General features: G+C 53.7%; 53 protein-coding genes (1 of these 53 only partly in view). 42 read left to right on the top strand and 11 right to left on the bottom strand.

Annotated elements, in window-relative coordinates; all coding sequences use genetic code 11:
- From HY282_04650 to HY282_04825, 36 genes are all read left to right on the top strand, one after another.
- Positions 1-300 carry the 3' portion of a flagellar protein FlgN gene (locus tag HY282_04650; protein MBI3803032.1) on the top strand. 291 nt of this gene lie to the left of the window's left edge, so 300 of the gene's 591 nt are visible here — the last part of the coding sequence; its start codon lies beyond the left edge, outside the window; it ends in the stop codon at positions 298-300.
- 7 nt (positions 301-307) lie between these two features.
- Positions 308-1957, top strand: a complete 1650-nt coding sequence (flgK, locus tag HY282_04655; protein ID MBI3803033.1) for a flagellar hook-associated protein FlgK — start codon at positions 308-310, stop codon at positions 1955-1957.
- 74 nt (positions 1958-2031) lie between these two features.
- Entirely contained in the window at positions 2032-3252 is a 1221-nt protein-coding gene (flgL, locus tag HY282_04660) for a flagellar hook-associated protein FlgL (protein MBI3803034.1), read from the top strand.
- A 96-nt stretch (positions 3253-3348) separates the two neighbouring features.
- Positions 3349-3606, top strand: a complete 258-nt coding sequence (gene csrA, locus HY282_04665) for a carbon storage regulator CsrA (protein ID MBI3803035.1) — start codon at positions 3349-3351, stop codon at positions 3604-3606.
- Complete coding sequence (locus HY282_04670) at positions 3603-4085, top strand: flagellar assembly protein FliW (protein ID MBI3803036.1); 483 nt, start codon at positions 3603-3605, stop codon at positions 4083-4085. Before csrA (HY282_04665) ends, HY282_04670 begins: the two co-directional genes overlap by 4 nt.
- Positions 4086-4280: 195 nt before the next feature.
- Entirely contained in the window at positions 4281-5258 is a 978-nt protein-coding gene (gene pseB, locus HY282_04675; protein MBI3803037.1) for a UDP-N-acetylglucosamine 4,6-dehydratase (inverting), read from the top strand.
- Positions 5259-5262: 4 nt separating this feature from the next.
- Positions 5263-6423: a UDP-4-amino-4,6-dideoxy-N-acetyl-beta-L-altrosamine transaminase gene (gene pseC, locus HY282_04680; GenBank protein MBI3803038.1), complete on the top strand. Its 1161-nt coding sequence runs from the start codon at positions 5263-5265 to the stop codon at positions 6421-6423.
- A gap of 37 nt (positions 6424-6460) precedes the next feature.
- Entirely contained in the window at positions 6461-7342 is an 882-nt protein-coding gene (locus HY282_04685; protein ID MBI3803039.1) for an aldo/keto reductase, read from the top strand.
- On the top strand, positions 7339-8730 hold the full coding sequence (locus tag HY282_04690; GenBank protein ID MBI3803040.1) for a hypothetical protein: 1392 nt from the start codon (positions 7339-7341) through the stop codon (positions 8728-8730). The genes HY282_04685 and HY282_04690 overlap by 4 nt, the downstream gene beginning before the upstream one ends.
- Position 8731: 1 nt before the next feature.
- Positions 8732-10792: an aminotransferase class III-fold pyridoxal phosphate-dependent enzyme gene (locus HY282_04695; protein MBI3803041.1), complete on the top strand. Its 2061-nt coding sequence runs from the start codon at positions 8732-8734 to the stop codon at positions 10790-10792.
- Positions 10793-10826: 34 nt separating this feature from the next.
- Positions 10827-12059: an N-acetyl sugar amidotransferase gene (locus HY282_04700; protein ID MBI3803042.1), complete on the top strand. Its 1233-nt coding sequence runs from the start codon at positions 10827-10829 to the stop codon at positions 12057-12059.
- On the top strand, positions 12056-12673 hold the full coding sequence (hisH, locus tag HY282_04705; protein ID MBI3803043.1) for an imidazole glycerol phosphate synthase subunit HisH: 618 nt from the start codon (positions 12056-12058) through the stop codon (positions 12671-12673). Before HY282_04700 ends, hisH begins: the two co-directional genes overlap by 4 nt.
- 7 nt (positions 12674-12680) lie before the next feature.
- Positions 12681-13469 carry an imidazole glycerol phosphate synthase subunit HisF gene (gene hisF / locus HY282_04710; GenBank protein ID MBI3803044.1) on the top strand — a complete coding sequence of 263 codons (789 nt, stop codon included), beginning with the start codon at positions 12681-12683 and terminating at the stop codon, positions 13467-13469.
- An 11-nt stretch (positions 13470-13480) separates the two neighbouring features.
- Entirely contained in the window at positions 13481-14068 is a 588-nt protein-coding gene (locus tag HY282_04715) for a GNAT family N-acetyltransferase (GenBank protein MBI3803045.1), read from the top strand.
- Positions 14061-15050, top strand: a complete 990-nt coding sequence (locus HY282_04720) for a UDP-2,4-diacetamido-2,4,6-trideoxy-beta-L-altropyranose hydrolase (protein ID MBI3803046.1) — start codon at positions 14061-14063, stop codon at positions 15048-15050. Before HY282_04715 ends, HY282_04720 begins: the two co-directional genes overlap by 8 nt.
- A 57-nt stretch (positions 15051-15107) precedes the next feature.
- Complete coding sequence (locus HY282_04725) at positions 15108-16184, top strand: hypothetical protein (GenBank protein ID MBI3803047.1); 1077 nt, start codon at positions 15108-15110, stop codon at positions 16182-16184.
- Positions 16181-17488: a DUF4910 domain-containing protein gene (locus HY282_04730; protein ID MBI3803048.1), complete on the top strand. Its 1308-nt coding sequence runs from the start codon at positions 16181-16183 to the stop codon at positions 17486-17488. The genes HY282_04725 and HY282_04730 overlap by 4 nt, the downstream gene beginning before the upstream one ends.
- Before the next feature lie 79 nt (positions 17489-17567).
- Positions 17568-18344 carry a hypothetical protein gene (locus HY282_04735; protein ID MBI3803049.1) on the top strand — a complete coding sequence of 259 codons (777 nt, stop codon included), beginning with the start codon at positions 17568-17570 and terminating at the stop codon, positions 18342-18344.
- 130 nt (positions 18345-18474) lie between these two features.
- Positions 18475-19038 carry a hypothetical protein gene (locus HY282_04740; GenBank protein ID MBI3803050.1) on the top strand — a complete coding sequence of 188 codons (564 nt, stop codon included), beginning with the start codon at positions 18475-18477 and terminating at the stop codon, positions 19036-19038.
- The gene (locus HY282_04745) at positions 19038-20222 is read left to right on the top strand and encodes a hypothetical protein (GenBank protein ID MBI3803051.1); all 1185 of its coding nucleotides are present in this window, start codon (positions 19038-19040) and stop codon (positions 20220-20222) included. The genes HY282_04740 and HY282_04745 overlap by 1 nt, the downstream gene beginning before the upstream one ends.
- Positions 20206-22221, top strand: coding sequence for a hypothetical protein (locus HY282_04750; protein MBI3803052.1), 2016 nt, complete (start codon positions 20206-20208; stop codon positions 22219-22221). The genes HY282_04745 and HY282_04750 overlap by 17 nt, the downstream gene beginning before the upstream one ends.
- Before the next feature lie 16 nt (positions 22222-22237).
- A complete protein-coding gene (gene csrA / locus HY282_04755; protein MBI3803053.1) occupies positions 22238-22513 on the top strand; it encodes a carbon storage regulator CsrA in 276 nt (91 codons plus the stop codon).
- Between the two features lie 13 nt (positions 22514-22526).
- On the top strand, positions 22527-22979 hold the full coding sequence (locus HY282_04760) for a flagellar assembly protein FliW (protein MBI3803054.1): 453 nt from the start codon (positions 22527-22529) through the stop codon (positions 22977-22979).
- Between the two features lie 170 nt (positions 22980-23149).
- Positions 23150-24685: a flagellin gene (locus HY282_04765; GenBank protein MBI3803055.1), complete on the top strand. Its 1536-nt coding sequence runs from the start codon at positions 23150-23152 to the stop codon at positions 24683-24685.
- Positions 24686-24737: 52 nt separating this feature from the next.
- Positions 24738-25064 (top strand): flagellar protein FlaG, encoded by a 327-nt coding sequence (locus HY282_04770; protein MBI3803056.1) that lies wholly within the window; start codon positions 24738-24740, stop codon positions 25062-25064.
- Positions 25065-26504: a flagellar filament capping protein FliD gene (gene fliD, locus HY282_04775; GenBank protein MBI3803057.1), complete on the top strand. Its 1440-nt coding sequence runs from the start codon at positions 25065-25067 to the stop codon at positions 26502-26504.
- A gap of 72 nt (positions 26505-26576) precedes the next feature.
- The gene (gene fliS, locus HY282_04780) at positions 26577-27038 is read left to right on the top strand and encodes a flagellar export chaperone FliS (GenBank protein MBI3803058.1); all 462 of its coding nucleotides are present in this window, start codon (positions 26577-26579) and stop codon (positions 27036-27038) included.
- 124 nt (positions 27039-27162) lie between these two features.
- Positions 27163-27471 (top strand): flagellar protein FliT, encoded by a 309-nt coding sequence (locus tag HY282_04785; protein MBI3803059.1) that lies wholly within the window; start codon positions 27163-27165, stop codon positions 27469-27471.
- 74 nt (positions 27472-27545) lie between these two features.
- A complete protein-coding gene (locus HY282_04790) occupies positions 27546-28103 on the top strand; it encodes a sigma-54-dependent Fis family transcriptional regulator (protein MBI3803060.1) in 558 nt (185 codons plus the stop codon).
- Positions 28104-28615: 512 nt separating this feature from the next.
- Positions 28616-29671: a sensor domain-containing diguanylate cyclase gene (locus tag HY282_04795; protein MBI3803061.1), complete on the top strand. Its 1056-nt coding sequence runs from the start codon at positions 28616-28618 to the stop codon at positions 29669-29671.
- On the top strand, positions 29668-30261 hold the full coding sequence (locus tag HY282_04800; GenBank protein ID MBI3803062.1) for a PilZ domain-containing protein: 594 nt from the start codon (positions 29668-29670) through the stop codon (positions 30259-30261). Before HY282_04795 ends, HY282_04800 begins: the two co-directional genes overlap by 4 nt.
- Positions 30262-30750: 489 nt before the next feature.
- Positions 30751-33300, top strand: a complete 2550-nt coding sequence (locus HY282_04805) for a PAS domain S-box protein (GenBank protein MBI3803063.1) — start codon at positions 30751-30753, stop codon at positions 33298-33300.
- Between the two features lie 306 nt (positions 33301-33606).
- On the top strand, positions 33607-34404 hold the full coding sequence (locus tag HY282_04810; GenBank protein MBI3803064.1) for a MotA/TolQ/ExbB proton channel family protein: 798 nt from the start codon (positions 33607-33609) through the stop codon (positions 34402-34404).
- Positions 34405-34453: 49 nt separating this feature from the next.
- On the top strand, positions 34454-35191 hold the full coding sequence (locus tag HY282_04815; GenBank protein ID MBI3803065.1) for an OmpA family protein: 738 nt from the start codon (positions 34454-34456) through the stop codon (positions 35189-35191).
- Between the two features lie 116 nt (positions 35192-35307).
- The gene (locus HY282_04820; protein ID MBI3803066.1) at positions 35308-36315 is read left to right on the top strand and encodes a pyridoxal-phosphate dependent enzyme; all 1008 of its coding nucleotides are present in this window, start codon (positions 35308-35310) and stop codon (positions 36313-36315) included.
- Positions 36316-36553: 238 nt separating this feature from the next.
- Positions 36554-38176: a Na+/H+ antiporter gene (locus HY282_04825; GenBank protein MBI3803067.1), complete on the top strand. Its 1623-nt coding sequence runs from the start codon at positions 36554-36556 to the stop codon at positions 38174-38176.
- A 69-nt stretch (positions 38177-38245) separates the two neighbouring features.
- Here HY282_04825 and HY282_04830 read toward each other — a convergent pair whose 3' ends face one another.
- The 7 genes from HY282_04830 to HY282_04860 form a co-directional block, all read right to left on the bottom strand.
- A complete protein-coding gene (locus HY282_04830; GenBank protein MBI3803068.1) occupies positions 38246-38530 on the bottom strand; it encodes a hypothetical protein in 285 nt (94 codons plus the stop codon).
- Between the two features lie 34 nt (positions 38531-38564).
- Positions 38565-40421 (bottom strand): radical SAM protein, encoded by a 1857-nt coding sequence (locus tag HY282_04835; GenBank protein ID MBI3803069.1) that lies wholly within the window; start codon positions 40419-40421, stop codon positions 38565-38567.
- A 103-nt stretch (positions 40422-40524) separates the two neighbouring features.
- Positions 40525-40773, bottom strand: a complete 249-nt coding sequence (locus HY282_04840; GenBank protein MBI3803070.1) for a hypothetical protein — start codon at positions 40771-40773, stop codon at positions 40525-40527.
- Positions 40774-40967: 194 nt separating this feature from the next.
- On the bottom strand, positions 40968-41138 hold the full coding sequence (locus tag HY282_04845) for a hypothetical protein (GenBank protein MBI3803071.1): 171 nt from the start codon (positions 41136-41138) through the stop codon (positions 40968-40970).
- A 377-nt stretch (positions 41139-41515) separates the two neighbouring features.
- A complete protein-coding gene (locus HY282_04850; GenBank protein ID MBI3803072.1) occupies positions 41516-42856 on the bottom strand; it encodes a PAS domain S-box protein in 1341 nt (446 codons plus the stop codon).
- A gap of 324 nt (positions 42857-43180) precedes the next feature.
- Positions 43181-43756 carry a hypothetical protein gene (locus tag HY282_04855; protein ID MBI3803073.1) on the bottom strand — a complete coding sequence of 192 codons (576 nt, stop codon included), beginning with the start codon at positions 43754-43756 and terminating at the stop codon, positions 43181-43183.
- A 13-nt stretch (positions 43757-43769) separates the two neighbouring features.
- Positions 43770-44918, bottom strand: coding sequence for a glutathione-dependent formaldehyde dehydrogenase (locus tag HY282_04860; GenBank protein ID MBI3803074.1), 1149 nt, complete (start codon positions 44916-44918; stop codon positions 43770-43772).
- 698 nt (positions 44919-45616) lie between these two features.
- Between HY282_04860 and HY282_04865 the strand changes: the two genes are divergently transcribed.
- From HY282_04865 to sufS, 6 genes are all read left to right on the top strand, one after another.
- Positions 45617-46072: a (2Fe-2S)-binding protein gene (locus HY282_04865; protein ID MBI3803075.1), complete on the top strand. Its 456-nt coding sequence runs from the start codon at positions 45617-45619 to the stop codon at positions 46070-46072.
- 129 nt (positions 46073-46201) lie between these two features.
- Positions 46202-48493: a xanthine dehydrogenase family protein molybdopterin-binding subunit gene (locus tag HY282_04870; GenBank protein ID MBI3803076.1), complete on the top strand. Its 2292-nt coding sequence runs from the start codon at positions 46202-46204 to the stop codon at positions 48491-48493.
- A 61-nt stretch (positions 48494-48554) separates the two neighbouring features.
- Complete coding sequence (locus HY282_04875; protein ID MBI3803077.1) at positions 48555-49163, top strand: nucleotidyltransferase family protein; 609 nt, start codon at positions 48555-48557, stop codon at positions 49161-49163.
- A 3-nt stretch (positions 49164-49166) separates the two neighbouring features.
- Positions 49167-50312, top strand: coding sequence for an XdhC family protein (locus HY282_04880; protein ID MBI3803078.1), 1146 nt, complete (start codon positions 49167-49169; stop codon positions 50310-50312).
- A 16-nt stretch (positions 50313-50328) separates the two neighbouring features.
- Positions 50329-50712 (top strand): iron-sulfur cluster assembly scaffold protein, encoded by a 384-nt coding sequence (locus HY282_04885; protein MBI3803079.1) that lies wholly within the window; start codon positions 50329-50331, stop codon positions 50710-50712.
- A gap of 16 nt (positions 50713-50728) precedes the next feature.
- On the top strand, positions 50729-51952 hold the full coding sequence (gene sufS / locus HY282_04890) for a SufS family cysteine desulfurase (GenBank protein ID MBI3803080.1): 1224 nt from the start codon (positions 50729-50731) through the stop codon (positions 51950-51952).
- A 343-nt stretch (positions 51953-52295) separates the two neighbouring features.
- Here the strand turns inward: sufS and HY282_04895 are convergent, their stop codons facing one another.
- From HY282_04895 to HY282_04910, 4 genes are read right to left on the bottom strand one after another with little or no spacing between them, the layout of a single operon-like run.
- Positions 52296-53795: a methyl-accepting chemotaxis protein gene (locus HY282_04895; protein MBI3803081.1), complete on the bottom strand. Its 1500-nt coding sequence runs from the start codon at positions 53793-53795 to the stop codon at positions 52296-52298.
- A 7-nt stretch (positions 53796-53802) separates the two neighbouring features.
- A complete protein-coding gene (locus HY282_04900) occupies positions 53803-55296 on the bottom strand; it encodes a HAMP domain-containing protein (protein ID MBI3803082.1) in 1494 nt (497 codons plus the stop codon).
- 19 nt (positions 55297-55315) lie between these two features.
- Positions 55316-56485 carry an ABC transporter substrate-binding protein gene (locus HY282_04905; GenBank protein ID MBI3803083.1) on the bottom strand — a complete coding sequence of 390 codons (1170 nt, stop codon included), beginning with the start codon at positions 56483-56485 and terminating at the stop codon, positions 55316-55318.
- A 19-nt stretch (positions 56486-56504) separates the two neighbouring features.
- Positions 56505-57647 carry an ABC transporter substrate-binding protein gene (locus HY282_04910; GenBank protein ID MBI3803084.1) on the bottom strand — a complete coding sequence of 381 codons (1143 nt, stop codon included), beginning with the start codon at positions 57645-57647 and terminating at the stop codon, positions 56505-56507.
- Between the last annotated feature and the right edge of the window lie 24 nt (positions 57648-57671).

The following is a 57671-nucleotide window of genomic DNA, read 5'->3' on the forward strand; positions in this document are numbered from 1 at the left end:
CGGCCGCTGGCCAAACAGTGGGGGAGCGAGGATCAAGCGCTTACGCTTAAGCAGTTAATTCAGCGAATCCCGGACCCTTTTCGAAGCCAACTCGCCTCTTGCCATGCCCGGCTTGAGGCATTGACGGCGAGTATTCAGGAGCTCAATCAGATCAATGGGCTTTTAATCGATCGGATTCTAGAGCAGATCAACGCGCTGGTCGGCCTGCTGCGGCACCTCTCGTCGACCGTTCCGATTTATCAGCCGAATGGCGCGCTCCAGCACTTCCCCTCGAGCGGAAGGGCCATCAGCCAGGGATAGGAAGAAGATGTCGAATATCTTAGGGATCTTCAATATCGGGAAGCTCGCCCTTTTCGCCAACCAGCGGGCCCTTGCCGTCACCTCCCAGAATATCGCCAACCTCAATACCCCCGGATACAGCCGTCAGGAAGCGGTCCTCCAATCGACGTCACCGGCGAATGACCTTCCGGGCCAGATCGGAACGGGTGTTCAGGTCACCGAGATTCGACGTGTTTTCGACCAGTTTATTCAAACCCAGTTGACGTCAGAACAGTCGACCCTCGGCCGTCTGGATGTGGAGAAGGGGGCCCTCGCCCAGGTGGAAGCCGTATTTAATGACGCGCAGGGGACCGGTGTCAGTCAATCTCTCTCCCAGTTTTTTTCGGCGCTCCACGACCTTGCCAATAATCCGCAGGGGATCGCCGAGCGGACCGCCCTTTTGGAGCAGACAAGAAGTCTGATCTCTCAGTTTTCGACCGCGAATAATCAGTTGCAGCAGATCCGCAAAGATCTCAATGGGGAGATCCAGGGGGTCATCGGCGAGGTCAATTCGCTGGCGACCCAAATTGCCAATTTGAACGGTCAAATTCGCCAAGCCGAAGTCTCCGGACAGAATGCCAATGATCTCCGTGACCAGCGGGACGGTCTTCTTAAAGACCTTTCTGAAAAAATCGATATTCATACAATTGATGGAGAGTTTGGACAGGTCAACGTCACGGTTGGGCAGGGGACGCCGCTAGTCGAATCGAAGGCTTATACGCTTCAAGGGGTGGCGAATGCCGACAACTCCGGCTTTGTCAAAGTGGCATTGGATTTGGGGACCGGTTCGACCACCGATATCACCTCTTCGATCGGAAATGGCCAGCTCAAGGGTTTGATCGATCTTCGTGACAACCTGATTCCCGGATATAGCGATCGGTTGGACCGACTCGCGGCGACGATTGTGAATGAGGTCAATCAACAACACCAAGCCGGGTACGGATTGGATGGGTCTACCGGAAACAATTTCTTCTCTCCTCTCGCGCCGACCGTCACCGGATTGAGCCGCAATACCGGATCGGGAGCGATCGGCGCGACGGTCAACAATCCGACCCTTCTGACCTTCGATCCCTATCGGCTGAGCTTTGCCGGGGGCAATTATACGATTCAAAACCTGACCACGGGCGCCTCTTCCACCGCGGCGTATGTCAATCCGACGACGATTACCTTCGAAGGGCTTCAGATTAATATGGCCGGCGCCCCGGCCAATGGAGATACTTTCGAGATCAGCGCTCATCAGGGAGTGGCCGGTTCGATGGCGCTGGCGACCACCGATCCGAGGAAGATCGCCGCCGCCTCTTCCGCGGGCGGGGTTCCCGGGGACAACAGCAACGCCCTTCTCCTCGCTCAATTACAGGAGAAAGGGGTGACTGCATTGGGCGGCTCAACTTTTAATGATTTTTATGGCCAAACGGTCGGACAAATCGGCTCGGATTCCCAGGCGGCCCAGCATTCACTGACGGCTGAAAAAGTGATCAATGAAAACCTCACCCAGCAGCGGGGAGAGGTCTCCGGCGTATCGCTCGATGAAGAGACAACCAATTTAATCAAGTTTCAGAGGGCATTCGAAGCGTCCGCCCGTTTGATCACGGTTGCAGATCAACTGTTACAGACGATTCTCGACATGAAAACGACATGAGGCGTTCCGAACCGAAGAGATTTTCTATTGTCGATTCAGCGCTTCTCTCTTCACAGAAGAAATAGGATTATTTGATGCGTGTATCGGATCAGATGCTTTTTCAATCGGTGATGGTCCAGCTACAGCGGCAGACCGATTCCCTCTTCAATCTTCAGGAGCAGGTCTCTTCCGGCAAAAGGATCAATCGCCCCTCGGATGACCCGACCGGCGAGCCGCTGGTGCTCAATTATGGGAAGACGCTCGCAACGACCGACCAGTACCTGCGGAATATCGACCGGGGCGATTCGTTGATGACACAGAGCGACTCGACTTTACAAGATGTCTCTGATCAATTGCAGCGGGCCCATGAACTCGCGATTCAGATGGCGAATGCCACGAATTCCCCGGCGGATCGGGCCAATGCCGCCAAAGAGGTGAAGGAGATCTTCGGTCAGCTGGTCGCGATGGGAAACCGCTCGGTCGAGGGACGGTATCTTTTCGCCGGAGATCAGACGACGACGATCCCGTTTGTCGACCATGGCAACTACATCGGAACGGCGGCGGCGCTGCCGGTGACGATTACCGCCGGGGTGAATGATCAGCTGACCCTCTCGGTAAACGGCGTCTCTTCCACGGTGACCCTTCCTCCCGGGAATTATGCTTCGGGTAATGCTTTGGCGAGCCAGGTTCAGACGACGATCAATGCCGATCCCACATTGTCGACGGCAGGGGCATCGGCCACGGTGACATTTGATACCGACCATTTGGTCGTGACTTCCAATGCAACGGGGGGAACTTCTGCGGTGATTCCGACCGGTGGAACCGCTCAAAATATCTTAGGCTTGGCGACCGGAACCAACCGGCCGTCGGGAACCTATTTGGGGGATTCGGGAGAGATTTCTCAGCTGATCGGCCCCAATACCCCGGTCATCGTCAATCTTCCCGGAGATCGGGTTTTCAAGGGGGTCGGGGTGGCGGGAGGGGTCGATGTCTTTTCCGCGGTGGCCGGGTTGCAGGGGGCGTTGGAGACAAATAACGTCGCGGGGATCCAGGCCGCGTTAACGAATATCAGCGCGGCGCAGGAGCAGGTGACCAATGAACGGGTGACTTTGGGGGCCCGCCTCAATCGGATGGATGCAACCAAAACCGTGCTGAGCGATTTTAAGCTATCGATCACCCAATTCAAATCCAATATAGAAAATATCGATCTGACCCAGGCGATTTCAGATCTTTCCCTTCAGCAGACCGCGCTGCAGGCGACCCGGGCCGTCGCCGCCAGATTGATTCAGACCTCCCTCCTCGACTTTCTCCACTAACCGGCTTCCTCAGAAGCGGTTCGCAAATAAGCGGGAAAGGGGGGGGTATGATTTCTCTCTCTGATCGGAAGAACCTCTTTTAAGAAGGATGCTTGAATGCTCGTTCTGACGCGGAAGCCGGGAGAAGAAATTTTCATCGGAGACCAAATTAGGGTCGTCGTCATCGAAATACAGGGAGGTCAAGTTCGGTTGGGGATCGACGCTCCGGCGACGATCCCGATTTATCGAGAAGAGGTCTTAGCGAAGATTATGCTCGAGAACAAAAAGGCGGCGAGCGCGAATCCGAATCAGTTAAAAGACATTTTGATCAAGCGGATCCCTCCACCGGAACAAAGTAGAGGATCAAAACCGTGAACACCGTGATTCAAAGCGCAAAATTGGGACCGGTGGCGATTGACACCGAGCGGCTGATCACATTTCCGGAGGGGATACCCGGTTTCCCGATGGCGAAACAGTATGCCTTGATTGAGAATGACCAGGGCCATCCATTTTTCTGGCTGCAGGCGGTTGAAGATCTGGAGCTGGCTTTCGTCGTTGTCGACCCACTGATCTTCCTGCCGGAGTACCGGCCCCTCTTTTCCCCGGAGGAGATGAAAGCGCTGGAGATCGAGAAGTTAGACACCGCGGCAGTATTGGCCATTTTAACGATACCGCAGGACGATCCTCTTAAATTAACCGCAAACCTGAGAGCGCCCTTGGTGATCAACCACAAAACGCGGAGAGGAAAGCAGGTTGTCCTTTCCGATTCGACCTACAGTTACCGTGAGCCCCTTCTTACCCTGTCCGCCTTGAGCACCACACAGCCCGACATTGCTGCCCTGAAATCGTCGTAAGCGGACCGCTGTTCGTTATCCTTCAATAAATCTTATCCGACCCGTCATTGAAAACGCCGCCTCTGTCAATTCATTGACAGGTTTCTTCGCTGTCCAGACAAGATCGTATGAATTCTTGAGTGCTCCCGAAAAGGGATGCTGGCAAGGTAATTGCACTACTGCCAATGGGCTACCATCCAACATGGGGTTTAAGCGATGATCGATCTGAACGGAAAAACAATCCTGGTCACCGGAGGCACCGGCTCATTCGGAAAGCGGTTTGTCCGGCGCGTTCTTTCCAAGTACCGGCCGGGGAAACTCATCATCTTCAGCCGGGATGAATTTAAACAGTATGAAATGCAGCAGGCGATGGACGATCCCTCTCTGCGGTTTTTTCTCGGAGACGTCAGGGATAAAGACCGCCTTCGCCGCGCCTTCGAAGGGGTCGATTACCTCATCCATGCCGCTGCGCTAAAACAGGTTCCCTCTGCAGAATATAACCCTTTTGAAGCGATTAAGACCAATATCATCGGCGCCCAAAATATCATCGACGTCGCGATTGATGTCGGAATCAAACGGATCATCGCCCTGAGCACCGACAAAGCCTGCAACCCGGTGAACCTCTATGGCGCCACCAAGCTCTGCTCGGACAAGCTCTTCATCACCGGCAACTCTTATGCCGGTCGAAAGAGCACCCGATTCAGCGTCGTCCGATACGGCAATGTCGTCGGGAGTCGGGGAAGCGTTGTGCCCCATTTTATGCAGCTGAAAGAGGGGGACTCCGTTCCGGTGACCGATGAGCGGATGACCCGCTTTTGGATTACGCTCGACCAAGGGGTCGACTTTGTCATTAAAGCACTGGAGCGGATGCACGGCGGGGAGATCTTTATTCCGAAGATCCCGACCGCGACCATTACCGATGTCGCAAAAGCGATTGCTCCGAAGTGCAAGATCAAGGTCGTCGGTATCCGGCCCGGTGAGAAATTGCATGAGCTTCTGATCTCGGCTGAAGATGGAAGGCGTACGCTGGAATATCCGGAGTACTTTGTGATTCAGCCCGACTTCCCTTGGTGGTCGGACGAGAAGAGGAAAAACGGCGGGGGGACGGTTCGGGAAGGGTTTGTCTATTCAAGCGACCAGAATCCCTGGCGGCTCACCGTGGCGGAGATCGAGAAAATGGTAAAGGACTGTTAGCCCTATGCGGACGATTCCTTATGGGCGGCAAACCATCGACGAAGACGATATCCAGGCGGTCGTGGATGTGCTCCGTTCCGATTGGTTGACCCAGGGTCCGACGGTCGATTCTTTTGAAGCGGCGCTCGCGGCCTACTGCGGGGCCCGATATGCCGTCACCTGCTCATCCGGCACGGCCGCACTTCATCTCGCTTATCAGGCGGCAGGCTTGAAACCGGGCGACCTTCTGCTGACCTCTCCGAATACATTCGCGGCAACCGCAAACGCGGCGCTCTATCTTGGAGCAAAGCCGCTCTTTACCGATATTGATCCGACCACATATAACTTAAATCCATCTCGGATTGAGGAGACCCTTTCCACTTTTCAATTGAAAGGGGCCCATCTCGGAGCAATCGTCCCGGTCCACTTCGCAGGGACCCCTTGCGACATGGAGTCGATCGCCAAAATAGCCGAGCGACACCGGCTGATCGTGATCGAGGACGCCTGCCATGCGCTGGGTGCCTCTTATGCCGGTAAAAAAATCGGCGCCCTCTCCGACATGACGGTGTTCAGTTTTCATCCGGTGAAGACCATTACCAGCGGAGAGGGAGGGGCGGTTCTCACGAATAGCGAAGGGTATTTTCAAAGATTGAGACGGCTGCGATCCCATGGGATCGAGCGGACCCATTTTGAAGAACCCTCTCACGGTGCCTGGTACCATGAGATTCAGGAGATCGGATACAACTACCGGATGACCGATCTCCAAGCCGCACTCGGCGTCTCTCAGCTCCGAAAAGTGGACCGGTTCGTCGCAAGAAGAAGGGAGATCGTCGCGCTCTATCAGACCGCATTCAAAGGGAATCCCTATTTTGATCTTCCCATGGAACCCTCCGGAGCGGTCTCTTCGCACCATCTCTATCCGATCCGATTGAAAGATTCTCTCAAGGCGCGAAAGCGAGAGATTTTCCATCACCTTCGGGAGCAAGGCCTGGGGGTTCAAGTTCATTATCTTCCCGTTTACCGGCATCCGGTCTATCAGAAGATGGGATATCCGAAAGGCCTCTGTCCAGCGGCGGAAGATTTCTATCAAAGGGAGATCTCCCTTCCGCTCTTCCCGACGATGTCTCCGGAAGAGGTGGCTTACGTCATTGAAACGGTCGATCGGGTCTGCCGCGTCCATGCATAATGCGGCGACGCTTATTTCCAGTCAGGAAGGCATGCGCATGAAGTGGATTCTCGGCTCCGCCAATTTCGGTCTGTCGTATGGGATTGCAAACGGAAAAAAGCTGAGCCGGGAGGAGGTCTTCCAAATCCTCAGAGCGGCGGAATCGGAGGGGGTATGGGGAATCGATACCGCTAAGGCGTACGGGGATGCCGAAAGGGTGCTCGGAGACTATTTCAAAAGCCGGGGGCAGCGATTCCAGGTGATCACCAAACTGCCATCGAAGGAATACAAGAATTCAAGGGAAGTGGAAAGAGAGATCAACGACTCGATGCTCGCAATGAACATCGAATCGATCGATGTTCTCCTCCTTCACTCCTATGAAATGTATCGACGAGCCGGAGCGGTGATCCTCCCGGTCCTTCAGTCCCTCCAAAAGGAAGGGGTGATCGGACGATGCGGTCTCTCCGTCTATCACCCGGAAGAAGCGATGCAGTCCGCCCGCGATTTTAAAGGAAGCCTGACGATTGAATTTCCACTGAACCTTTTTGATAGGCGATTTCTGAAGGGGAGTCTCCTGGAGCGACTGAAAGAGGAGGGGGCCTTCCTGATGGCACGCTCGGTCTTTCTGCAGGGACTCTTTTTCATGCCGGAGGGAGCGTTCGAGGGGAAACTAAGCGGAGCGAGGGAAAAGGTCATGCAGATTCGCGACCTTTCAGAAAAATCGAGTTTGCGTCCGGAGTGGCTTCCACTCACCTTCGTCGCAACGCAGCCGAAGATTGATGCGGTGGTGATCGGCGTCGACTCCGCGGATCATTTGAAGACCAACCTTCAGGCCCTCACCCAAGAGAATCTCACCCGATATCACCAAGTCGAAGATCAACTCGCCGACTTGGAGGTCGGGGATGAAGAGATCCTCCTCCCCTATCGATGGAATCGATGAAGATCCTCTTCCCCGATATGACCCCTTTTGCCTCGATCAAAGGGGTAGCGCTCAAGCAAGGGACGATCCGGAAGGAGGGACCGGTCCTCTTTCCGCAATACCCGTGGGAGGGAATTCATGCCTATCTCTATGGCTCAGTCTTGGAGAGAGAAGGGCAACTTCGAATGTGGTATCAATCGTATACTACGGAAGATTATTTCTTCGTGAACTATGCCCGCTCCCGAGATGGAAAAATATGGGAGAAGCCCCTTTTAAACAAGTGGCGGGTTGATGAGAAGCAGCTTTATCCGATGCCAGGGACAGGGGGAAAGGATCAGAGCGAGTTCAGGAGTGGGAGTCCCGGCTATTGGAAAACGAATATCGTCTCAACCTATCACATTCCGAGCGTCATCTACGATGCCGATGATCCGACCGCTCCTTATAAACTCTTTGGCTTCACCGACAAAGGTTATCAGGTCGCGTTTTCACGAGATGGGATCCGCTTCAAAGAGTATGCGGGGAACCCGGTCATCCCGCTGATGCGATTTCCGAATCCCAAAACCAAGAAAACCTGGGTCAGCGATGTCTCGCCCGTGTTCAAGGACCCTCTAAAAAAGAAATTCGTCGCGCATGTCAAAACCTACGTCATTGATCATGAAGAGAGAACCCGGCGATCGGTCGGCTACTCCGAAAGCGACGATTTCATCCGGTGGTCCCAACCGGAAACGATTTGGACCCCCTCTGAAGCGGACGATCGGCTGGCGGTTGCGCGCGGATTCAAATGGGCCGACTTCTACGGGCTTTGCGGGTTCAATTACGGCCGGGGCTATCTTGGACTGCTCTGGCTCTTTTACTTGAATTATGAATTTGCAAAAGGAACCCACGAGGGAAAAATAGAGGTCTTTCTCGCAACGAGTCCCGATGGGAAGAAGTGGTCACGTCTCTCGGACGAGCCGTTCATCCCCCTCAGCGCGTCGGGGTGGGATTCGGGGATGATTACCACCGCCAACCTTCCGCTCTTCAGAAAGGAGAGAATCGACCTCTATTATGGAGGATCGAACTTCAGCCATGGCATCGGGAATGCCCAACTCCGGTACGATGAAGGGAGCCATCGGTTCAGCGTCGGCCTGGCGACATTAAGGAAAGACGGATTTGTTTATGCGACCGGGTCAAAGGGGGTGATGACAACCAAACCGCTGGACTCTCAAAAAGGAACGATCGAGATCAATACAGATGCCACCCAGGGAAGGGTGATGATCGATTTGATGAAGGGAGGCCGGTCGATCGGGTTGTACCGGATCGAAGGGCTCGATGCCTCGGATCATTGCATTCGGACCGGGGTAAAGGGAGAGATTACGTTGAAGGTCTCTGTAGAAGGGGCGAAGCTTTATTCGTTGGAGGTCTGCTGAGATGCCGCGTGCGGTGGTGGTTCAAGCGAGGAACGGCTCCAGTCGCTATCCTCGAAAGATGCTTCACCCGTTGCTCGGGCGGCCGGCGCTGGAATGGGTCTTCGACCGGTGCGAGAAGATCGCCGAAAACAATACCCATATTACGATAGACCAGCGGATCTTAGCGACGACCGAGGAGAAGGAAGACGATCCTCTGGCCGAGATCGCTCAGCGGCGGGGCTGGCAGGTGATCCGGGGAAGTGTGGAGGATGTCCTCGGGCGTTTCGCCAAAGCGGTCCGCGCCTATCGGCTCGACACGGTGGTCCGGATCACCGGGGATTGCCTCCTCACCGATCCTCGACTGATTGAACATGCGCTTACCCAGTTCGATCTCCTCAAGCCCGATTATCTTCTCCTGACTAAAATTATCGACGGGTTTGATATCGAGGTGATGACCGGAAAAGCAATTTTGAAAGCCGATTCGGAGGCAAAGGTGCCGTCGGAACGGGAGCATGTCGGGCCCTATCTCCGGCGGTCAAAGCAATTCAACACCGTGCTTCTTCCTTATGGGGAGGAAGATCTCTCCCACATTCATCTCAGTTTAGACTACAGGGAAGATGCCGAGGTTCTTGAATCGATCATTAAACAGCTCGGGAGCGATTTTACTTATACCGATGTGGCCAAGCTCATCAAGGCGCATCCGCAGCTGATCGAGAAGACGAAGCACATCATACCGAACGAAGGGTATCGACGTTCGCTGGAGGGGGACAAGGCGGCCATTCTCGGAATGAAAGGAAAGCCGCTCCGGCTCGAGAAGAGCCTCTCCCAATTCGAGAAGGTGATGCAGATCATCCCGACCGGCTCGCAGACCTTCAGCAAATCGCACCTTCAATTCAGCGTCGGGGCCGCCCCGCTCTTTGTGCGCGAAGGAAAGGGGGCGTTTCTCACCGACCTCGACGGCAACCGATTTATCGATTTTACGATGGGCCTGGGCGCCTGTCTCCTCGGTTATGCGTTCGAGCCGGTGAACCGGGAGATGGAGGCGACCCTGCGAAAGGGATCGACCTACACCCTTCCGCATCATCTGGAGTATGACCTGGCCGAGCTCCTCACGCAGGTCATCCCATCGGCTGAAATGGTCCGATTCGGGAAGAATGGCTCCGACGTCACCTCGGCCGCGGTGCGATTGGCGCGGGCCGCGACCGGAAGGGAGGTCATCGCCTGCTGCGGCGATCACGGCTGGCAGGACTGGTATATCGCGACGACGACCCGGAGCCTCGGCATTCCGGAAGAGGTGAAGAAAAAGACGATCACATTTCAATACAACCAGATCGAGAGCCTTCAAGGCTGTTTCGACCGCTATCCGAATCAGATTGCCGGCGTGATCCTGGAGCCGGTCAGCCTCGAAGCGCCGCAGAAAAACTTTCTCTCGAAGGTGAAAAAACTGGCCGAGCAAAAGGGGGCGGTTCTGATTTTCGATGAGGTGGTCACCGGTTTCCGGTTTGATATCGGTGGCGCGCAGGCCTATTTCGGCGTGACCCCGGACCTCACCTGCGTCGGAAAGGCGATGGCGAATGGAATGCCGGTCTCCGCCATCGTTGGAAAGCGCGATCTGATGAAGCTCCTCGATGAGATCTTCTTCTCCTTTACCTTTGGCGGGGAGACCCTCTCCCTTGCGGCGGCGCTTGCCACGATCCACTACCTCCTCGAGCAAAAGGTCACCCCCTTCCTCTGGAAGCAGGGGGAAAAGCTGAAGGAGGGGATCGGCCGGCAGATTCGGGAGAAAGGCCTCGAAGGAGTTCTCTCGATCGACGGCTATCCGATTCGAACGGTGCTCGGTTTTAAAGGGGAAGAGAAAGAAGTCCTCAAGATGAAAACCCTTTTCCAGCAAGAGTGCGTCAAGCGGGGAATTCTCTTCACCGGGGGACACAACATTTCCCTGCCGCACGATCAGGAGAAGATAGAACGGCTCTTGTCGGTCTACGATGAGGTGATGGAGATCCTGAAATACACCCTCGAATATCAGATGCTCGACGAAATGCTCGAAGGGCGTCCACTGGAGCCGGTCTTTCGGAAAGTATAGACGGCGTATTTTTAAAGGGCTTGGGAGAAGTGAAATGGCGGAATTAAGACGGTGCAGCCGGTGTGTTCTTCCGGAGACCCATGAGACGATCACCTTCGACGCGGAAGGGGTCTGCAACATCTGCCGCCAGCAGGAGTACAAGCAGACCCAGATCGACTGGACGCTGAAAAAGAAGGAGCTCGATGCGCTGATCGCGGAGCATCGGGGGAAGGCGGACTATGACTGCATCATCCCCTTCAGCGGCGGGAAAGACAGCACCTGGACCCTCTACTACCTGGTCAAAGAGTATGGCCTTCGGCCGCTCGTCGTCCGGTTCGATCATGGGTTCCTCAGACCGAACGTAATGGAAAATACCCGCCGAACCCTCCGGAAGCTCGGGGTTGACTTCCACCACTTCACCCCGAACTGGAAAGTGGTTCAAAAGCTGATGCTCCAGACCTTTCTGGAGAAAGGAGACTTCTGCTGGCATTGCCATACCGGCATTTTCGCCTATCCGATGTGGGTGGCGCTCCGCCAAAACGTTCCGCTGGTGATGTGGGGAGAGCCTTCGTCGGAATATACCGCCTATTACAGCTACGATCAGGCTGAAGAGGTCGATGAGAAGCGCTTTAATCGCTATATTAACCTCGGAATGACCGCACAAGACATGCTGGTCCGGCTGAAAGGAACGGTCGACGAGCGGGATCTGAAGCCGTTCACCTATCCTCCTCTGAAGGAGCTGCGTAAGATCCACTATCGATCGGTCTGCCTCGGCTCTTATATCCCTTGGGATGTGAAGCGGCAGTCGAAGATCATTCAAGAGGAGCTCGGTTGGTGTGGAGATGCGGTGGAGAATGTTCCCCCCGCGTATGGCTATGAAAAGATCGAATGTTATATGCAGGGGGTCCGCGATTACATCAAATTCATCAAGCGGGGCTATACCCGTCCCGCTCATCTTGCCTCGCTCGACATTCGGAATCATCGAATGAGTCGGGAAGAAGCGTTGGACTTGATCGGGCAATACGAAGGAAAGCGCCCCCCCAGCCTCGATCTATTTCTAGAGTATATCGGCTTGAGCGAGGCGGAGTTCATCCAGGTGGCCCTCAGCCATGTCGTCTCCCCCCACGAGCATGACCCGCTGAAGGTCCTTTCCGGAGAAAAGGTCCACGATTTTGATCTCTGGCCGAGAGAGGGGGGGCTGTCGCGGAAAGAAGCGGAGGGTCAACTCCATCGGTGGCAGCAGCGGAGCCAGACTCAAGAAAGGTCAGTGGAGCCAGAAGCGAGATGATCGGCGTCGTCGATTACGGAATGGGAAATCTGCTCTCGGTCCGCCATGCGCTGGAAATGGTCGGGGCGGAGGTGACCCTCTGCCGCGATGGCGAGGATCTGAAAGGAGTAGAGCGGATTGTTCTTCCCGGGGTCGGCGCCTTTCGTGATTGCATGATGAATCTTAAAAAGAGGGGGCTGGCCGAGGCGCTGGAAGAGGCGGTGCTGCGGTTGGGAAAGCCGATCCTCGGCATCTGTCTTGGAATGCAGGCGATGGCGCGACGGAGCTTCGAGGGGGGAGAGCATTGCGGGCTCGGTTGGCTGGCGGCCGATGTCGTCCGTCTGGATCCGCATCCAGCCACGCTTCGCGTTCCGCAGATCGGCTGGAACGAGGTCTGTTACCGGTCGGAGAGTCCCTTCTTTAAGACCCTCCCCCCGGCGCCCGACTTCTACTTCGTTCATTCTTATTTCGTGAAATGCGACGATGAAATGAGTGTCGAAGCAACTTGTGACTATGGCGGGTCGGTCACCGCTGCCATTCGGAAGGACAATATTTTCGCGACGCAGTTTCATCCGGAAAAGAGCCAAGAGTATGGTCTGAAAGTTCTTGAACACTTTCTCCATTGGAAACCGTGAGCGATCGATGCTGAAGCGCCGACTGATTCCGAAATTACAGATGAAGACGACCACCCACGGCCGATCGGATCGAAAAGTGTTGGTGACCACCCGTCAATTCAAAGCGGTCTTTGAGATCGGCGACCCCGTTTCACAGGCGAAGATCTATGAGGCCCAGGCGGCCGACGAGTTGATTTTCCTCGACCTCGACGCCTCCGCAGACCGGCGAAAGCCGACCCTGGAAGTGGTTCGTCGCGCGGCCGAGGAGATCTTCATGCCATTTACGGTCGGGGGCGGGGTGAGGTCGATCGACGATTTCCGAGACCTTCTTTCCAGTGGGGCGGATAAGGTGAGCATCAACACCGCCGCCGTCGAGACCCCCGATCTGATCAATGAAGCGGCCGATATCTTCGGCGCGCAATGTATCGTGTTAAGCATCGATTATCGAATGGACCAGGAAGGGGCGTCCGCGGTCTGGATTAAGGGAGGGCGATTGAAGACAGATCTCCATCCGGCCACCTGGGCGGTCGAAGCGGAGAAGCGGGGTGCGGGCGAGATCCTGCTGACGTCGATTGATCGGGACGGCATGCGCGGCGGAGTCGACTTAGAAATGGTCCGGACGGTGGCCGAGGCGGTCTCGATTCCGGTGATCGCTTCGGGAGGGTGCGGCGCGGCGTCCCATTTTGTCGACGGTTTTCAGCGCGGGAAGGCTGATGCCGTCGCGGCGGGAACCTATTTCTGCTTTAAGGATGAGAATCCGATGCAGACCCGCTCTCAGATCCGGAATGCAGGGATCCCGATCCGGATGCATCGATAGGATAAAAAGTGATGAAAAAGAGTTCCGCTCACACAGAATCAGGCCGGTTCCTGGAAGGAAAGCGGATTTATCTCCGCGAGGTGCGCTCCTCGGATGTCAACGAACGCTACCACCGTTGGATGAATGATCCTGAGGTGACCCAGTTTTTGGAGAGCCGGTTCTTTCCGAACTCGCTGGAGAAACTCCAGGAGTATGTCTCCGGAAAACAGGGTGATCGAGATAATATTTTTCTTGCGATTATTTTGAAAGAGGGAGAGCGCCACATTGGCAATATCAAACTGGGTCCGATCGAGTGGATTCATCGCATCGCCGATATCGGCGTTCTCATCGGTGAGAAAGATTGTTGGGGGAAAGGGTATGCGACCGAGGCGATCCATCTGATCTCTGATTATGCCTTCAACGTTTTGAATCTTCACAAGGTGAACGCCGGCTGTTACGGTACCAACGAAGGTTCGGCCCGGGCGTTTCAAAAGGCCGGTTTCGTCGTGGAAGGAGTTCGAAAAGGACAATTCTACGCCAATGGCCTCTATGTCGATGACATTCTATTAGGCTTGATACGACCGGATTGTAATGGGGGAGGCGATTGGCACGATGATTAATGTCTTGATCCTGACGGAAGGAGGCCGGGACGTCGGTTTCGGCCACATCACACGATGCACGGCGCTCTATCAGGCGTTTGAGGAACGGGGGATTTCTACGGAATTTATCGTGGAAGGGGATGAAAGTGTGGAAGGGCTTCTTCAGGGGAGGCAATACCGGATCATGCCCTGGCGGAGCGATCTGCAAAAACTTACTTCCTTATTGGAAAGCGCGGAGATCATCGTCATCGACTCTTATCTCGCCGGAATCGAGATCTATGAAATCATCTCCAAGAGAGCAAAATATCCGGTCTATATCGACGATTACCAGCGGATCGCCTATCCGAAGGGGCTGTTGGTGAATGGAACCCTCTATGCGGAGGAGATGGATTATCCTCAGGGAAGCGAGCGGAGTTATCTGTTGGGAAGTCGATATATTCTCCTCCATAAGGAATTCTGGAATATTCGGCATGAGGAAGCAAAAGAGACCGTCGGCCGCATTCTGATCACGTTCGGTGGAGACGATGTGAGAGGGCTGACGCCAAAGATCATGAAGCTGCTCATTGATGCTTTCCCCGATTGTAAAAAGCGGGTGATTATTGGAAAAGGATTCCGGGAGGTTAACGAGATCGAACGGTTGAAAGACATCCATACCGAGCTCGATTATTATCCGGACAGAGAAGGGATGAAGCGGGCCATCCTGGAATCGGATGTCGCCGTCTCGGCAGGAGGCCAAACCCTCTATGAACTCGCGAGGGTCGGCGTCCCGGCTGTGTCGATTGCCGTGGCGGAGAATCAATTGAACAATGTGATGGGCTGGGAGCGTGCCGGTTTCATCGACTATGCCGGATGGTGGGAAAGCCGGATGCTGCTTGAGAGAGTCCTCGCCTCTCTGATTCGATTGAGAGATAAAGGTGAACGGGTGCGAAGAAGCCAGATTGGGAAAAAATTGGTCGACGGTGGCGGGAGCGGGCGGGTCCGAGATTTCCTTTTGGGACTTTAGATCATTTTAGAAGATGACACGGGAGAGCCGACCGGTCAGGAAGGAAAAACCATCTTTATGATAAAAACGACTATCAAAATCGGACCGATCGATCGGCTGGTCCTCTTCGGGGGAGGCCCGTTGATGGTCGCGTTTGCGAAAGAGGCGATCAAACGGGGCATCAAACCCACCCTTTTCGCCGTGAAGCGACACTTGGAAGAGGCGTTGGAAGGAGGGATCGGCCCCACGTTAAGAGAGGTGTTGGAGCAGGAGCAGATCCCTTTCTTTCACGCGGACGATATCAATCGCGCGCCGACGCTTCGGTCCGCCGTTTCAAATGCGACGATCGGTATCGGGATGGGCGAAGCGTATACCTTTTCGAAGGAGACGATCGCCCTTTTTCAGGGGAGGCTCTTCGATTTCATGACGATCCGGCTGCCGCAATACCGGGGTGGGGCGCATTTTACTTGGCAGATCCTTCGAAAGAATCGGATCGGCTGTTGGAATATCCAAGTGATCAATGAGGAGATGGTCCCGGGCGTTTTCGATTCCGGCGAGATCTTAAAGTCGAGGGAGTATCTCCTCCCGCCGTCGGCCAAGATTCCGAACGACTATTATGATGCCGCGCATGAAGAAGGGCTTAAGCTCTTCTGCGCGTTCCTCGAAGAAGTCCAGGCCGGGAAAGAATTCGGACTGGCGAAGCTCCAGGAGAACTTCAGCTCCTATTTTCCCAGGCTCCACACCCTCCGGCACGGGTGGATCAACTGGTCGTGGAGCTGTGATGAAATTGAGACGATGATCGCTGCTTTTGATGACCCCTATCCGGGGGCATCGAGCTATTTAAACGGCCGGCGGGTTTTTCTGAAACGGTGCCAGGCCGAGGATAGCGACGGGACATTTCATCCTTTCATGTCGGGGCTGATCTATCGGATCGCCGACCGTTCGGTCTTCGTTGCGACTCGGCAGGGGGCATTGGTGGTCCGCAAGGTGTCGGACGAAACCGGGGCCGATCTCATTCCCAAACTGAGGGTCGGTCAGCGATTCTTCACGCCGATAAAGACCCTGGAAGAGGCGATGCAATACAGCGCGGAATATAACGCGGCCGGTCTGGTCGAAGAGCAGGCTACTCGGCGTACGACGGAGGAAGAAGAATGAGCGAGATGTTTGACCTTCTTAAAAAGATCTACCCCCTTCGACTGGCTCCGGTGTCGGAAGACACCGACAAGGCGGCGGAGATTCTCCGCGGAGTCCTGCCGTTTCAGATCCATGAATATGCATCGGGGTTGGAGCACAACGGATGGACCGTTCCGCAAAAGTGGAAGGCGGTTCGGGCCGAGATCAAGAAGAACGGAAAGGTCATCTATGATGGGATGAAGCATCCGCTGGGGGTGATCGGATATTCCACTTCCTTTACAGGGAAAATTTCTCTCGAAGAGCTCAAGGAGCATCTCTTTTACCACCCGGTCTTTCCGGAGGCGCTGGTCTATCACTGCGATTATTACTATAAGCCGTGGCGGCGGGACTGGGGGATGTCGATCCCCCATCAGCTTTATAAGGAGCTCGACCGAGGGGAGTACGAAGTGATCTTGGAGACGGTCGCCGAACCGGGGACGATGAAGGTTCTCGATTATTTTCTGGAAGGAGAGACGCAGGAGACGATTCTCTTCAACGCGCATGATTGCCACGCGGGGCAGGCGAACGATGATGTCTCCGGAATCGTGGTGACGGTGGAGATCATGAAGCGATTGGCCCAGAGAAAGAAGAGAAGATACAGCTATCGGGCGATCATCGCGCCGGAGCACTTGGGAACCGTTTTTTATCTGGAGAATCTCCCCGAGAAGGTCGTGAAGACATTTCGGGGAGGGATGTTCCTCGAAATGCTCGGCCATCAAAACCGATTCGCTCTTCAGAAATCGTTCACCGGAGAGAGTCTGATCGACAAGGCGGCGAAGGTCTATCTCGCGCGTCATTTCTCCGACTTCCACGAAGCCGATTTCAGAAAAGTGGTCGGCAACGACGAGACGGTCTGGGAGGCCCCCGGTTTCGAGATTCCCTTTATTTCGCTCTCCCGGGCCCATCCGATGTATCCGGAGTACCACTCCAGTCTCGACGACGAGCGGATCATTTTCGAGGACAAGTTGGAGGAAGCGGTCCAGGCCGTCTCAGGGATTCTCGAGATCCTCGAGACGAATACAACATTGAAGCGCCACTTCAAAGGGCTCGTCGCCCTGAGCAACCCGAAGTATGATCTTTACATCTCGACGGCCGATCCGAGCATCCGTCCGACGGTGGCCGAAGATCAAAAAAAATGGAACTACCTGATGGATTGTCTCTGCCGGTATTTTGATGAAAAGACGACCCTGCTCGATATCGCGATGAAGCATGAGATCGATTACGCCAAGCTCTATCAATATGTCAAAAAGTATGAGGAAAAAGGGCTGGTCTCTTTAAGTAAGTAACAGCGTGTTGAGAATTCTCAATGGCCATTTCCGAACGTCTAAGCAGAATGATGATCTGAAACACAAAAGGAAGGGCACTGTGACGAATCAAGAAATTGTTCGGCGGCTGCTGGATGGCGGATCATTAAGAACATTTATGATTCCCGATGACGCGATGGCGTCCAACCGACCTGAACATATCGAGACGTATGACCTGCCGCATGTCATTATCAATGGAGATTCTTTTTGGGGAAAATCGGAGACGGCCCATCTGTTTCATGCGGTGGGATCGGAAGGGCGGGGAGAGGTGGCCTTCGCCTACTCCAATATCGGTCCGATTTTTTGCAGCTTCAACCCCTTTACCCGCGGGGCGAGGCTCATGAGTAAAAAAAGATACAAAAGGCATGAATGGATCGTCAGAGATCAGTTCAGGCTGGTTTGGGATTCGGAGAAAGAGGGGTCGATCGATGAGATAAAGAGGGAGATAGAATCGGGTTCTAAGTTCAAGATCGCCATGCTCGATTCGGAGGGGGTCTGGAATCTCCATCCGGTCGATCTGCCGATGTATTATCCGGAGGAAGGTGTATTCGAGTTCAAAACGGTCTCAGATCAATACCCGACCTTTTTCCGATATCCGAAACAGACGGAGGAGCTCCTTCAAAGATATCCCGACTTCTTCAGTCATCGGCCCGAAGAGGACGAGCCCGGGTTCATTCGATTGAATGAGTGTCAGCGGTTCTATTCTTTTTATTCCGTCCGCTCCGGCGGGGATTATTATAATTTCTTTGATATTCCGAGGAAGACGGTACAACGGTATCAGCGGTTGAAGGTGTTCGCTGATACTTTTCAGGACCGGTCCCAAAATGATCGAATTTGAAGCGGAACTTTGAGTCAGATGATTTAAATGAAGGGCTCCGGAATGTCTCGGAGCGGTTCTTGGAAGAAATCGAAGGTCCACATTCAAAAAGAGAACGCCGCTGACCGGGGCGTTGTCGAAGGGACATCAGATGACGACTGAATCATATGCGGCCAATTATCAATCGGCCCTCTCTTATCTCAAGTTGAATTTAAAGGATCCGGCCAAAGAGACGTTAAAGAGGGCGCTCGCGCAGGTCTCCCAGGACGATATGCGGGAAGACAATCCGGTCTATTTGGGAATCGTCTCGACCCTTGCCTTTTTATCGCTGGAACAAGCCGATTTCAAGAGGGCCTGCCAATATGTCGACCAGGGGCTTTCGGCCAAAAAAGACCATCTCGACCTCCTCTTTCTCAAGGCGCTTCTCCTGATGGATCAAAAAAGATATGACGAAATGCTCGAGACGATTATCCATTACTTGTTGGCGAAGGGAAGTGGGGAAGAGACGGTGTATGGGTATCGATATGCCCATGAGGGAGCGCTAAAAGAGGTCTATGAAAATCTGATTCCGACTTCTTATCGCCTTGCGCTTCAGCAGGCCGAGATAAGAGAATTGGTCCAGAAGTTATCTCAGGCGGCCCAAAGTGAATGGCTCAAAAAAGCGCATGAAGTGATGATTCAGGTCGACGGCCAACGAAATCAACAGGAGCACTGATGAAAAAGGTGTTACTTCCCATCGGCGATAGAGATTATGAAACCACTCAAGGGAGAGTCACGCATTTAATTCAGTCGTTGTCGAAGACGTTTCGAGTCGAAGCGATCACGAATTCCAAAACGGTTTATGACGACATTCAGAAAAGGCTCAGTTCGAATCCGAACCTGACGGTCGCCTATGTCGAGCCAAAGTTTCTTCCGCTCGATTTTGACTACCGCGACAATCTCGCAAAAATATTCGTGCAATACACCGATGATCTCTACCTTCCGAACACCGACTTCAAAATATGGAAGGCCGCCGCGTTTGATGACTTTTGGGGGCATATCTCGACCTGCTCGTTTCCCGAAATCCAAGCGGTCGACGCCGATGTGATGATGATTCCATTGATGTCCCACGATGATTCGCCCTGGGAGGAGACCGATACCTTTTACACCACTTTGCTGTTTATGGCGAAGGAAGCGGGGGTCAAGGTTGTCGGCTATCAACTTTATCCCGTCTTTAGCGGTGTCAAATTAATGCCTAAGTTGATGGATGCAATTCTCGTTCGAAGAGAATTTGAAAGGGAATTCCATATCAAGATGGGGATGCCTCCCGACAACGTTCATCTGTTGACGGAGGAGAAGGATATCTACTCTCTTTCCACCATCGAGGATGTTTACAAAAACCACCTCTACAACTCTAAGGTGGAAGTCAGTCGGGATCAGTTGGCCGTCGTCGTCTGCAATCACGGGAAACTCAGGCCGCAAATCATTGAAATCTTCAAGGCCATTGAGGAGTCGAAAATTCCGACGGTGCTGTTTTTGATCAAACGGGACTTCGTCATTCGGGAATTAAAGGAAGACGAGATCATCAAAGATCTTTTCTTTGATCCGATCAAAAAGATCGGCTGCCAATTTTATTTGGTGGAGCAGCAGAGTTTGGTCCCAATTGCGATGAGCGCCGATGTGGTGATTTCCCCGTCTTATGTGGTCCCCTTAGAGTTTGCGGCGCGATACGACATTGCGGCGTGGGTCTATAACCGTTGCTACGATCCCCATCCGGATGTGAACGGCGTGAAATTCATGAATCGTCTGGAGGATCTTAAGCTCGCCTTAAAAAAAGCCTATGAGACCAAGAAGAAGAGGGTTGGGGTCGCCGATGTGTTAAACCATCTCACAAGGAATTTCCATGAAGTTAAAAAATAAAAAGATCGCTTGTTTTCTGGCGCTCCCGCATCATACCCGTTTTTTCATCCCGCTCAGAGAGGAGGTTAAGAAGGAGGGAGGAGAAATCTCATTCATCGTCCCCTTGTCGGACTATCCCTTTGAGAGAGATTTGATCAAGCGAAACCTCTCCTTTCGGTATTTTACCGACTACATGACGGAAGACGTGCGAAGAAAGGTGCGAGAGACCCACATGGCGCTGTCGGATCTCTGGAAGAACACCGTTTATAAATGGGATGGTTTCGGCCGATGGTCCTTGTTCAAGCAGGCATGGTTTTTCGATTCACTCGTCGAGGAGTACTTCTGCATGGAGAAGTATATCGAGGTTGAAAAACCCGACATGTTCATCGCCCACCATGAATGTAATCGATGGGGGCAGATCATTGGGGATCTGGCCCGGAAAAAAAAGGTTCCGTTTGTGACCTTTCAGGAAGGGGACTACTACAACGACTATATCGGATTCGTCGTCCATACCGAGTACTCTGATGTCGATTTGTTGTGGGGGAATAAGACGAAGGAGGTCTTAAAGGGGTATCGCTGTTCGGACGACAAAATGTTTTTGATCGGAAACACGCATATCGACAGTGCCATTAAGACGTATGGTTCCCCGGAAGCGGTGCACAAACTCAAGAAGGAGCTTTCCATCCCGCAGGACAAGAAGGTGATTCTTTTCCTGGTCGATATTAAATATGGAGGGATTGCCGATCGGGAGGTCTGGATGCAGTTCTTAAAGGGCTTGGACCAGCTCGATTCGGAAGCGGTTCTTATTTTTAAGTGGCATCCGAACGTGTTTCAAGGAGCCTATGAAAAAGTTGAGGAGATGTTTAAGGAGATCTTTCCGTCGGCCATTCTTTATTACATGTACGATCCTTATAAACTCATTGCCGTCTCGGACTATTGTGTGACGTTGGGAAAGACCACCTTGGCGATCGAGGCGGTCGCCTTCGGAAAACCGCTCTTTGCCCTTCCGACATCGGATACCTTGGATGACTATTATGTCAATATGGGAATCGCGCAAACCGCCTTTCCCCCTGGAAATTGGTCGAATCTGCTGAATACCATTAAAAACGGCGTCCCGCCGGAGGTGTCGGAAAAGGTGGATCAGTATCTGAAGGAGTATTTTTATCGGCTTGACGGTCGATCCGTCGAGAGGGCCATTGAAGTAATGGGGACAATTTTTAATGCGAGAAATGGGCGCGCAAAACCGAAACGCCTCAAGCCGCAAAAGACGATTGCACACCGCGTCAGCATAATCGTCCCTTCCGGCACCGATCCGGAAGCGCTTTTAGCAACAATGACATCGCTCGCGCAAAATGTCCAATGGCCCGATTGGGAAGTCGTGGTGGTCGTGAACGATAAGGAGATGAAACGATTCCTCCCTGCTTTCTCCGGTGATGTGCGGTTGGTAGAGGTGCAGGATGACCGACTCCCGTTTCTTTACAATCTGGGGGCGGAGCATTCCACCGGCGACCGGCTTATTTTTATGAAGCCGGGGGTTCTCTACGTCAAAGGAGCCGGTTTTGAAGATGCCATTCAGGCCGGTGTCGCAGGAGTACCGATCCGGAATATCGACCTGACCGCCTATTGTCTCGGAATGGCATTTGATTTCAACGCGGCCCCTTATCGGATCACGTCTGAGGGCCCGGCGCCATCTCAGCGTCCCGAGTTTGTGGGAGGGGGGATCATCGGCATCGCGCGGGTTCTTTTCGAATCGCTCGGAGGATTTGATGAAGGGATTTCGAATCATCTGACCGAGGTCGATTTTTGCCTTTCAGCAAGGGAGAAGGGTCATCCCGCACAATATCTTCCTGAATGTCTTGGCATTCTGTTTAGAGAGTCTTTCAATCAGACTTCTGGTGATGAAGTCTCCGATTCGGATGAGGTTTGGAAGCGGAGGGTCCAGTTTTTTGCGAAATGGGTCGGACAGCTTCCGAAAGATGAAGATTTTATCCACTTCGCAAAGGATTTGCTGAAGGTTTGATGCGGGAGCGCTTCTTATGTTGGTCCTGACACGGAAGTTGGGCGAAGAAATCGTAATCGGAGAGGAAATCCGAGTGATCGTCGTAGAAATTAAGAGAGGGGCCGTAAAACTTGGCATCGCAGCGCCGCCTCATACATCGATCCATCGGCAGGAGGTTTTCTCCAAAATACAGGATGAAAATAAAAAGGCAGGAGTGCTCCCAGAAAACATCCGGGAGATCTTAAAAAACGCAAAGCCGGAATCGTTCAAGATGAACCGTAAGAGCCCTTTAACAAATAATGAACTTTCATAGGAGAGCGGAGTCGATGATCATCGAAGTCAACAGCGCCAAACTGGGGTCTCTGAAAGTGGACTCGGACCGGTTGATCACATTCCCGGATGGCATTCCTGGATTTCCGAAGGTGAAAAGGTACTTCGTGGTCGAAAACGATAAAGGGCATCCTCTTTGCTGGCTTCAAGCGGTAGAGGATCCGGAGCTCGCCTTTGTTGTGACCGATCCGTTTATCTTTGATTCCCAGTATCAACCGCCGATCCCCGCGGAGGAATTCAAGCGTCTTGAGATTGACGGGGGAGAGTCGCTTGCATTACTGATCATTGTGAATGTTCCCCAGGAAGACCCGCTCAAAATGACCGCCAATTTCATGGCGCCGCTGGTCATCAATGCCAAAACTCGCCTGGGAAAACAAGTCATTCTATACGATTCGCATTACAGCCACCATAAACCTCTCTTGACAGCGCCGGCCGCCAGCCGACCCTAAAGTTTTTGTCATCCGATCCGATAAGTAAAGGTGACGGGAACAATACCATATAAGGATCTCCCGTTTCGGAGGAGAATTTAGGGTTTTAACCATTCGGGCAAGGTGGCCCGGCGGTGTCTGGGACGGTTTTTTAGGACCTCCCGGCTGACATTATTCAAGGAGGAAGTTCTATGGCTTTAACAGTTAATACCAACATGTTTTCGATTATTGCGCAGGGTAACCTATCCAAAACGCAGAATCCGTTGATGTCTGCGATGCAGCGTCTCTCTTCAGGTCTTCGAATCAACTCCTCGAGGGACGACGCAGCCGGTTTGGCCATCGCCACCCGGATGACCCGGTCGATCAACGGTCTTACGGTTGCCGCTAGAAACGCGAACGACGGGGTCTCTTTCGCCCAGACGGCGGAAGGTTCCATGGGGGAAATGCTCAACAATCTCCAGAGAATTTATGAACTGGCGAACCAGTCTGCGAGCTACAACACCTCGACAGACCGGAGTTCGATGAACCAGGAGGTCACCCAGCTTGTTTCCGAATTGAACAGGGTGGTCAGCCAGACTCGGTTCAATGGAGAGACCTTCCTGAACCAAGCGTTCAGCGGCGCCTTTCAGGTCGGGATCGAGGTCAATGAGACGATCTCGATTGCAACGACCAACGTGTCGCCGGATACCTTGGGTGTCCAGTCTACGAGGACCGATTTTACGGACATCAGCACCAACAGAACGGCGATTGCAAGTTCGATTGCGGGATCGTCATTGCGGGCGACCGGCGGTTTGGCGGCCAGCGCTACATTGGCTGGGGTTGATCTCGGCGCCGTCATTCTCCAGAGCGATATGATCAATCGGAGCCAAGCTGTGATCAACCGGGTCAACCAATATACCGGGTCAACCAATATCACCGCCTTCTCCTTCGGGAATGCGTTTGTCGGGACGGCAGCCACCGGAAACGGAAGCGCCGGGGATGTAAATTCTGGTTACCTGACGATCAACGGGATTGCGATTGGCTCTACTTCTCTTGGAGCTCTTTCGAGCGGTTCAATCGTGGCGGCGGCCTTGGCATCGGCAATTAATGCCAAGACGGCGTCGACAGGAGTCTACGCGATTGTCCTTGGCAGCGCCGACATCGGCTCTGCGAATACCGCCAGCATCGCACTGGTCAACGCGACGGGCGCGGCTATTACGGTGGCTGTTGCGACGGCGAATGCCGGCGCGGCAAGCGCTGTGGTGAGTTACTTTGGCGCGACCGGAGGGAGCGTTTCCGCGGGGCAAAATGGACAGATCGTCTTGAGCGCTCCACTCGGGACCACCAGCGCCTCAACCAACGCGGCGATCGACAGCCTGGCACTTGGTTTCAGCTCTTCAGCTGCATCGGTTTCAATCAGCGGCAGCGCGTCGGTCAACTCGGTGTCGGTCAACACGGTCGGCAACGCCAACCTGGCAATCTTGGCGGTGAAGCAAGGTCTGGACACCCTCAACGCCGAACGGGCCAAACTCGGCGCGGTCATGAACCGGCTTCAATCGACGATCGCCAACATCACGAATAGCAATGAAAACACCACCGCGGCGAGATCCCGAATCATGGACACCGATTTCGCGATGGAAACCGCGAACCTGACGAAAGCGATGATCACCCAGCAGGCGGGTATTTCGATCCTCGCTCAGGCGAACACATTGCCTCAACAGGTGTTGGCGCTATTGCAAGGAAGATAACACAATCAAGGAGGAAGGGGGTGGGGATTTCCCCACCCCCTTTTGAGGTGACATGGAAATAAAAAATATAGATACCGGCCTTCCCTCCATGGTTTCCGAGATCGGTCGAACCGAAAAAGGGGGGAAAGACGTCCAAACAGAACAAATTGCGGCGCGGACCGACACAAGTCATCACAATTTGGAAAGCGTTCCCGCCATTAAAAGTTTTGAAGTCATTTCTTTTAAGGCATTTTTCGCAGTCGATGAGAATAAGAATGTCGTGATCAGAATTAGAGACGCTGAGGGGAATATCGTCAAGCAGATCCCGCCCGCAGAATATTTAAAAATGGCGGAGATTCTTTCCGAGAGCAATAAAAACCTATTACACCTCGAGGCGTAAATGGCGACGAACCCGATTTCCGGACTGTTATCAGGTATCACAGGCATTGATACCGACACCGTTGTGAATCAGTTGATGACGGTCGAAAGGCAGCCGCTGCAGTCGCTAACGAATAAAAAGGCTGCCTATGATGCGAAGATCACCGCCTATGGAAATCTTTCGAGCGCCCTGGCCAGGCTGAAGAGTTCGCTCTCTTCCCTCAAATCGACATCGATCTTAGGGATGACCGCCTCTTCCTCCGACGTCACTGTTTTTACCGCCACCGCCACCGCCGCCGCTTCGGAAGGAGCTTATAACATCAAGGTGAGCAATGTCGCCACCAAACAAAGCGTTTATTCGGAGCCATTTCTTTCGGGTGGCTCCGCCGTTGCCGATCTTTCCTCGGTTGCAACTCAGAAATTGAAAATACAGGTCGGCTCCGCCACAGAGGTCGAGGTGACGGTCGATTCGACGAATAACACGCTGAATGGTGTCCGGGATGCGATTAATGCCGCAAGTGCCGGGGTGACCGCATCCGTTGTGAATGATGGATTGGGGTACAGATTGGCCCTCTCGTCGAACACCACCGGTGCATCCAGCCGGATTACCGTCAAAGCCGATGAGGACAATGATGGCGTTTATTCGGAGACAGGCGCCGAGTCCGATACTACAGGACTCTCCAAACTCGCTCTGAATGCCACTTATGCTGCGGATGGGTCGGTGACCGGCGGAATTACCAACATGACCCAATCTCAAGGTGCGGTCGACGCATCGTTGGTGGTAGATGGGTTGACCATCACTCGGGACTCCAACACCATCACCGATATCCTCGGCGGGGTGACCCTTAATTTACTGAACAACTCGGCCGGCAAAACATTGATCCTCACTGTTGCAAAGGATACCCAAAAGATAAAAGACAATGTCAATGGATTCATCAGCTCCTATAACACCGTCATGGGGCTTGCCAGGAGTCTCTCCACATCTACGCCGGGCAAATCAGTGATTCTGGCAGGAGACAGCACTGCGAATGGCATTATCAATCAGCTGAACTCGGCCATCACCGCCTCATACGGCGGAACGAGTCCCGTGAGCCTCGGCTTAAGCCATGATAAGCAGGGAAATCTTTCCGTAGATACAAAAATCTTAGACAGTGCGGTCAAAGCCGGCCTTCAAGGGGTCACCGATACTTTTGACGGCATGGCGACGTCGCTTGAGAGCAACGTTACAGATCTTATCAATATTCAGATTCCGGCGCGCAACAATGGGCTGAACATTTCAAGCAAAGGGGTCCAGCGGAACATAGACAACCTGACCGTTCGGCTTCAAACGGTAGAGGCCACTTATAGAAAGCAATTCGCCGCTTTAGGTCAGACCCTTGCTCAGCTTCAGTCGACCGGAAACTTTTTATCGCAGAGGCTCGCGTCGATCACAAATAGTGGAAGCAGCTCGTCCGGCGGATAATATTTTAGCACTGGTCCTCTTTTTAGAGAAATCAGCTCACGCCAATACGGCCAATACGATGGAGTCGATACGATGAATCTCAGTTCCAACTACCCGATGAATGCTTATGTTCAAGCCAGCCTTGAAACGGCTGCTCCTTCCGCCGATCCCCACAAGCTCATCCTCATGTTATTTGATGGGGCGATCGAGTCGGTTCATTCCGCGAATGAACAGATCCTGAAAGGGAATTTTTCGGAAAAAGGCCGTGCTATTTCAAAAGCCATCGCCATTATCGGAGAGCTGGCCGGAAGTTTAAATTATGAAGTGGGCGGTGAGATTGCGGCAAGCTTGGGTCTTTTATATGCTCACATGACGCTCGAATTGCTCGATGCCAGCGCCGAAAACAAACCGGAGGGTATCAGTCACGTGGGACAACTCCTCTCCGAGTTAAGAAGCGGATGGGAGGCGATCAGTCCCAAACAACCAACCCTGGCGGAGATCGCTGACGAACCGCCCACGCCGCAGCAGGTCGCAGTCAGCTATGGAAAGGTCTAGCGCGATGAAAAGAGGGACCATACAAATTCGTTAACAGAAGCATTTCTGTCGCCTGACAGATTTTAGGATAAATATTTGACCAACTTTTCGACGAAAGGCCAAATCGATGAGAACGGAAGATGTAATGAGAGAATATGAAAGCTTCTGGGCATTAACGAAAGAGATGTTGGACAGCATTAAAAATGATGAGTGGGATCGGATCGCCTCTATTAGCGATCGCCGTGAAAAACTGCTAAAGGATCTAGTGGCCCTGGATGACACTCTCATAACAGATAGCTTCGAGCGGATGCATTGGTCTGACCTGATCCATCAATGCCTTGAAATGAATGGAAAGATGCAGGCGCTGATTGAGGAAAAAATGATGGAACTGCAAAAAAATTACGGTGATGAAAAGAAAGTGTTTCAAGCCTATCATCTGAATTCAGGACGATAGCCTATCGCCTTTCGGCGATTTATATCCTGCAATCACAGAAAAATTTATTTTAATTATTCCGTCCAGGAGAAAAGATGCAGACGGAAGAACCGATTCAAATCCTGGTTGTGGATGACGAGAACGGCCCGCAAGAGGTCCTTCGGATTGCCTTATCAAGCCGTGGTTTTCAGGTTAAGATCGCCAAGAGTGGCAACCAGGCCTGTCAAATGTTTGACACGGAGCATTTTGACCTCGTCCTGACCGATCTCCGAATGCCGGGGATGAGCGGAATTGATCTGCTCCGGACAATTAGAGAAAGATCCCCGGAAACGATTGTCATCTTTATTACAGGCTATGCCTCTCTTGACTCGGCGATTGAGGCGGTTCGAGAAGGTGCCTATGATTATCTTACAAAACCCTTTCGGATCGAAGAGTTGTATATAGCGGTCAAAAACGCCACCGAAAGAATCAAATTAATTAAGGAGAACAAGAAGCTCTTCGAGGAACTCAAGACTGCTTATCAAACGATGGAGGGCGGTCCCGGCGATATCAATGGTGAAAGCAAGAACCTTGAACTGCTCCAATCCCTTCAACTCCAACTTCTGCAGATTTATACCCGCACCGGTCCGATCAATCTGAAAATTGAAAGATAATTTTTTATTTGTCACGTCGCGACCTGTCGAGGGACAGAGCATCGCCTTCTAAGCGTCTTGTTTCTGGCACACTCATTGCACATCCCAATGGGGTATCGCATCCAGAGATAAAAACGATGAAGAAGCCGGCTCACATCCTGTTGATACACCGGAACCTCAGAGAAATGGATCGGGTGATCCCATTTCTGAAGGGGCGCGGTTTCTCTATGTCTTCTGTAGCCCCTCCCCCCAAAATGAAGGCGATCTTCAAAACATTCGATGTCGGTACAACCGATGTGATTATTCTGGATGGGCATCTCCCCTCTACCGATATTTTTAGATTTCTAAGGACGCTCCGATCCATGCATTCAACGGCCTGTGTCCTTCTTATCGGAGTGTTATCCAATGTGAACGAGACGGCTGCTTTTCTTCGGGCAGGTATTTTCGATATATTGGCAGCCCCTTCCCCTTTGAGCTTATTAGAGAAAACCATTCGACAGGGCTTAAGGAACCGAGAGAAGCTGACCCACATATTGCAGCTTTCGGCCCGATTGGACTCGGCCTACAAGCTTTTGGAGAAGGACCGCAATCGGCTTCAAAAGTGGAGTGAGCATCTTCAGCGCCTCTATGTTTTGAATCAGACCTTATCCGAATCGCTTCATATTGATGAAGTGGCCCAATCGCTGGCGGTCAACCTCAGAAAGGTTATTCAATACGATATTGCTTGCCTCTTCTTAAAGAATGAGAATCGGGTGAGGATTTACACGCACCTCCAAAAGCGGCCCGCTTTTTTAGAGAAGGTCTCTCAGGAGACGATGCAGAATCGTCGGTCCTTCCTGGACAAGGGGAATTCGCCGTCGGGACCGATCGTCTTAAAGGGGGGGACCGAAATCTTGGTTCCGCTCCGGGTTGCAACGGAAGGAATTGGATTTTTGAGGCTCATTCGATATTCGAACGACCTGTTTGATGATTATCAATCGAGAATTCTCGCAATGATTTCCGTTTCCCTCTCTCTTGCTATACGAAATGCCGAAGTTCACCAGGAGGTCCAGGCATTGGCCAGTAGAGATGAACTGACCTCTCTGTTGAACCGACGTGCCTTTTTAAACGTCGTCCATCAAGAGTTTCGACGTGCGGCTCGCCATGAAACCTCATTAGCGCTCATTCTCATCGATATTGATCGTTTTAAGCAGATTAATGACCATTATGGTCACCTCGTCGGGGACAATGTGATCCGGGAAATAGGGGAGATCATAAAAAAGAGCGTTCGAGAGGTCGACATCGTCGCCCGCTACGGGGGGGATGAGCTGGTTGTGGTTTTGCCAAAAACCAATTTGGAGGAAGCGATGGTTGCGGCGCAACGGATTCGAAAGAAAATCGGGACCACTTTGTTCAAGAGCGATGATCGCGCCATTCAGATTACGATCAGCATGGGGGTTGCACAGTCCCCGGCTTCCTTGATTAGAACGCCGGATGATCTTTTTCGATTGGCCGATCAGGCGCTATATGTTGCAAAGGAGAAGGGACGAAACCGAATTGAAATTCCGCCACGACCGCATATCACGAGAGGGCAGGGTGTTTTAAAATGACGGAGCCGGAAGATTTAGAGGACAGTGCAGGCCCCCAAACGGGAATGAACAGCCGCGAGTATATCCGGGTTCCTTCCGAATGCCCGGTCATTTATCGGATGATCGACCCTTTGGCTCCCAAAAGGAGCCCTAAAAAAAGCGGTCCCCCTATTCCAACCCTTCTCCCCTTCGATTTGACGCAGAAATATGGCACTGAAGAGGGGCTGAACCCTCAAATCGTCGAGCTCATCCTTTGGCTCGACTGGAAGATGAACTATCTTTTTAAAACGCTGACCCGAACGAAGGATTCTGAGGTTTTCTCTTATCAGGCCATTTTGATGGACCTCAGCGCGACAGGAATGAGGTTTTCCACTCCAAAAGAAATCTCTGCCAAAACACTCCTTGAATTCGAATTTATCCTTCCGATTCTTCCATTTCAGGAAATTGTCTTAACAGGGGAGGTCATCCGCTGCATTCGTGCCCACGACAATGCCCCCGAAGAATACGAGATTGCCGTGGAGTTCAGCCAAATTAAAGAATCCGACCGGGAACAGATTATCCGCTACGTTGTCAAAAGGCAGCTCCAACTTCAACGGGAGCGGCCTCTCTAAGAGATATGGAATTCATCCCCTTCAAAACAATCCATTCGCCGCCTGATGGAATAAAGAAGCGATGTCTGTCCGTTTTACAACGTCTCACTCCTTTTGAAAAAAAAGACATCTTGTCCTGAGTCAAAGTTGACAGACATTTTTCCTGAGGGTATAGTGCGTATGCGCGCTGGGCATACCTATTCCTTGCCTCGCCTGCCCTCCGAAAGGGCTGCTATGCTCCTGACTATACCTAGATATATTCACCTGTTTATGCGTTTCTCTTCAGTCCCCCCCTCCGTTTGTGCCAAGCGATCACCCATAGCGGGTTCATTCAAATATATCGACTCGATCGTTTCCATTCGGGCTAATCGAAGAGCGTGTCGTCAATTGAATATTTTGATGCTATACCTTATTAGTATAATATGGCTATGGAAATAATAGGGGAGGGAGTGCCGTTACAATTCTTGAGAGAAATATGAATAGTTCAATGCGACGCGCGTCGGAAGGAACATGATCCCTGAACACAATCCACCACAAATCGGCCGGCCCTTTGACAGGATCCGGAAAATTATTCCTGAGGGGCGGGCCCTTCCGGAGAGAGAATGGAGGGTCCGACATCGCGTCATTCTCCTCTTGACCTGGCTCCACGCGCTCGGACTCTCCTTATTCGGAGTCTATCAAGGGTTCGGTGCCTTCCAGAGCTTTGCCGAGGGAGCGGTCATTGCCGCCGCTGCGCTCGCGGCAAGCTGGACGAGAATTGGCCGCAGTGCCCGATCCGCGGCGGCAAGCCTCGGCCTCATTACCTCTTCAGCCATCCTGGTCCAATTCTCCGGCGGCTTCATCGAAGCCCATTTCCACTTCTTCGTGATGCTGGCGGTGATCTCTCTCTACGAAGATTGGATTCCCTACCTTCTCGCCATTCTCTTCGTGGTGGTGGAGCACGGTTTCACCGGTCAATTCGTTCCGCTGGTCGTCTACAATCATACCGATGCATTCGCTCATCCGTGGAAGTGGGCGATCATTCACGCTGTCTTTGTTTTATGCGAAAGTGTCGTCCTCTTGGCCAACTGGAAGATCAGCGAGTGGGCACGCGCCCGCATCGATCTTCTGTTGAACTCCGCGGGGGATGCAATCATCGGATTGGACCTCGATGGGATCATCGCTTTTGCAAATCCGGCCGCGGTGAAGATGGCGGCATATCCGTTGGAAGCGCTGGTCGGCCAGCCGATCGAGCGCATCCTGTTGGATGAAGAGAAAATTCTCTCCTATCCTGGCGTGACTCTAAACAACTCGGTCCCGCCGGAGCGGGCGTCTCCCCGCGCCGATAAGGTGGTTTTGCGCAGAGATGGCATGCGCCTCTTGGTCGATTTATCGAGCAATCCAATTCTCGAACAGGGGGTGATCGTCGGCACCGTTGTGACTCTCAAGGATGTTACTGAGCGTAGACTCGCTGAGGAGAAGTTAAAGAAAACCTTCTCCCTGCTCAGCGCGACGCTGGAATCGACGACGGATGGAATTCTGGTGGTCGATAGAGAGGGGAGAATCGAAAGATATAATCAGAAGTTTATACAGATGTGGACCATTCCCGATTCTATTGTGGCGTCCCAAGATGACAGCAAAGTGCTGGGCCATCTCCTCGATCAATTGAAGGATCCGGAAGGATTTTTGAAGAAGGTGAGAGAGCTGTATACCCGATTGGATGCGGAGAGCTATGATCTGTTGGAATTCAAGAACGGACGGGTTTTCGAGCGCTACTCGCAGCCGCAGCGGGTCGGCGGGGAGAATGTCGGGCGGGTCTGGTGTTTTAGAGACATCACCGAACGGAAGCAGCTGGAAGAGCAGCTTCGGCATGTCCAGAAGCTTGAAGCGGTCGGACAACTCACCGGCGGGGTCGCCCATGAATTCAACAATATTCTTATGGCCATTACGGGAAACCTGGCGCTCGCACTCGACCAGTTGCCGCCGGAAAGCGATCTGCATGGTCTCCTCGATGGAGCCGAGCAGGCCGCTTGGCGGGCAGCGGGGTTGACCAAGCAGCTTCTCTCATTCAGTCGGCGGAATCCCATTGACCTGAAACCCCAGCATCTCGGCGCGGAGGCCAAGGAGGTTGCCCGCTTGGTGCGCCAAGCGATCGATCGGCAAATTCAGATGAAGGTCGAGACCGACGGCGACCTCTGGCCTGTATTGGCCGATTTGGGGCAGGTGAACCAGCTCATTATGAACCTCTGTGTCAATGCCCGCGATGCCATTCTGGAGCGGGTCGGAAAAAATGTCGGGAGTGCTTCTTCGGCGAGTTGGGAGCCGAGGATCGTGATCCGGGTCGAAAATGTTCATGTCGATGAGGTCCACTGCCGGGTTTACCCCAATGCCAAAACCGGAGATCATGTCTGCCTCCAGGTCTCGGACAACGGCATCGGAATCGATGAGGACATTCGCCACCGGATCTTTGAACCGTTCTTCACAACAAAAAAGGTCGGCCGCGGCACCGGTTTGGGCTTATCCGCAGTGTATGGAATTGTCACCGTACATCAAGGCTGGATTGAATTGCAGAGCACGAAGGGAGAAGGGACCCTTTTCTCGGTTTATTTCCCTCGGACCGAGAAGACGGCGAATCCACCCCCATTACCTTCAGCCGAGAAGCTGGTGACCGATGGGGGAAAAACCATTTTCCTGGTCGATGATGAGGAGGCGATTCGCTTCTTGGGAAAGACCATCCTGGAACATAAAGGCTACCGGGTGCTGACGGCCGGGGATGGCCGGGAAGCAATCGAGGTTTTCTCCCAAAAGAAAGAAGAAATTGATCTCGTCATCCTCGATCTAACGATGCCTTACCGATCGGGGGGAGAAGTCCTTCACCTCTTGCGGCAAATGGAGCCGACATTGAAAGTAATCATCTCAAGCGGCCATCAGGCCGAACATTCTTTCGACTTCGGGGAGGTCGTCTTTCTGCCGAAGCCTTACCGTCCCGCCGATCTTCTCCGCATTGTGATTGAAGCCTTTGAGCAGCCTTCCAATACGGCCAATACACATTCGATTAAACAGTCCGAGGGAGATTTGTAAGGAGCGATCTTGGCCGAATGGTAGAAGCGGCCATGAAACGAACCGCTTTCCCTCGCCGCCGCCATCCATGCTTCATTGAATTCCTTAGCCAGGTAACGGATTGCATCAGAGGGAAAATATTGCCTTCGTCTGATGCTGCATAGGCAAATAGTGCCACTTGATCGGTTGGAGAAGGGTTCCCTTCTGCGATTCTATGCCATCATTGTGGATGTTAAAGCGATGGTCCGTAACTTGCTCCGGTATCATTCCGATTGCCGTTCCAAAGTATCCGGTGTTCGGCCGGTTGATGTCCATTGCGGAGGAGAGATGAACGCCATTTTAGTTATTATTTTTATCGTTGCCCTATCCTTATTCTCCTCCACGGTGTTCCGGGATATCGGGATCGGCATGATGATCAATCCCGATGCGCTGATGATTGTCGGCGGCGGCACCCTGATCTCCATTTTCCTCGGATTTCCGTTGAAGCGATTAAAAAGGACAGGGCACTACCTCCTCGATGCATTCCGGACGAAGTGGGACCGGGAAGGAACGACCGAAGATCTTCTCGAGATCGCGAAAATACACCGAAGGGCCGATATCAGAGGGATGGAAAGAGGGATCAAGCGAATCAAGGACGATTTTCTAAAGCTTGGCGCGAATCTTCTCATCAACAATCAAACCAATGACGAGATCAGGACCGCCATGGAAAAGGCGATGGCGATCCGAATGATGGATCATCATTTTAGCCAAAATGTGCTGAAGACTGTCGCCAGGCTGACCCCTTCTTTTGGTTTGGCCGGTACGGTAATCAGTCTGATCAAGATGTTTAATCACATGCAATCGATTGAGTCCATCGCACCGCATATGGCGGTGGCGATGATGTCGACCTTCTATGGGGTGATCATCGCAAACCTATTTATGCTGCCGCTGAGCGCGAAATTAGAAGAACGCTCCATTCAGTCCGAGGCGCTGATGCAAAGCATCATTGAAGGAATCGAGGCGATTAATAATCGAGAACATCCGATCCAGATCGAAGAGCGGATCAATGGATACTCCGATTTCGGCGACATCGGTCCGGTCCGGATCGGCAGTCTTCAAGCCGCCGTCAGAGGAAACGATCGCTGATCGCGCCCCCCGTCGATTGATTTGCGGTCGAATCGTAAAGGAGGACAGTATGGAAGGATCGAAGAGAGAAAGAACGGCGGCTCAGCGGCGTTCGCCGGCCGCTTCCGTTCAGTCGCTTCAATCGCTCGTTGAGAGATCCAAGTCGTCGATCGACATCGATAGCAATTGGCTCATCACCCTCAGTGATGTTCTCTCGCTGTTGCTCGTCTTTTTCATCACGTTTATCGTGATCTCCAAAACGGCGGTGAAGCCTGCGCTTTCGGCATCGGAACCGGCCGATCGCCTCTCCTCTCCCGAGGCGGTCCCGGCAGGCCTTCCCTCCGACCGTGATCGGATCTTAGAGGAGATGCGCTCTGAAATAAAAAAACTCAACTTAGAAAAAGATGTTTCCATCCATCCGGTCAACAAAGGGATGGTGATTACCCTAAAGGAAAAAGTGACCTTTCGGCCGGGAGAGGCCGAGGCGCTGGTGAGTTCGGAGCCGATCCTCGATCAGATCGCCCGCCTTATTCAACGGAATCCCTCGTTGCAAATCGAGATCGAAGGACATACGGACAATCTCCCGATCAATACCCCCCTTTATCCCTCGAATTGGGAGTTGTCGGTTGCGAGGGCGACGAACGTGTTAAAATATTTCATCACCCGTCACAATATCGCGCCGTCCCGTCTCTCGGTCCAGGGAAGTGCCGATCAACGACCGATCGCCTCAAATGACACGCCGGAGGAGCGGGCGCTGAACAGGAGGGTCGAGATCAGATTGAAAGAGAAAGACCCTCGGCGCGATTAAATCCTCTGTCTGATTCTCTCCCTCCTTTTCTCTCAAGCCACCTTCCTTGACGTTCCGACCCCGCTGATATATTGTTGCCGTCAATCATTCGCGTTTCCACCCTGCGAGACCGCTCAATGCGAGAATTAACGCTGTCCGATATTCAGGCTGCGGCGGAACGCCTGCGGGATCATGCCCGGCGCACCCCGATCGCCACGTCGCGTCAACTCAACCGGCAGGTCGGCACCGAGGTCTTTTGTAAGTGCGAAAACCTGCAGCGGGTCGGTGCCTTTAAATTCCGTGGCGCGCTGAATAGGATCAGCCGGCTGACTGAAGCGGAGCGCAAGCGGGGGGTCGTGGCATTTTCATCCGGAAACCATGCGCAGGCGGTCGCACTGGTTTCTCAGCTGTTCAATCTCCCGGCTGTGATCGTCATGCCGCACGACTCGCCTGTCGTTAAGCTCGCGGCGACGCGCAGCTACGGCGCGGAGGTCCTCCTCTATGACCGTTTGAAAGATGATCGCGAGGTGATCGCAAAAAAACTCTCGGACGAGCGGGGCCTGACGCTGGTGCCGCCCTTTGATCATCCCGATATTATCGCCGGGCAGGGGACCGTCGCGATCGAGCTTCTCACCGACCTGCCCGATCTCGATATTTTGGTGGTGCCGATCGGCGGCGGCGGACTTATCAGCGGATGCAGCATTGCGGCGCATGCGTTACGGGCCGGCATCCGTATCTTCGGCGTTGAGCCGGAGGGTGCAAACGACACCGCGCTCTCCCTCAAGCAGGGTGAAATTGTCTCGACCCCGCTCTCTCAGTCGATTGCGGACGGATTGCTCTCTCCCGCCCCCGGCCGGCTGACCTTCCCGATCATGCGACAACACCTGGAGTCGGTGGCGCTCGTCACCGACGCTGAAATCGCCGAGGCGGTCCGGTTCGTTTTGATTCGGATGAAATTGTTGGTGGAGCCGAGCGGGGCGGCCGCGCTTGCTGCGTTGATGGCGGGTAAAATTCCAAATGTGCAAGGCAAGAAAGTCGGCGTGGTTTTCTCGGGCGGCAATGTCGATCGGGAAGTATTGGCGAGGATATTGGTTTCAGGTTCAGAAAATGAAAGAAGCCCCGCGGCGGATGATTTATCTATTTAAATAAGCTAAAATGCAATCCTGTCGGGGTGGAATCGTCCGCAAATCCGTAACAGAGCCCCCAACCGGTCGGTTGCGCTCCCTTGTTTTTATGCAGGTCTGAGCTGTCTTCATGACGGTTTGAGGTCGGTACCGAATGTCTCTTCATCGTCACACCCGCTTGTGTCCACGACGGCAATTTAATTGCTCCCCTCACTTTCGGCGCCCGGATCGATCTCTCGAACGCTGACCCTCTGGATGAATGATGGAAGTGATCAGTGTGATTCAACTGGTTTTGGCGTTATTGGCGGCGATGGTAGTCTTGACCGCCCTTGCCAACCGACTTTCGGTGCCGGCGCCGCTGGTTTTAGTTTGCGCCGGAGTGGTCCTCGGGTTTATTCCTTGGTTCCCGCGGATTGAATTAAATCCCGATCTGGTTCTCTTTGTCTTCTTACCCCCACTGATTTATGCCGGGGCCTTTTATAGCTCTTGGCAGGCGGTCCGAAAGAACTTAAGACCGATTATTCTCCTCTCGTTCGGGCTGGTTCTCTTTACGATGGGGGTGATCTCTTTCCTGGCGCATTATTTTATCCCGGGGATGAGCTGGCCGGTGGCCCTGGTGCTCGGGGCGATCGTCGCCCCAACCGACGATGTGGCGGCGGCAACGATCGCCCGGCGCCTCTCATTGCCCCACCGAATTGTAAGCGTCCTGGAAGGGGAGGGGCTCTTTAATGATGCCGCATCTTTAACGGCGTTTCGGTTCGCCGCGGCGTCGGTTGTCTCTGGATCGTTTTCATTCGGCGGCGCATTATCGACGCTTTTCATGGTCATCGTCGGCGAGGTGGGCTATGGGCTGCTCCTCGGTTGGATCGTCGTCCATCTTCGACAGAGACTGAAAGACCCCACCCTGGAGATTACCAGTTCCTTCCTTACCCCTTTTTTAGCCTACCTTCCGCCGGAGCTTTTGGGCGGATCGGGGGTGTTGGCCACTGCGGTCACCGGTCTTTATATCGGAAGTCGGAACTCGGAGACATTCAGCTGGAGCGTCCGATTAACTGGGATCCCGATCTGGCAGATGATGGTCTTTATTTTTAATAATCTTCTCTTTCTAATGACCGGCCTTCAGCTCCGGTCGGTGTTAAGACAGACCGCTGATTTTCCTCCTTCCACCCTTCTTTATTATGGCGTCTTAATTAGCGCCGGGGTGATTCTCTCCCGGATCGTCTGGGTTTTTCCCGCCTCTTTTTTACCCCGCGCGCTCAGCGCGCGCCTCAGAAAACGTGACCCGATGCCCCCGCTACGGCAGGTCTTCCTCGTCGCTTGGACCGGAATGCGCGGGTCGATCTCTCTGGCGGCCGCTTTTGGAATCCCCGTGGTCACGGAACTTGGAACCGCTTTTCCTCAACGCAACCTGATTATCTTTCTTACCTTTTGCGTGATCATGAGTACGCTGGTTCTTCAGGGAATCACGCTCCCGCCGCTGATTGGTTGGCTCGGCCTTGATCGGGATGGGGCAAGGGAGAAGCGGGGAGAGCACTATCAAGAAGCGCGCGCCCGGATGGAGGCGGCGAAAGCCGCCCTCGTCGAGATCGATACTTGGGAGGAAGAGGAGAAGTGCTCGGCCGAGACGGCGGAACATCTACGGGAACATTATGGAAAGCAACTTAAAAAGCTCAACCATCATCGAGACGAAGAGAGCGATGAGGCGTTTGGGCATCTGTCGCGAAGAGATACGGAGCTGCAGCTGAAGGTCTTGGCCAGAGAGCGATCCAAGGTAGTCGAACTTCGCAACGACGGGGTGATTACCGACGGCGTGCTTCGCCTCATTGAACTTGATTTGGATCTGCAGGAGATGCGATTAAGGCAGAATGCGCATCTGGATTAAGGCCGGGAGGGGGCGCTGATCCTAGACGCGGCGGAATGATATGATCGATCCATTGATGAATCGTCGGTATTAAGAGGCTTTTTCCCAAACCGAGATCTTGTCTGGAGGGATATCTGTCACGATAATATTGATTAAGCAGAAATCGCCTCCATTCGGATCCAAGCGATAGGAGAAATGTCGGTTTACGACTTTGAATACTTTCCGCGTGTTGTCAAAAGAGTAGCTGACACTGTCGCCGATATTCGGGACCGGAATAAACTCTCCATTTTTAAAGATCAGTTCGGGGTCTTGACTCGTTTCATGGGGAGTTGAGTCGTTTTCCGGTTTATACTGGAAGATGATTTTATAAGTCATCAGCGACGTCCTCTTTATAAAATAAAAGCGGCAATCAGGATAAATCGGACGGGCTGTTCAGAGGTCCTTTGGCGTTGCCTCGCCCCACTTCTTGCAGCGTCGTTTCCGACGGTTCGGTGGAGAGGGTGGGGAGCACCCGGAGGGGGTGGCCCTTGCGAGCCGTCGGCGTGGTTGCCAGATCCAGATGGGTTTTCGCCGTTGGATCGTTCTCGACCCGGCGGCTGATCCGATACAGCTTCAACGACAGACGCGCCATCCCGAAGAGGGCCGCGCTCACCTCCCGCAAGCGACGCCAGGCGAAGGTCGCCGCCCCTTCACGCGGAAAAGAGGGCCGCCGCTCGGAGGGATGTTTTCTCCGGAAGACGCCGGCTTGAAGCGGGTGAACCCGCTCGACGAACATCGATCCACAAAACCAGATCATCTGCCCCAGCAGCTTTCCGACGCTGTGTCCTTCTGCTTTTCTCCGGCGAAAGATCGTCTCAATGTGCTCATCCGTGTAGAAGGATCTCCACGCGCTGTTATACGCCCGCATCCACTCTTGTTCGGACATCTTCGGATGGTGCGTGCAGGGGTGTTCGGTATCATACTTGTTTAGGTCGGGATCGAGCCAGCTCCCTTCTTTGACCATAATCTGATGGTCCTCCGATCCGGGGAGGGGGGTGAGAACGAAGAACTCGACCAGGTCGAGCGGCAGCTCGTTCTTGAGGACCTCGACGTCGCGCATGACCGATTCGTAGGTGTCGTTCGGAAAACCGATGATGTAGCCGGCGAAGGTCACCGCATTGGCCTTTCGCCAGGCCTGAAGCATCTCGCGGTATTCTTCGACATGATTCTGTTTCTTGCCGGTCTCTTTCAAGGTTTCCGGATTGACATTCTCCAATCCGATAAAAACCTTTCGGCAGCCGGCTTTCGCCGCCTTTTCGATGAAGCGCGGAAGCCGATGGCTGGCAGTATCGACCTGGATGGTGAGGGAGATCTTGATCTTATCCCGCTGGCGCAGGAGGATGATTCGGTCAAAGATCGACTCCCAGTTTCGATTCCTTGCAAAATCGTCGTCGGTAATAAAATAGCAGCTCAGGCCGCGGCGATGGTTCTCGCGAATAATCGCCTCGATGTCGTCGGCGGTCCGCCAGCGTGATTTTCTCCCTTGAACATTGATGATCGTGCAGAAGCTGCATTCAAACGGACATCCTCTCCCGGCGTCAAACGTGGTCATTTGGCCGACAATGCGCGAGACCACGTGGTGCGGCAGAATCGGCATCGGCTGACCTTGAAGCGACGGCAGATCGTTCATGAAGTTATAGAGCGGTTTTAATCGATCATAGAGGGCATCTTCCAGGACCTCTCCCCATTTTTCTTCCACCTCGCCGGCGACGAGCGTGATTCCGTCCGCCATCGCCGCGGTGAGCTCCTCGGGAAGGGTCTCCAGCATGGAGAGACAGCCGCTGACATGGAACCCGCCGATCAGGGTTTGGACCCCCGCGGCGCGGAACGGTTTTGCCAGGTCCAAGGTCCGTGGATATTGATTCGATTGAACCCCGGCAAAGCAGACGATCCCCTTTGCTCCCGGCTCGGTCAGCTGCCGAATAATTTGGTTGACCGGAATTCTCTGGTTAATCTCGTCGTAGACATCGATGGTGAGATGGATCCCCGGTCCCAGGCGCCCCGAGAGCTGAACCGCCTCGGTGATGGTGTAGAGGCAAGCCAATGTATTGCTTGGAATGCACGAGCGCATCCATCGAATGACGTATCCTTCTTCATCATAATGAGAGGGCTTGATCAGGACGACGCGGAACAGTTGAGAGGGGATAGACTCTTTTTTAGAGGCGAGCGTATTGGTCATTTTCATATCTGCTGTTTTGTCTCCCATACCACTTTGGTGATCCGGCATATCGTCCTCTCCCGAAGATGAGGTTTATTAAAGAATGCATCCGAAACAATTCCGAGGACCTTCTTGGGAGATGAAACGAATCCGAAATCGAAAGGGGTTGCTCCTAGGAAGCCTCTTCCATTTTTAGAAGTCTCTCCAACTTTCCTTTAATGAATACCTCGGCCGATTTATCCTTGGAGTCAAGATAGTCATCGATATAGACTCTGCGTATTTCCTTATAGCCGTGCCCCTTTCGAGCCACTTTATAGGAAGCACCGCTGAACCAATCCGATGCAAAGTGAAGTTCATGTTGATTTCCGCCGATTTCTTGATAAAAATCTAAAATGATCTGTTTTGCAGCTTCTTGATCCACACGCTCCTCTTATTTCGGATGGAAGATGAATCGATCCGGCCATTTTATCTGATGGAGCCTCGGGTCTCCTTCGCAGCCCTTTTGTCGGCTTTTTTTTCTTTCATGCTCTTGGCCGGTTTCTTTTTGGTCTGTTTCTTTGCATCTTTTCCTTTACTCATCGTTTTGCTCCTGTTCTGATAAGGATCATTGGCGACTTACATCCGAACTTCTTCGGAAACCCTCAGCTCACTCTGATCGAGGATATCATCGAGACAGGTAAAGCAGGTGAAGGGGAAATCATTCTCCAAGATGGCGCAGCTTTCCGATTCGAGAGAATTGGTTTCAAGGGCCGGTCCGCTACAGACTTTATGAGAGATGATAATCATATTCAGATCCTCTTAAATGGGTGGACGGTCTGGAACAATCAAGAGGATGCGGATATCTCGATTTTTGTTGTTTCGGTCTGTTTAGAGTCTACTCGCAATGGGGAAGAAGAGCAATCGTTAAATCGAGGAGTGAACACCGTTGCAGAGAGGGAAAATGCCTTGACTCTTTCTCATCCGTATCGTCGATTGTTTCTCATCATCCTGTTTACGTGGGATTGCCCTTATCTTTAGAGTGGATCAGGTGGTAGGGAATAACGCTTCCCGTCATCATCTAAGTTTTACATGTAATGTGATCGATTCCGATGAGCAATAAAGGCGGGGAGATGATGAAGGGGTCTTTTTCGTCGATGCAGATTTCCTTCTCCTGTACGCGACGCTCACGCAGCGCCTCGCAGAGAAGCGCCCGGTTCTGAACCGCTCTCTATTTTCTTAACCGATCGGATGGGAAGTCGGACCGTTAACGTTGTCCCTCTCCCCTCGCCGGGACTTTCCGCCAAGACCGATCCACCATGCAGCTCTACCAGGTGTTTTACGATCGCAAGGCCGAGCCCGAGTCCTCCGTAGGACCGGGTGTTCCCCCCGTCCGCTTGACGAAAACGATCAAAAACATACGGAAGAAAATCGGCAGGGATGCCGATTCCAGAATCTCTGACGCGAATCTGAACAGAGGAGTCGACACGTTCTAAGAAGATCTCGACCTGCCCTCGACCTGGGGTAAATTTAATCGCATTGGAGAGAAGGTTCCAGATGACTTGTTGCAGCCGATCCGGGTCGACCATCACCGGCCCAATGGAGAGATCGATGTCCAATTTAATCTCAATTTCTTTCGCCTCGGCCGCCTGTTGAACCGTCTCGATGGCCGCTTCGATAATCGGCACCAAATTGAGCGGACGGGCCTTCAGGCAGAGCTTCCCTGTAATAATGCGAGAGAGATCTAAAAGATCATCGATGAGATGTTCCTGGGCTTTTGCATTCCGCTCCATCGTCTCCAGCGCGGTTTCTTCTGTCTCCGGATCGACTTCTCCCGTTCGAAGGAGATTCGCCCAACCACAGATGGCGTTCAGCGGAGTGCGCAATTCGTGGGAGACCGTCGCTAAGAATTCATCTTTTAACCGATTCGCCTCCTGTGCTTCTAATCTTGCCTTTTGCTCACCGGAAAGGAGCTGCTCTCGCGCTTGCTCGGCCTGCTTTTGACGGGTAATGTCGAGAATGGCCATTCGGAGGAGAGGATATCCACCCATAGAAGTCCCGATGCTCTCTTCTATTTGCGCGTCAAAAGAGCTCCCTCCCAATGAATTTAATTTGAGTTCATAGCTTTCCCGAACGCCACCTTTTGAAATCCCGCTCAGACGCTCCCTGAACCGGGCGCGATCTGCCTGCGCGACATAAACGATAAAGGGTTTTCCGATGAGATGTCTTCGTTCAACTGCAAGCAGTTCTGCCCCTTTTAGGTTCACCTCCAGGACGAGCCCATTCTCATCGAGAGTAAAGTAACCGATCGGCGCAAAATCATAAAGATCGGTATAGCGGTTCAGTAACTCTTCCAGTTGAGACTGACTGGATCGTAGATCCTCGTTCTGCATTTCTAGTTCGATTTGATGAACCTGTAGTTCATGAAAGAGATGTTCTGTTTCTTGAGGAGAGAGGATATTTAGAAGGTCACTGGTTTTCTTTAGTTTTTCTATCGCCCTGCTTCGAAGACTCGGTTTGCTTTCCATGAGAGAACCTAGGATATGAAGGACATGGATCGGAAGTTCGCTTCGAACTTAGGTCATTGAGGAGAAGAGAGGGTCCTTCTTCAAGAACATCTCTGCATCTTACAAGAAACGCATCGCCAATTACAAGGGGGAATGACGTAATCGGATTGGTCGGTTTCGATCTAGGTTCTGCGCCGTGTTCTCTCCAGAATGCAGAGACCCTTTGTCTGATACCGATGGTGTCTGCGGCTGCAGGAAGACGCCCACTACCGGGATCGGGTGGGCGTCTTCCTTTGCATGTCCGGAGGCATGAAGCACCATTCGGTCATCGCTTTATTCAAAGGCTTACCGCTCAGCGCTACCGTTTTGCGCAATGGCGCGGCCCAGCGCATAGATGGCGCTTCCAACCGCCAGCCACGTGCCGACCATGATCAAGAGATCGAGCGGCTGATGTTTCAAGTCTGCCCGGTGCTGTCCGAGTCGTGAGCGAAGGCCGTGGTGTTTGATCTCACTTTGTAGCCCGGCTTCTGTAATCGGGTTGTCGGGGCGGCCGGTCAGCAGGCCGGTCACGCGGCTCTCGAGCACATCGACCCGATCGGCACCCATTAGAAGAAGCCAGTGTGCCGCGCGTCCTTCACTGAATTTATAAGCATATCTGCGAATCATTCCGGAGATCCCTTTGGGCGGACACACCGTGCCGAAGACCGGCGTGAGAAACTTGTGCTCGGGAGATCTCTCCCGCGGCCAGCGCTCGGCCTGACGCTCCGGAAAGGTCCAGTGGGCTCCGGTATTTGGATTGAACTTCTCTTTCGGAACCGCTGGCCGATCCTTCGGATCGAGATCGACGCCCCAGCCGGGAATCCGGTTGCGAAGCTCATTGGAGTCATATGCTATTTTGGATTTCTGTGCCGTGTATGCCATTGCCGACTCCTTGTTATGCTGCTTGTGGTTGAACCAACGGTTTGATGCAGTTGTCGAGCTTGCTCGACATCATGTGATAGCCTTCGGCAATCTCCTCGAGCGGGATGCGATGCGTGACGATTTCGCTCGGTTTGAGCACACCGTTCTTGACATGTTCGAACAAGCGGGGCCAATGCCGCTTGACGCTACATTGGTTCGAACGAAGGGTCAGGCCTTTATTCATCACATCTCCAATTTTGACGGCGCTAAACAGCGGGCCATAGGCGCCGATGATCGACACCGTCCCCGCTTTTCGGACCGAATCGATCGCCCAGTTGAGCGCCACCGGCGAGCCCCCCTGGAGTTTCAGCTTCGTGGTCATCACCTCTTGAAAAAAGCTTCCATCCGCCTCGGCTCCAACGGCGTCGATACAGACATCGGCGCCGAGGAAATCGGTGATTTTCTTTACATGCATCACGAGGTCGTCATGCTCCGTAAAATTGATCGTCTCGGCTTGCGCGAAATCTCGCGCCTTTTCCAGGCGATAGTCGAGGTGGTCGATCACAATCACGCGACCCGCCCCCATGAGCCAAGAAGATCGGGCGGCGAAGAGCCCGACCGGCCCGGCGCCGAAGACCACCACGACATCGCCTTCTTTGATCTCCCCCAGTTCGGCGGCAAAATATCCGGTCGGACAGGCGTCCGTCAGTAAGACCGCATCCTCCTCATTCATCCATTCCGGTATCTTGCTCGGTCCGACATCGGCAAACGGTACGCGAACATACTCCGCCTGCCCGCCGTCATAGCCGCCGCAGGTATGCGAGTAGCCATAAATGCCGCCGATGGCGCTCGCGTTTGGATTGGTGTTATGGCAATTGCTGTAGAGCTCCCTCACGCAGAAGAAGCACGAGCCGCAGCAGATATTGAAGGGGACCAAAACGCGATCGCCGCGCTGCAAGTTCTGAACGGACGAGCCGATCTCTTCGACGACCCCGGTGAACTCATGCCCGAACGTCATTCCCACGCGCGTGTCGGGCATAAGTCCATGGTACAGATGAAGATCCGAGCCGCAGATCGCCGCGCACGTGACCCGGACGATTGCATCATTCGGATGCTCGATCGACGGAATATCTTTTTCCTCCATGCGAACCCGATAAGGGCCGCGATAAACCATTGCACGCATTGATCTCCTCCTTAAAACGGGATTAACGCCCAGCTGTTTTCATTTAATTGACAAGACCGGAATGTCATTAAGCATTTCTGAGTCGGCCGGTGCCTTCGGATAACGAAATAAAGGGCCTTCAGAGAGCAACTTCATTGCAGCAATAGAATCCTCTGATGGATCGAGTTTATCAGCCTCTCTCGCGACCGATCAATCGCTCTAATGGGCAGAGGAAAGAATAGCCCGATGGAGTAGCTTGCTTGAAGGTAAGGACGCTTACGCGATGCGGTCCTATCCGGTCCGAGGTGTAATAGAGCCGATGGACGGATCGATATTTTAAAAGAAATCGGAATGAAGGATCTCGGTCCTGTAGGGGTCTCGCTTTGGGAAGATGAAGAGGGATCCTATTCTTCCTGTTGCCTTAATATACCACCGGAGTTTATACCGATTTTTGAATCCTCTGCTATACTTTTGAGTTATATTTTCCTTGCGTACTCGATGCGAGGCCGTCTTTAAAAATTGATAAATCGAGACGTCTCATCGTAGTCCGGTGGAAAAAGAATAACGCCTGACTCGTATCAAAGTGATTTTACATAAAGGGGCGCAGTTGGCTTGGTCTGCCCGACGATCCGGGGCGCGGGGCGTTGGAGACGTGCCGTAATAGGAGCATTACAGACCCCACACAAAAATCGAGGTGCCCCATAAATTAGGAGATGGCAATGTTGACACTGAACATTAACAATAAAGATTTTCAAGTGGATGCGCCGGAGGACATGCCGCTGCTCTGGGTCCTTCGGGATGTGGTCGGTCTGACCGGCACGAAATTCGGCTGCGGGTCCGGCCTGTGCGGGGCGTGCACCGTCCATCTCAATGGGGTCGCGGCCCGTTCATGCCAAACCGCGGTGTCGAAGGCGGTCGGCAAAAAAATTCTCACGATTGAAGGGATGAGCGACAACGCGGTCGGCCAGCGGGTGCAGCGGGCATGGCTCGACATCGATGTCGTCCAGTGCGGCTACTGTCAACCCGGCCAGATCATGCAGGCCGCTTCCCTCCTGATGCAGACGAAGAACCCGTCGGATGAGCAGATCGACTCGGCCATGTCGGGCAATATCTGTCGCTGCGGGACCTACCCGCGCATCCGGGCCGCAATCAAACAGGCGGCCAAGGGGGTTTAGAGTGCTTTAGCGCACCGGTAAGAACAGATCGCAGACCAGGAATGACGATCTAAAATGGACGGGCGCTCGTTTTGCGCCGGCCCCCATATAAACACATATAACATATATAAATGGAGTGATGGTATGACAATGCCACCGAAAAAACCGACAGAGACACCGCTGCCGAAGATAGCCACCCTGTTGGAGTCTCAGGTGTCAAAGGAGGTGTCCAGGCGCACCTTCCTTCAGATGTTTGGTCTCAGCGCCGCCGGTCTGGTGCTCGCCGTGCATTTCGGAGAGCTGCCGGCGTGGGCCGAGGAGAAAGGCCCTCCCCCCGGCCTCCCGCTGACGCCGAATGCGTATCTCAAGGTCGGGCGCGACGGCAAGATCACCTTTATCGGTCCGCGGGCCGACATGGGACAGGGAATCCATACTTCGACCGCTCAGTTGGTTGCTGAAGAGCTCGATGTCGATCCGGCGGACTTCAAGATAGAACATGCGCCGCCAAACGATCCCGTTTACGGCATTCCTTCCGGCGTCCAGTTGACCGGTGCATCTTCCTCCATCGCCGGCCTCTGGCTCCCGATGCGTCAGGTCGGCGCCATCACCCGGTCGATGTTTGTCGCCGCGGCCGCGAAGGAATGGAATGTCAATCCTACGGCCCTCCGTACCGAGAAGGGGGTCGTTTATCACGATGCAAGCAAGCGCAAGATTTCTTATGGTGAGCTCGTCGACGCGGTCGCGAAGATAGATCCGCCGAAAGCCGACGTGCCGCCCCGATACTTCTTCCTCTTCGATGGAAATACCCCACCGACGGAAGTCCGGTCCGGGGTCAAATTAAAAGATCCAAAAGACTTTAAGGTCATCGGCAAGTCGATCCCTCGCATCGAGGCTCTGGAAAAGGTCCAGGGCGCGCCGATCTATGCGATCGATGTTCATCTCCCCAATATGCTGGTAGGGACGGTCAAAGCTTCCCCGGTTTTCGGGGGTAAGCTCAAGTCGGTCAACGACGCGAAGGCCTTGGGGATCAAGGGCGTACAGAAGGTGGTGAAGCTGGAGAACGCAGTGGCGGTGGTCGGCGATCATTTTTGGGCGGCTAAAAAAGGTCTCGAAGCCCTAGAGATCAGCTGGGATGAAGGAGCGCATGCGAAGGTGAGCAATGCCGATGTCGTCCATGATTTGATTAAGGCGGCGGAGTCGGAAGGGCTGGTGATCCGCAATGAGGGGGATGCAGCCAAGGGATTCAAAGAGGCGACCAAACGGGTCGATGCTACCTACGAACTTCCTTTCCTCGCCCATGCCACCATGGAGCCGATGAATTGTACCGTTCACATCCGGCCCGACAGCTGCGAGGTCTGGGTCGGCACCCAGACCCCTTCCATCACCCAGGCCGTGGTGGCCCAGGTGGCAGGACTGAAGCCGGAAAAGGTGACGATTCACAACCATTGGCTTGGCGGCGGCTTCGGCCGACGGCTTGAGATGGACTTTATCGTCCAGACGGTCCTGATCGCCAAAAATTTCGATCGCCCGGTGAAAATTGTCTGGACACGTGAGGAGGATATCCAGCATGACCTCTACCGTCCCTATTATTATGACAAAGTCTCAGGCGGCGTTGACAAAAGTGGAAACATCGTTGCCTGGACCCACCGCTTGGTCGGTTCTAGCGTCGTCGGCCGCTATGCTCCGGTGTTGATCGGGCCTGACAAGATCGATCCGGACGCGATGGATGGGGTGCGGCAGTACCCCTATGATCTTCAGAACGTGAAGGTCGATTATGTCGCGAAAGAGCCGCCCGGTGTTCCAACCGGATTTTGGCGCGGCGTCAGTGTGGGGCATAATACCTTCGTCATGGAGAGTTTTATCGACGAACTGGCGCACGCAGCAGGAAAAGATCCGGTCGCCTTCCGGAAGCAGCATCTCTCGAAGGACAAGCGCGCTCAGGCGGTGCTCGAAAGGATCGCCAAAGAGGCGGGTTGGGGAAGATCCATGCCGGCAGGAAAAGGCCGCGGTATCGCGGTGAGCCGTGTGTGGGGGAGCTACCTCGGAATGGTTGCCGAAGTCTCCGTTTCCAAGGCGGGTGATGTCCGGGTCGAGCGCGTTCTCTGCGCGGTCGACTGTGGTACCGCGATCAATCCCGGCCACGTTAAGGGCCAGATCGAGAGCGGCATCATCTTCGGTCTCGCGCCGGTCCTCCTCGACGCCATCACCATCAAGAACGGCCGTGTCGAGCAATCCAACTTTAACGACTATCGGCTGATCCGTATGTCGGATGCGCCGAAAATCGAGGTTTTCGTGATGGACAGCAAGGAGGCGCCGAGCGGCATCGGTGAGACTGGAACCGCAATGGTGGTGCCGGCGGTTGTAAACGCAATCTTCGCCGCCACCGGCAAGCGGGTTCGCAAAATACCGGTCAAGGCCGAGGAGCTGAGAACGACGGTCTAAAGTTGTTAACGCGCCCCGCCCTTGTAAGGAGGGGTGCTTTAACTCCACAAACGGGGATGAAATGGTTGCTGCCGTTATTTTGGCCGCCGGGCTCTCCCGCCGGCTGGGTCAACCGAAACAGCTTCTTCCATTCGAAGGAAGAAGCCTCATCCGACGCACCACGGAGCAGGTGATTGCGGCGGGGGAGAGTCAATGGGAAGAAGTGGTCGTCGTCCTGGGCCATGAGGCTGCAAAGGTTCAACAGGAGCTGAAGGGGTTGGCCATCCGAACGGTTTTCAACCCTCGGTTCGCGATGGGAATGAGTGCCTCCCTAATTGCGGGACTGCAAGCGGTCATCCCACAAGCCGAAGGGGCGATGATTTTCCTCGGTGATCAGCCGATCGTCTCGACCGAGATCATCCAATCGATGCTGACTCGTTACAGAAAAAGTCACAAATCGATCATCGTCCCCGCCTATGGCGGAGTGAGGGGGAACCCGGTTCTTTTCTCCCGATCCGTTTTCTCGGAATTGATGGACCTGGAGGGAGATCGGGGAGGACGTGAGGTGGTGATGCGGGATCCCAAGAGGGTAGAAACTGTGGCGTTTCCTTCCGATTTCGCGCCACAGGATGTCGACACGTGGGAAGATTATGAAACCCTTACAAGCGCGTTTAATCGGGCGAGAGGATAAGAGATGATCGAGTCGCTTGAGCTGTTCGAGAAAGCCAGGGCCGCCGGGGGGCGTGCGGTGATGGCAACGCTGATCAACACCAAAGGTCCCACCCCGCGTAAATCAGGGGCGAGAATGTTCGTCGGTGAAGAGGGGCGGATCCTCGGATCGGTGACGATCGGGGGTTGTGTCGATGCCCGCGTTATTGAAGAAGCCGAGGCGATCATCCTTAACCGCGCCTCGAAACGACTGAAGGTGGCGTTGGGGGATGAAGAGGCCGGGGAACTCGGTCTTACCTGTGGCGGAAATGTCGACGTTCTGATCGATTTTATCGATTTCTCCGATCTGGCCGACCCGGTGGTCCGATTGCATGAACTCGCCCATCGAGAGATGCAGGCCGGGCGACGAACGGCGCTGGTGACATGGGTGAGCGCTGAGAGCGACGGCTCCGCTTCATCCCGAAAGCGAATGTTGATCGACGACGATGGAAGGGTGCATGGCAGTCTTGGCAATCGAATGGGTGTCCCGGGTAAACAGATCGTTGAAGACGCCCGCGGTATGATGCAGTCCGGAAGGTCTCGGATGCTCTCCTATGAGGTTGAAGGGAAGACGATTGAACTCTTCATCGAAGTTTTCGGTCCCCCGTTTCCGCTGATTATCTTTGGTGGCAGCCATGCGGCGATCCCATTGGTGTCAATGGCGAGGGTCCTGGGATTGCGGACCGTGGTGGTCGATGGCCGGCCCCGCTTTGCGAATCGGGAGCGCTTTCCGGAAGCCGACGAGGTGATTGTGGGAATCCCCTCTGAAGTCGCTGAAGGCCTTACGCTCGACGCCACGACTTCAATCGTGCTGCTGACCCATGACTACAAATACGAAGTGCCGGTGCTGAAGCGGGCGCTGTCGACCGAGTGCGGCTATATCGGCCTCCTCGGCAGCCGAAGGCGGGGAAAAGCGATCCTCGATCTGCTGCACGAGCTGGGGGTGGAAGAGCGCCAACTTCAGCGGGTCCGTGTGCCGGTCGGTCTGAATATCGGCGCGCAAACGGCTCCGGAAATTGCTCTGAGCATCCTGGCGGAGATCCTCGCCGTCCGAAACGGCCGATTCGGCGGCTCTCTGAGCGAGGCCGATCGACTCCCCACAGGAACCGTGAAATCAAGCGTCATCTGTTGAAGAGGAAGAAGCATTGATGCTGTACGGAGGCCGCATCCAAGAGCATGCCCGTCAGCCGAGGAATGTCGGTTCCTTGGAGAATCCGGATATCCGGCATGAAGAGGTCAATCCTCTCTGCGGCGATCGGATTCGGATTGAAGCTAAACTCGATGATCATCACAGGATCGCCGAGATCCGGTTTCGCGGCGATGCCTGTATGATCTGCCAAGCCGCCGGTTCGATCCTCACCGAGATGGTCAACGGCTGGCCGATCGAAACCATTGAGGCGCTGAAGCCGGCCGACCTCTTAAATGCGCTCGAAGCGCCCATTCGACCGGCCCGCGTCAAATGTGCGCTGCTCCCTTTGGAAATCCTGCAATCCGGTGTCGCCTCTTATCGGCACCTTCACCCGGTCTCCTAAGATGTCCGACCCAAAAATGAAATTCGATCCCGAGGCGGTCCGAAAAGATTTCCCGATTCTCGGCCGGACGATTCAGGGGAAGCCGCTCATCTACCTCGACAACGCTGCGACATCGCAGAAGCCGTATCAGGTCATCGACCAGATCACATCTTACTATGAACGTTCCAACGCCAATGTCCACCGGAGCATCCACACGCTGGGTGAAGAAGCGACGGCGCTCTATGAAGCGGCGCGAGACGCCGTTTGTCGTTTTACCCATGCGCCGCGCCGAGAAGGGGTCATTTTTACAAGAGGGACGACCGAAGCGATCAACCTCGTCGCCTCCAGTTGGGGACGCGCCCACCTGAGAGAAGGCGATGAGATCCTTCTCTCAGTACTCGAGCATCACAGCAACCTGATCCCATGGCAGCTTTTGGCCGAAGAGAAGGGGGCAAGGTTGGTTTTCCTCGATATCGACGAGGAGGGAAGGCCACAGCTGGACCAACTGGATTGTCTCTTGACCGACCGGACACGTCTGGTGGCTGTCACGGGCGCATCCAATGTGACCGGCACGATCACTCCGATCCGCCAGATCGTCGAACAGGCGCATGCGGTCGGAGCGGTGGTCGTCGTGGACGGTGCCCAGAGGGTTCCGCATCTCGCCGTCGATGTGGAGGCGCTGGGATGCGATTTCTTTGCCTTCTCGGGACACAAAATGCTCGGCCCCACCGGAATCGGCGTGCTCTATGGAAAGCCGGAGCTTTTGGAGCAGATGCCTCCTTTTATGGCAGGCGGAGAGATGGTTCGAGAGGTATCGGCGGACCGGGCCACTTGGAATGCACTTCCTTGGAAGTTCGAAGCGGGCACCCCGAACACGGCCGGGGCGATCGGCCTGGGTGCCGCCATCAAATATCTCGATCAACTGGGGATGGAAGCGGTTCGGGTGCACGGGCAGGAATTGGTCCGCGAGGCATGGACCGCATTGTCGGAATTGGAAGGGGTGACGATTTACGGAAAGCAGTCAGAAGAGCGGGTCCCGCTGATTTCCTTTAACTGTCGCGGCATCCATCCGCACGATCTCGCCGCCGCGCTCGACGAAGACGGCATCGCCGTCCGTGCCGGTCGGCACTGTACCGACCCTTTGATGAAACGCCTCGGCGTTGCAGGAACGGCCCGAGCCAGTTTCTACCTCTATAATACCGGAGACGAAGTGCGCGCCTTTGTGCAGTCGGTTCATCGTGCGATCGATCTCTTATCATAAGGCGCCATTCAATCTCGGACGGCCTTCCCTTGACACCCGATCGTTTCAGGTTCTGGATCGATACCACTTTCCCTTTTTCGATTTTTGTCAAAAAGAGCGGGTGCAGACCTTGATGGTCGGCGGGCTGAACGAGATCTCCAGCCCTCCGGCATCCATCTTCAGCTTCTCCCGCCCAGGAGGGGACCGACAAGAGCAATAGAATGAGGGGAGGGATAAAAAAAATGCGGATGGATTTCAAGTCAGAGGTTTCTGAAGTGTCATCATTTCCATCCCCTTCTTAAGGGTTGGAATGAACCCTGCTTTACCCACCTTCGTACCAAGATCGCTTTCCAAACGGACCCGATCATCGATTGGCTTCAAATCGGAAGTTGTTCACCATCATCGTCAGATCGGCTCCCATCTCGGCGAGCTTCTTCGAGGCGATCAGGATCTCCGCCGCTGTTTTCGCCGTGCTCTTGGAGGCATCGGCGACCCCCGTGATGCTCTGATTCACCTCATTGGTTCCTTGGGCCGCCTGTGCGACCCTGCCGCTGATTTGGTTCGTCGTTGCCGTCTGTTCCTCGACGGCCCCCGAAATGTCAATAGAGATCTGATTAATCTGATCGATGATCTCTCCGATCTTTCCAATTTCAGAGATCGCCTCCTTGGTCTCCGCCTGGATGGCGGTTATTTTGGGGGTGATCTCCTCGGTGGCTTTGGCCGTCCTTTTGGCGAGATCTTTCACCTCGTTTGCCACGACGGCGAATCCCTTTCCGGCTTCCCCGGCACGCGCCGCCTCGATGGTCGCATTCAGGGCCAAGAGATTCGTCTGCTTGGCAATGGCGGTGATCACCTTGACCACCTCCCCGATCTCAATGCTCGATTCCCCCAGCTTGGAAATGGTTTTGTTGGTCGACTCGGCCATTCTCACCGCCTGGGTGGTGATCTGCGTTGCGTTTACAATGTTTCGGGAGATGTCTTTCAGGGTGGCCGATATCTCCACGCTGGCCGTCGCAACCTCTCCGACCGTCCGGTTGATTTCCTGACTGGTCGAGGAGACCCGGCTCGCCAGAAGCTCCGTTTCCGAGGAATTAGAGCTCATCTGCTCGCTCGCGGTCGAGAGCTCCTTGGAGGAGAGGGTGATCTGCTTGCAGCTGTCGCGGACGGCATAAACCAGCTCTTGCATCACCCTTTTTAAGCTGGCAGACATTTCTGAGAAAGCCCGAGCAAGAATGCCGATTTCGTCCTGCGCACCAAGGAGTTTCGATTCAACCTCGACCGTCATGTCTCCCTGAGCGACCTTTTGAATCACCCCGACCAGATGTGCGAGGGGCTGGGTGATCCCCCGGAAGAGAATGGTGACCCCGAGAATGAGCAAGATCAATGCGACGAGATTGCTGATCACAACCGTCTGGATGCCGCTGCGCAGATTTTTGGAAAGGGCCTCCTGGCTGTAGCCGATCTGAAGGTACCCGACCGGCTTTCCATCCCCTCTGAGACTTTGAATCTCCCGGTTATAAATCGACAGCGAAGTGGTATCGCTCGGCGGCTTGCTGGTTTCTGTGAGTGGTTTTTTCTCTATATCATAAAAAACAACAAAAACCACATCGGGATCTTTTAATGCGACTTTAACAAAGGTTTCCAAAGCTTGAAGATCAAAATTCATCACGTAACTGGCGCTGATCTGGGAGAAGGTATCGGCCAGAGCGTTTCCTTTGGATTCCATGAGGGATCGGATGGTGGTATGGTTCTGATTGATCATGATGGTTCCCAGTCCGCCGAGCAGAATCACCATGAAGATCAGATTCGGGATCAAGAATTTCTTGCTAATGGAGTTCAACATCAAAGGATTCGGAAGCGCCATCTTTCCCTTACCTCTTCATTATTTGAGATTTAGGACCTTCACTGCTTTGTCCTTTTAGACCCTTGTCAGAAAAACGGGCTTCGAGCCTGGGGGAGCGTGACTGACCGGCCGGTTGAAGTTTGTTATTCTGAGGGAGCCAAATATAGAACGTCGCCACCTTCCCTTTCTCTGATTCCACCCAGATCTTTCCATCATTCAGATCGACGATCTTCTTTACGATCGGAAGTCCCACGCCGGTCCCCTCGACATTGACATCTTGCAAACGTTGGAAGATGGCGAAGATCTTATCGTGATAGGCCGGATCGATTCCGATCCCGTTGTCTTTCACATAGAACTCGACCCCTCTCTCCGACTCTTTCCCGCCGATCTCAATTTGAGGATGGGATTGATCTCCCATGAATTTGGTGGCATTGGAGATCAGGTTCTGGAAAATTTGAGCCAGCTGGATCGGGTTGAACATGAAGTGGGGGAGGGGAGCGTGAACGGAGACCGCGATGTTGCGCTTTGTGAGTTGATTTTGAAGAATTTCCAAAACATTCTGAATCACCTCTTTTACCTCGATCAGTTCCCGGCGTTCCTGCATTCTTCCAATACGTGAGAGGGCCAAGAGCCCTTGAATCAGCTCTTCCATATAGTTTGCGTTTCCGATGATTCGGTCGAGGTAATGCCTTGCGGTTTCATCCAACTGTTCGAAATACTGGTCCTTCATCATGGAGGCCATCCCATTCATCGAGACCACGGGAGACTTGAGGTCGTGCGAGACGGTATAGATAAATGCTTCCAGCTCCGCCGTGCGCGCCTTCACCTGTTCCTCCAGATGTTCGTGGGACCGAGCGAGTTCCTCGCTCATTCGGTTGAAGCTGACGGCCAAAACCCCCATCTCGTCGCGGCGGTCGACCAGACGGGATGAGACGCGGGCCGTCAAGTCCCCTTGGGCGACCTTTTCGATCACGCCGACGAGATGGGCCAGTGGATTCGTGATCCCCCGAAAGAGAATGGTCACCCCCAGAATAAGCAAGATCAACGCCACGAGATTACTGATCACGACTGTCTCAATGCCGCTGTGCAGGTTTTTGGCGAGGGTTTCCTGGCTATAGCCAATCTGGAGGTATCCGACCGGTGTTTGATCCTCTCTGAGACTTAGGATCTCCCGGTTATAAATCAACAGCGTAGAGAGATCACTGGGAGGCTTGCTGCTCTCCGTGAGTGGCTTTCTCTCGGCGTCATAGAAAACAACAAAAACCACATCGGGATCTCTCAAGGCTTCATTGACAAACAATTCCAACGCCTGGAGGTCGAAATTCATCACGTAATTGGCGCTGATCCGGGCGAGGTTATTCGCCAAGGCGTTCCCTTTGGATTCCATCAAATATTGAATGGTGGCATGATTTTTATTGATCATGATCGTGCCCAATCCACCCAGCAGAATCACCATGAAAATGATGGCCGGGATCAAGAACTTCTTGCTGATCGAGTTCAACGTCAAAAGCCTTTGAGGCACGATCTTCCTTAAACGGTTTTTATTTCAGGGTCTGAATCGTAATCACCTTGCCGTTTTCGATCTTGGTCAAAAAGACCTGGTGTAAGCCTTGATGGTCGGTGGGGCTGAAGGAGACCTTCAGGCCTCCCGCATCGATACTGAGATTCTCCAGCGTCGAGAGAAGATTGTCCCGGGTCAGCGGAGAAGTTTTCTTGAGCGCTTCCACCAACACCTTGGCATCAAGATACCCCTCTAAGCTGATCAGGTCAGGGACGAGCCCTGCAGCCTTCATCTCCGAGACAAACCCCTTTACGATCGGCAAGGGGCTATCAGCGGGATTCGGCACAACCTGGGTTGCGATCAACCCGTCGGCCTCTTTTCCCGCCTCGGCGATGAGGGACGTTGTGCCGACCCCCAGGTGTAAAAATTGGGGGAGGAATCGACGCGCCTTTGCCTTTTTGAGAAAGGCGGCGGAGGGGGTGTAAGGGGCAATCATAATCACCGCCTCGGGATTCGCCTTCATCAACGTCTCCACGGCCTCGTCGACATCAACCGTATTCCGCTCAAAGGTCCCATCTCCGGCCAAGGTCATATTCCGCTTACGCAAGGCCCGCAACACGCCGGAGCGACCCGCTTCCCCCAAAGCGTCATTCTGGGCAAAGACGCCGATTCTTTTGATCCGAAGGTCCTCGGTCAAGCGTTCCACCATGACTTCAATCTCTTCAGCGTAACTGGCACGGAGGGTGAAGGCATATCGATTGACCGGATGACGAAGGAACCGGGCCCCGGTGAGTGGAAAGAGATAGGGGACGCTGGCCCTTTGAAAGATCGGTACGATCGCCGCGGAGATCGGCGAGCCGATATATCCGAATAAAGCAAATACCTTTTCCTCCTCGATGAACTTCCGGGTATTCTCGATTGCTTTGGCGGGTTGATAGACGTCATCGTAAATGAGCAGCTTGATCTTGCGGCCGCCGATCCCTCCGGCGGCATTGACCTTGTTGAAGTAGATTGTTGCCCCTTCCTTTATCAGAATGCTGACAGCGGAGGTGGGGCCGCTCTGGCCGTTCGACATACCGATGAGGATCTCTTTGTCGGTGATCCCGTCTTCGGCCCAGGAAAGAGCGGCCGATAAAAGCGTTAGAAGAATGACGAAGATCAATAAATATTTGCCTGTCGTTTTCAATGTCGAACGTTTCTGAAACGCCATCGTTCCAACTGTTTTTTCATTATTTGAGGTTTTGAATCGACATTACTTTTCCTTTTTCGATCTTCGTCAAAAAGACCTGGTGCAGGCCTTGATGGTCGGTGGGACTGAACGAAACCTCCAGGCCGCCCGCGTCCATCTTTAGCTTGTTCAATGTGGAAACAAAGGCCTCCCGGGTCAACGGAGCGGTTCTCTTGAGCGCTTCGACCAGCACCATGGCGCCGACGTAGCTCTCTAAGCCGACCGGGTCGGGGGTAATTCCGGCCGCCTTCATGTCTGAAAGAAATTCTTTGACGATCGGCAACGAGCTGTCGCTTGGATTCGGCACAATCTGGGTTACAATCAGCCCATCGGCGTCTTTTCCCGCCTCGCGCATCAGGGCGGCGGTGCCCGACGAAATGACAAGGAATTTGGGGTTGAACCCACGCGCCCTCGCCTTTTTGAGAAAGGCGGCACAAGGGACATAGGTACACGCCATCACGACCGCGTCGGGTTTGGCTTTGGCCAATGTTTCCAAGGCCTCATCGACATAGGTGGTATTCCGCTCATATTTCCCGTCCCCGACCAGGCTCATATTTCGTTTCCGCAATGCCCGGATCGCTCCGGCACGGCCCGCTTCCCCCATGGCATCATCTTGGGCAAAGACGCCGATTTTTTGGATGTGAAGGTCTTCGGTCAACCGCTCGACCATCACTTCGACCTCATCGGCATAACTGGCCCGGACGTTAAAGATATATTTATTGATCGGGTTGCGAATGACCTCCGCTCCCGTCAATGGGAAGAGATAGGGGATACCGGTTCGGGTGACGATCGGCACCACCGCTGCAGAGTTCGGCGAGCCGATATATCCAAACAAGGCGAACACCTTATCCTCTTCGATCAATTTCCGCGTGTTCGAAATCGTAACGGCGGGCTGGTAGACGTCGTCATAAATCACCAGTCTGATCTTACGGCCTCCAATCCCTCCGGCGGCGTTCACCTTGTTAAAGTATGTGGCTGCGCCGTCTCTCATCATAAAACCCAATGCGGAAACGGGTCCGCTCTGCGCGTTGGTCATCCCGATGAGAATCTCTTTCTCGGTGACGCCATCCTCTGCCGAAGAAAAAGAGACCGATAAAAGCAATAGCAATATACTGAGGACGCATTTTCTTTTGCACTTCATCATCGTGATCTCCGTCAGAGAGAACCA

This window comes from Candidatus Manganitrophaceae bacterium (assembly GCA_016200325.1).
GTDB lineage: Bacteria > Nitrospirota > Nitrospiria > SBBL01 > Manganitrophaceae > Manganitrophus.

What these genes read in the sequence shown, in the direction of transcription:
- flgK (MBI3803033.1), top strand. Translation starts at nt 308, where the DNA reads ATGTCGAATATCTTAGGGATCTTCAATATCGGGAAGCTCGCCCTTTTC.
- flgL (MBI3803034.1), top strand. Translation starts at nt 2,032, where the DNA reads ATGCGTGTATCGGATCAGATGCTTTTTCAATCGGTGATGGTCCAGCTA.
- csrA (MBI3803035.1), top strand. Translation starts at nt 3,349, where the DNA reads ATGCTCGTTCTGACGCGGAAGCCGGGAGAAGAAATTTTCATCGGAGAC.
- pseB (MBI3803037.1), top strand. Translation starts at nt 4,281, where the DNA reads ATGATCGATCTGAACGGAAAAACAATCCTGGTCACCGGAGGCACCGGC.
- pseC (MBI3803038.1), top strand. Translation starts at nt 5,263, where the DNA reads ATGCGGACGATTCCTTATGGGCGGCAAACCATCGACGAAGACGATATC.
- HY282_04685 (MBI3803039.1), top strand. Translation starts at nt 6,461, where the DNA reads ATGAAGTGGATTCTCGGCTCCGCCAATTTCGGTCTGTCGTATGGGATT.
- HY282_04690 (MBI3803040.1), top strand. Translation starts at nt 7,339, where the DNA reads ATGAAGATCCTCTTCCCCGATATGACCCCTTTTGCCTCGATCAAAGGG.
- HY282_04695 (MBI3803041.1), top strand. Translation starts at nt 8,732, where the DNA reads ATGCCGCGTGCGGTGGTGGTTCAAGCGAGGAACGGCTCCAGTCGCTAT.
- HY282_04700 (MBI3803042.1), top strand. Translation starts at nt 10,827, where the DNA reads ATGGCGGAATTAAGACGGTGCAGCCGGTGTGTTCTTCCGGAGACCCAT.
- hisH (MBI3803043.1), top strand. Translation starts at nt 12,056, where the DNA reads ATGATCGGCGTCGTCGATTACGGAATGGGAAATCTGCTCTCGGTCCGC.
- hisF (MBI3803044.1), top strand. Translation starts at nt 12,681, where the DNA reads ATGCTGAAGCGCCGACTGATTCCGAAATTACAGATGAAGACGACCACC.
- HY282_04715 (MBI3803045.1), top strand. Translation starts at nt 13,481, where the DNA reads ATGAAAAAGAGTTCCGCTCACACAGAATCAGGCCGGTTCCTGGAAGGA.
- HY282_04720 (MBI3803046.1), top strand. Translation starts at nt 14,061, where the DNA reads ATGATTAATGTCTTGATCCTGACGGAAGGAGGCCGGGACGTCGGTTTC.
- HY282_04725 (MBI3803047.1), top strand. Translation starts at nt 15,108, where the DNA reads ATGATAAAAACGACTATCAAAATCGGACCGATCGATCGGCTGGTCCTC.
- HY282_04730 (MBI3803048.1), top strand. Translation starts at nt 16,181, where the DNA reads ATGAGCGAGATGTTTGACCTTCTTAAAAAGATCTACCCCCTTCGACTG.
- HY282_04740 (MBI3803050.1), top strand. Translation starts at nt 18,475, where the DNA reads ATGACGACTGAATCATATGCGGCCAATTATCAATCGGCCCTCTCTTAT.
- HY282_04745 (MBI3803051.1), top strand. Translation starts at nt 19,038, where the DNA reads ATGAAAAAGGTGTTACTTCCCATCGGCGATAGAGATTATGAAACCACT.
- HY282_04750 (MBI3803052.1), top strand. Translation starts at nt 20,206, where the DNA reads ATGAAGTTAAAAAATAAAAAGATCGCTTGTTTTCTGGCGCTCCCGCAT.
- csrA (MBI3803053.1), top strand. Translation starts at nt 22,238, where the DNA reads ATGTTGGTCCTGACACGGAAGTTGGGCGAAGAAATCGTAATCGGAGAG.
- HY282_04760 (MBI3803054.1), top strand. Translation starts at nt 22,527, where the DNA reads ATGATCATCGAAGTCAACAGCGCCAAACTGGGGTCTCTGAAAGTGGAC.
- HY282_04765 (MBI3803055.1), top strand. Translation starts at nt 23,150, where the DNA reads ATGGCTTTAACAGTTAATACCAACATGTTTTCGATTATTGCGCAGGGT.
- HY282_04770 (MBI3803056.1), top strand. Translation starts at nt 24,738, where the DNA reads ATGGAAATAAAAAATATAGATACCGGCCTTCCCTCCATGGTTTCCGAG.
- fliD (MBI3803057.1), top strand. Translation starts at nt 25,065, where the DNA reads ATGGCGACGAACCCGATTTCCGGACTGTTATCAGGTATCACAGGCATT.
- fliS (MBI3803058.1), top strand. Translation starts at nt 26,577, where the DNA reads ATGAATCTCAGTTCCAACTACCCGATGAATGCTTATGTTCAAGCCAGC.
- HY282_04785 (MBI3803059.1), top strand. Translation starts at nt 27,163, where the DNA reads ATGAGAGAATATGAAAGCTTCTGGGCATTAACGAAAGAGATGTTGGAC.
- HY282_04790 (MBI3803060.1), top strand. Translation starts at nt 27,546, where the DNA reads ATGCAGACGGAAGAACCGATTCAAATCCTGGTTGTGGATGACGAGAAC.
- HY282_04800 (MBI3803062.1), top strand. Translation starts at nt 29,668, where the DNA reads ATGACGGAGCCGGAAGATTTAGAGGACAGTGCAGGCCCCCAAACGGGA.
- HY282_04805 (MBI3803063.1), top strand. Translation starts at nt 30,751, where the DNA reads ATGATCCCTGAACACAATCCACCACAAATCGGCCGGCCCTTTGACAGG.
- HY282_04810 (MBI3803064.1), top strand. Translation starts at nt 33,607, where the DNA reads ATGAACGCCATTTTAGTTATTATTTTTATCGTTGCCCTATCCTTATTC.
- HY282_04815 (MBI3803065.1), top strand. Translation starts at nt 34,454, where the DNA reads ATGGAAGGATCGAAGAGAGAAAGAACGGCGGCTCAGCGGCGTTCGCCG.
- HY282_04820 (MBI3803066.1), top strand. Translation starts at nt 35,308, where the DNA reads ATGCGAGAATTAACGCTGTCCGATATTCAGGCTGCGGCGGAACGCCTG.
- HY282_04825 (MBI3803067.1), top strand. Translation starts at nt 36,554, where the DNA reads ATGATGGAAGTGATCAGTGTGATTCAACTGGTTTTGGCGTTATTGGCG.
- HY282_04830 (MBI3803068.1), bottom strand. Translation starts at nt 38,530, where the DNA reads ATGACTTATAAAATCATCTTCCAGTATAAACCGGAAAACGACTCAACT.
- HY282_04835 (MBI3803069.1), bottom strand. Translation starts at nt 40,421, where the DNA reads ATGCCGGATCACCAAAGTGGTATGGGAGACAAAACAGCAGATATGAAA.
- HY282_04845 (MBI3803071.1), bottom strand. Translation starts at nt 41,138, where the DNA reads ATGATTATCATCTCTCATAAAGTCTGTAGCGGACCGGCCCTTGAAACC.
- HY282_04850 (MBI3803072.1), bottom strand. Translation starts at nt 42,856, where the DNA reads ATGGAAAGCAAACCGAGTCTTCGAAGCAGGGCGATAGAAAAACTAAAG.
- HY282_04855 (MBI3803073.1), bottom strand. Translation starts at nt 43,756, where the DNA reads ATGGCATACACGGCACAGAAATCCAAAATAGCATATGACTCCAATGAG.
- HY282_04860 (MBI3803074.1), bottom strand. Translation starts at nt 44,918, where the DNA reads ATGCGTGCAATGGTTTATCGCGGCCCTTATCGGGTTCGCATGGAGGAA.
- HY282_04865 (MBI3803075.1), top strand. Translation starts at nt 45,617, where the DNA reads ATGTTGACACTGAACATTAACAATAAAGATTTTCAAGTGGATGCGCCG.
- HY282_04870 (MBI3803076.1), top strand. Translation starts at nt 46,202, where the DNA reads ATGCCACCGAAAAAACCGACAGAGACACCGCTGCCGAAGATAGCCACC.
- HY282_04875 (MBI3803077.1), top strand. Translation starts at nt 48,555, where the DNA reads ATGGTTGCTGCCGTTATTTTGGCCGCCGGGCTCTCCCGCCGGCTGGGT.
- HY282_04880 (MBI3803078.1), top strand. Translation starts at nt 49,167, where the DNA reads ATGATCGAGTCGCTTGAGCTGTTCGAGAAAGCCAGGGCCGCCGGGGGG.
- HY282_04885 (MBI3803079.1), top strand. Translation starts at nt 50,329, where the DNA reads ATGCTGTACGGAGGCCGCATCCAAGAGCATGCCCGTCAGCCGAGGAAT.
- sufS (MBI3803080.1), top strand. Translation starts at nt 50,729, where the DNA reads ATGAAATTCGATCCCGAGGCGGTCCGAAAAGATTTCCCGATTCTCGGC.
- HY282_04895 (MBI3803081.1), bottom strand. Translation starts at nt 53,795, where the DNA reads ATGGCGCTTCCGAATCCTTTGATGTTGAACTCCATTAGCAAGAAATTC.
- HY282_04905 (MBI3803083.1), bottom strand. Translation starts at nt 56,485, where the DNA reads ATGGCGTTTCAGAAACGTTCGACATTGAAAACGACAGGCAAATATTTA.
- HY282_04910 (MBI3803084.1), bottom strand. Translation starts at nt 57,647, where the DNA reads ATGATGAAGTGCAAAAGAAAATGCGTCCTCAGTATATTGCTATTGCTT.